Here is a 57,671-nt window from a genome sequence, read left to right on the forward strand (position 1 = left end):
TAACTGGCTAGTGCACCTGGGTCTGTGCGCATTTCTTCGGTCAATAGATGCAACTCGACGCCAAAGGCAAGTTGGGTGAGCGCTTGTACCGAGGCATCAAAGACTAACGGTGCATTCCAAGCCCAGTTAAAACTGCCGACTAATCCTCGCTCAGCAAGAATCTCTTGCATGGAATAGGCTAAGTTAATCATATTTTTGTGGGTTACTTGTACACCTTTAGGCCGTCCAGTTGAGCCTGATGTAAACAGGATATAGGCAATATCATCGCTTTTAATGTCAATGTTAAGAGCATCAGTGCTACTCGCTTGCCATTCTTCACTGTCTAGGAAAATATTAGTGGTATTGATATTTACTAAATTTTCAGCGACTGAGCTCATGGTCACTAAGGTATTTACACCGGTATCTTGCAAGATGTTTTCTATGCGTTCTCTAGGAGTATTGGGATCCATCGGAATATATGACGCTCCTGCTTTCATGATACCCAACATAGCAATCACCATTTCTGGGGAACGTTCCATACAAAGAGCAACAGAACTATTGGCTGTGACACCAGTTGCGACTAGGTAGTTAGCTAACTGGTTACTTTGTTCACTTAACTTGCGGTAACTCAGCATTTTTTCTTGGTAAACCAGTGCGTTGGCACCTGGGGTAAACTGACTATATTGATCGATCATTGTTACCAGGTTACGTTGTTTATAGTAATCATTACTAACCTTATTTAACCAAGGCTGAGCACTGTCTTTGCCAACCACTTCTAATCGATCAATATGACAATTTGGATTAGTAAGCACGCTTTCTAATAAAGACTCAAAAGATAATGAAAGTTCATTTATTGTGCTTTCATTAAATATATCAGCCTGGTATAACCAATTCATCTCAAGCTGATTTTGCTTTTCAATTGCCTCTAATGACAAATCGAAGTGAATGAATTCATCACATTCTTGTAGTGACATATTTAAGTCAGGCAAGGTGAAATCTGAGCTATCGTGATTTTGTAATACAAACCAAAGTTGGAACATGACCTGATGCGTATTACTTCGCTCTGGGTTAATTTCTTCTACCAGCGCATCAAACGGCAAGTTTTGATGTTCGAAGGCATCCACCAATACTTTCTTATTACGTGCCATTAACTCTTTAAAAGTAGGGTTTCCAGCGAAATTTGAACGAAGCACCAGATTGTTGAGAAAGAAACCTATCAATGGCTCCACATTTTGGTGCATGCGGCCCGCGATTGGCGTTCCCATGACCACATCATCCTCGCGACTCCATTTGGAGATGGTCAGTGAATAAATAGTTTGTAGCGCCATGAATAAGGTGACACCCTCAGTCTTACAAAAATCATTTAGTTTAGTAAGTAATGGCGCGGAAATAGTACGCTTCACTTTTTTACCAATGATATTAGAATTAGTATTACGAGGTTTATCTAGCGGCAAGCTGTGCTGAGGTGGTGCATCTTGTAATTGAGTGCGCCAGTATTCAAGTTCTTTTTCGTAGACACTACCTTGCATCCAGTCACGCTGCCAATGGGCATAATCACTATATTGCACTTCGAGTGTCGGCAGTGGATTCTCTTTACCTAGAGCAAAAGCGCTGTAAAGAAGGTTGAACTCTCTGATAAAGACACCAACTGACCAGCCGTCAGATGCAATATGATGCATGCTAAAAAGGGCAGCATGCTTTTGTTCGCTAGCTTTAAGCAAGGTTACTCGTAACATCACATCGCTAGAGAGATCAAAGGGAGTTAATGCTTCTTTTCTGGCCAGCACACGTACTTGTTCATCAAAGTCTTCAGCACTAAGATGACTTAAGTCTTTTTCTGGAATAGTGGCGTCAAACTGTTCAAGCAAATGCTGGCGACATTCGTCATTTTCTTCACGATAAACTGAACGCAGTACTTGATGACGCATTAAAATGGTATTAATTGCTTTTTGCATCGCAGCTTTATTGAGCTGTCCTTCGAGGTTAAAAGGCGCAGAAACATTACTTTGGACAGCGCCTTGTTCAATACAGTCCACTATCCACAAGCGTTGTTGTGCAAATGAAAGTGGTGCTGGACCGGCTATATCTGTTTTTTTAAGTTGTTGGCGATTTAAAGCTTGTTGTTGTGCTTTAAATGCATCTATGTAATCAACTAGCTCTTGCTTGTGCACTTTTAGCAAAGAAAGGATATCTGGTGTCAGTTCTTCTTTGCTGGCATCTACCTGCAGGTTGCCATTGTCGACCGATAGAAAAATGCCTTTTTCAAGACAGATATTGATGATTCTTTCCGCATTCATAATATGATCCTTTTGTTATTTTTTAATACCAGACTTGAGTCTATGACTTTATAAACAGCCTCTTGTCTGTCAATTACGTATGAAATTTTTTCCGCCAAGCTACGAATAGTTGGCGCTTCGATAAACTCTGAAAGTTTAACTTCGACTTTAAACAAATCACGACATGCACTAGCTACGCGAATTGCTAATAAAGAGTGGCCACCGATTTCAAAGAAGTTAGCACCTATGCTTATCTGTTCTTTTTGCAGCAGGTTGCTCCAAATTTGTTGGATTTGAGTTTCGACATTGCTAGTAGGAGCAAGGTAACTTTCAACTCCCTGTTGGCTGTCAATTTTGGCTAATGCAGCCCGATCTTTCTTGCCGTTAGCAGTTATGGGCATGGCATCAATAAAGACATAGTGACTAATATGCATATAGTCCGGTAGTTGACTCTTTATATGTCGATTTAGCTCTTCTTCACTGACTTTTTCTGCCACTACAATGGCTTGTATTTGATCGTCTTTAATAACAATTGCAGCATCCATAATGAACTCGTGACGGCATAACACATTTTCAATTTCTTCGAGTTCAATACGATTGCCTCTTAGTTTCACTTGAAAGTCACGTCTGCCGATATACTCCAGTTTTCCATCTTCTCCAAGGCTCACTAGATCGCCGCTGCGATAAATACGTCCAAGTTGGAGATGATTAATAAAGGCCTTTTCGGTTAACGCGGTATTATTTAAGTAGCCTTTAGCAACACCGGGGCCAGCGATAACAAGCTCACCAATTATGCCGACAGGAAGGGGCTGTAAGCTTTCGTTGATGACGAATAATTGTGTTCCTGGCAAACTATGCCCGATGGTGGGCTTGTCTGATATTTTTAAGTTTGCCCAAGAGCTGTTAACTGTGCATTCAGTTGGGCCATAGACATTTAATGCAAAGCGTCCTGATTGCTCGGTATGTTTGTTGATTTCTTGCCACAAATTCGGATTAATTGCTTCGCCACCAATGAGTAGATTAGGCAATAAATGATGATGTTTTTTTGCTTCAGGCAAGAGTACTTCTAGCATGGTTGGTGTGGTATCTAGTACATCGATGCAGTGTTCATGTAGATAGGTCGTCAGCTTACTTGGGTCAACTCTATGTTCATCGCTGATTAAATGAAGTTCAGCACCTAATGCTAATTGGGTAATTGCTTGTACAGAGGCATCGAAATATAGCGGTGCATTCCATGCCCATCTACAATTACCTGACAATCCATTTTTCGTTAACATCGTATGCATAGCAGAGGTGAGGTGAGCTAAGTTTTCATGGCTAACTTCGACGCCTTTAGGGTATCCCGTTGAACCAGATGTGTAAATGACGTAGGCGGTGTCACTATTTGAGATGTTTTTTTCTGGTGCTGAAGTGCTAAATTTGCTAAGCCACTTTTCAGACATTGCTTCGTCCAGTTGTACTAGCTTGCTCACCTGATCTGGTAGTAACAAACTGCATTTGTGACTAGTGACAACTGTATCCAGATTTGCATTTTCAATGATATATTTAATGCGTTCTGCCGGGGCTTTAGGATCTAAGGGCAGATATGCCGCACCTGCTTTTAAAATCCCCATCAAACCAATGAGCATTTCTAAAGAGCGTTCAACACATAAGCCAATGATACTGCCTTTGTTTGCTCCTAAGCTGCGCAGTTTATTGGCTAATTGATTTGCTTTGTGGTCGAGTTGTTGAAAACTTAGGCTTTGCTCTGCAAAAACAAGTGCATTCGCATCGGGCATAGAAGTCGTTTGTTGTTCATATAATTCGACAATGCTCGGGTTAGTGATTTGATGAGGTTCAGTTCTTTGATTTAATCTTGCATAGCTGGCGAGGTCTTTTTCAGTTGTTAGCTCGAGATCAGCTAATTGAATATTAGGATTGGCCACTACCTGCTCGATGATTAACTGGATACGCTCAAGTATTGCTTTTGCATCGCTGTCGTTGAAGTAACCGGTTTGACATTCAATTTGAATTTCTTGTTTATGTTTAAATTCACACAAATGAAACTTAAATGGAGGCTGATGACCTGTTCTTAGCGAGTGTGTTTCACTTTCAAACTCACCTTCGCCAATGTTAAAACTAGCCTTATAGTAATTAAAATTTATATCAAATAAATTGTTTACATAGGGTTGGGTACTGCGCATCCCTTGTATGACTTTACTCATCGGATATTTGGTATGTCTGGAAATAGCTTTTAGACCACTACTGACGTCATCCATGAGTTGCCTGAATGTCATTTCTGGTTCGATGTTTAAAACCAAAGGGGACACACTGGCAAAACAACCAATAGCGTTTTTGGCCGAGCCGGTACGATTATGAAAAGGCAGACATATCGGGATAGTACGGTTGCAATTTACACCTAAAAAATATCCATATAAGGCACCAATGAAAAGCTGATGTATGGTGAATCCAAAGGACTCTGAAAAGGTGACAAGTTGTTTATAGTATTCAGGAGAAATCTCCTGACTTACCATACATGTTGAGGCCTCACCTGCTTTTTTTGGGTATCTGGGCTTGATAACGGGTTCAAAAACATCATCAAATTTATTATTCCAAAAATCTGCTGATCGAGTAAAGGATTTGGTTTCTGGATATTTATAAGACTTTTGTGCCAAGTCATTAAATTGTGGCTGTGATTGCTCCAGGTTTAAATCTTCACCTTTAGTTTGTGAAATGTAATAGTCAAAAATATTTTCTGTCCAGATACTGTAACTCAAGCCATCTAAAATTAAATGATGTGCATAAAGGACTAACCAATATTCGTCTTCCGCAATTTTTAAAATATGGGTGCTATAAAGCCCGTTTTTGCTTAGGTCAAAGATACGTTTAAATTGCTCTTCAACCCATGTTCTTGCTGCTGCTAGTGGATGCTTATGCTGATCAAACTCCAAATACTTAATTTTAGCTGGCGTGTACTTGTATGTTTGGATGATTTGCTCACCCACTTCTTCAAAGGCCAAATGAAATACATCATGTTGATCTGCGACCAGATGGATCGCTTTCTGCATTGCTTCAACATCCATGCTGCGAAAGATTCGGGCATAACCGCCTGTATTATAGGCGGTACTACTTGGGTCTTTTGCTTGATCAAAGTAAATTTCTAGTTGTGATAACGTCAGGGGGTAACCCGCCTGCGAACAATGATTATCTTGGTTCATTCGTATTCCTCTTATTGAGAACTCTTTGGATTAAGTGTTAGGTTAAAATTCGGGTCGCTAGGTAAAAAAGGTGTAGGGCGATCTAACACCCAATCATCATGTCCTGCCAGCCAATAGGGTGATAAAGGGTTGCTCGATTGTCCGATGGGCATGCTAAATAAGCTTTGGGATTCATGGCCTGGACTCATCACCAAACGTAATGTTGATCCAAAGTTTCCGAATTGAGTTTTGGGCAATTGAACATCACCAGAAATTTTTTCTGCGGGTAAAGATACTAACCAGCGGTTTAGTTTAGGTAATACATTAAATGTACTATGCTTAAATTCCACGTGGTTATACTGACCCCATGTTATTTGGGCGAGTGAACCTTCCTGCAATATAAACATGTTGTTTAAATCAATTAGTATTGAGGCATACAAGTCTTGCCAGTTGTAATATTGTGTATCTAAAAAATTATCAGGTTGTTGATTTATAATTTGCCACAAAGGAATTTCCCACCTCTGAGTGAGGTTGAAATAATCATTTAATTCTAAAGAGGCTTTATCTGTACTTATCTTGCTAAATATAGGCTTAAAAACATGTTTTGCGATACTATCTCTAAATGCTCTTATGAGTATGTATCCGGTAGAATTTGACGAAGTATCACCGTTCCAATTATCAACAAATTTCCGGTATTCTCGCAACTGAGGTTGAGCGGTAAGTAGCTCCTGACTCAGAACTTTTATCAAAAATTTCTGCCAGCGCATCATAGGATAATTTCGTATATCAGTTAGTGACTTATACCCCATTGCTTCGTCAGGTTTATACATTCCAAAAACATTATCATCAGTATGCTTTTCTCTGTTGCTTAATTCATTTGTGTCAAACCAATGCATGTCACCCGTTGTTAAATTGAATAGTGGTGTATCAGCTGTTGATATATAACCTTTATCTGGATTAAATATTTGAGGATAATCAATCGGTAAGCGATATACATCTGTTTGTTTTTCGCAATTAATTTTCGTTTGAAAACAATCTTTTTTTGGGATCGCTCCCAACATGGTCCAACCAATATTACCTTCACTGTCACCCACAAATGCATCAAAATGGGCAAATCGGGCTTGTTTAAAAAGAGATAAGGAATGCTTTGTATCTTTTGATGTTTCTAGAGCTAACAAATCTAAATTAATGCTTTTAGGGGAATTTCCAACCCACTGCCAGCTTAGTAAGTTTCCGAGCTTATCTGATGCGACCACAGGGCCTTTCTTAGTTGACTCGAAGTTATATATAACCGAGGGTTCTTGTCTAACCTGTATAGTCCGTTCATTCGTTTGTACATCGACATTGCTCGTTGACTGTATTTGTAACCTCCCCCATACACTGCGAGAAGGTGATAGACCCCATGCAACATGTGTATTACTGCCAGACAAAAATAAAGGAAATCCTGGGATTGTGACACCATGAAATTCATGCTTATCTTTTATATATTGATTCACCCTAAACCAAGTATTTGGGATGCTAAGGGGCATATTTAAGTTAATAGCTATTAGTGCGCTTTGACTTAGGGTCTTTGAACCTGAAATAGCCCAGCCAATTCCATTCGCCTTATTGATCCTGTAGTTTTCTACTTCATATTTTTCTAATGAAGTAGATGTAGAGCTTTTCCCCCATATTGCTACAGTAGGTACCTGATTAATGGGTGGTAACCCCGCTAATGTTTGTTTTTCGGGGATAAGAAATAAAACTAGCTCTGATGGCAGCGCTTTTTCAATGTTATGTAAATCTAATGATTTTTTTAGCTCAATACTTTGTAATTTTAGAAAAAGAGCGTAAGCGACAAGAATTGAATCCCTTTCTTGCCAAGGTCCTGGTGCCGTCTCAAGAACAGAATATTCGAAAGGAAACGAATCTAAAGTATTAAGCCCCTGATTAACTCCTTTAGTGTAAGCGGCTAACAACGTCTTATGTTCAGGTGGTAATTGCTTTATTGTTTCATCAGCTAACAAGTCAAAGTTGAATGGTATTGCAAGTTTGTCTTGTTCAATCGCACTTATACCTAAAAGTACACTTAATTGACCACTAGCTGTGCGACGTAATATATCCATCTGAAAGAAGCGCTCTTGGCTATGTAAGTAACCTAGAGCAAATGCGCTATCATTACGTGTTGTTGCATAAATACTCGGTATACCGTTTCTGTCTCTTTTAATGTTGACTTGATCTTTTAGTGATCCAATCGATAAAGTATTATTTAACTTTGGTAAGGAGCTATACGTATTTTGCAATTTAAGCAGTATGAAAATAATTGCCAAAAACGCAAATATTATAACTAAAAATACTATTTTCTTTAAAATGGGATATTGGTTAATCACTAATTATCTCAACTCAATTTATTACTTCGAAACATCCCTAAAGTGGGTGTTAAAAACTTAGATTCATACTGGAGGGATAATTTTATATAGGCAAAGCACTTCCTGTTATTTTTTGTGTTATATTACCGACGTAACAGTTTGGTAACAAATAATCACATGCCAAACAACACTTTAAATAATTGATAAGTAAGGAAATCAACTGTGGTTTTTGATTGGTTGGGAAATGAAAAAATTACTGTTGGTGAATTTGTAATTGATTTTAAAAAGACTAGACTTTCGAACCAAAATGGTATCATTAAACTTGAACCTTTAGTTATGGAGTTACTTTGTTACCTTATTGCACGAAAAGGTGAGTATGTAAGCCAACGAGATTTGTTGGAAAATGTATGGAGTGGACGTATCGTATCTGACAATGCGATTAGACGTGTAGTTAAAAAATTGCGTGATGCACTGGGCGATGATGTTAAGGCCGCCCGGTATATCAAAACGGTACCCAACAAAGGTTATTTGCTCATTGCAAATATAAATATTGAGCAGAACCCCGTGGTGCCAACTAGCAATACTTATCAAAATCAAGCTGAAACACAACCAGCTCCAAAGATTTCGACAACCATTGAATTAAACACATACCATGATAAAGGCATTCCAAAGTACTCTCTTTCTAAATTGATTGTCTTCTTTTTTACTATCTTGACGCTGTCTATTCTTCTATTTAGTGCCTATTTTTGGAGTGAGCGCAGTAATAGAACAATGAATATCGAACTTCTCACAAGCATGCCTGGGGAAGAATTAGGTGCAGATTATAATGAAAAAAATGGCGCTATTATATTTTCACATCGAAAATCTATAAATGGCTATTATGATATTTATCTGAAAATGCCTAATAGCCAAACAATTAAAAAGCTAACAAGTGGAACAGCAAATAATAATGCTGCAAAATGGGCAAATAGCGGAAAACGGTTAGCTTATCAACGTCAAAAAGGTGAGGAAGTAGAATTAATGATCCTTGATTTTGACGATAATATGAAGGTAACAAGCTCACAATCAGTATATAAATACAATACTTTGCAACCTACTGTTTTCTGGTCTCCGGATGATTTAGCATTGTACTTCGTCGATAAGCAAAGTGATAAACATCCTTACTCTATATTTGCTATTGATATTTCGACCAAAGATATCAAACAAATCACTTTTCCGGACGTTGAAAGCCTTGGTGATTACGCTGCTCAATTCTCTCCGGATGGCAAATACCTAGCTGCCTTGCGCTTTAGACGATACAACAGAGTCCACTTAATGATTTTTGATATGAAAAGTGGAAAAATTAGTAGTAATAACAGAATTAACTTTGCTCCAATCAATCTAACTTGGGGTAGTAAAGGTAAAAGAATTTACTATACTAGTAGCGAGGAATTACAGTACTTTGATGTCGAAAGTGAAAAGTTCTTCAATATAGATATTGAAAATCAAAAGCTTAGATCTATTTCCGATGCATGCGGTGTAGATTGTTTAATTGCGAATACAGACTATGATAATAAAAGTGATATCAGAGAAATAGCTAATCCATTTAATAAGGTGCATAAAAGTGATCTCGAGATATTAGAGTTTCCTTTTGATGGTGATGAAGGGCATCCTGATTATACAAATGCTGCCAACGATATTATTTTCAGAGCTACAATTGATGGCCTTCAGCAAATCGTCCGTTATTCGATGGGTGAAGAAATAAAGCTGTTAACTAACTTTGAGACGGATCATCGATTGATTGATATAAGTTACCACCCCAATAAATCGATTCTTTTAGGTTTGATCGATCAACAAGTATTTACACTCAATTTAATCAACAACAATATAAATTATATTACTCAACAAATGGAAAATGCACAACGACCGAGCTGGACGGCTGATGGAAAGGGTATTTATTACGCTAGACGTGAAAGCGGTAATAGTGCGTTAATACATTATGAATTAGCTTCGAAAAAAAGCACTCGAATAATGAGCGATATACTGCAAGCTAAAGAAGACAAGTTAGGGAAATTTGTATATTTGTTAAATTCAAAAGGTGAACTACATCGAAAAGTTAACCTGTTAGCACAAGAGCAAGAGTTAATTGCTATTATCCCTACCGATTCGAATATTTCCTGGCACGTGTATGAAAACTATCTTTACTATTCGTCACCTAAAGGTAAGAACTTTGATTTACATAGAATTCATCTAAGCACCGGGGCTAAGTCTGTGGTGGCTTGGCAAAAGAATACTTACCATGCAAAATTTAAAGTTCACCCTAATGGTCAAAAGTTTTTGTTGATGCAAAATAACCTCCCAAACTCTGATCTTGTCTATATAAGGGATAGTCGTTTATCGGATTAATATTCCGATTTCCTTTTTGAACACAATTCTTTATATAATCTTCAAATTATAAAGTAGATTTACGTAAGCAAATTCTAGTATGACAAGTTTCCTATCGCAGCGATATTAAAAAATAATACCTACTGACATTTTCATTCCTTGTGATATAACGCTGCAGATCACTATATTTCCATAAAACAACATAAAATCAATAAATATTCTTAATTTTAAAATACTGATTAAAATATAACGTGTGACTAGTTGTTACCTTAGTTAAACCTTGATAACTAATGGTTTTGTCTAAATTTTTACTTGTTTTCCTAAGAAGTAAGCAAAGCTATGTGGTGGTTATTCACAGCTAATCATAAGATGTAAGGTGTATAAGCGCGTTATTAACGCTAAATTCATTTAGCGGCTATGGTCGGGGCAAAAATTCTATCCAACATTGAGCAAGGAATAATAAAATGACATTTAACAAAAAGAAAAGATCAGCTCTAGCAAAAATCATATTAAGTACAACAATAGTATTTTCCATAGTTTCTATAAATAGTTATGCGATAGAAGATGAGATTGAAAGTATAGATGAAAATTCTCAAGTAATAGATTTCATATGCAAAATTCTTCCACAGTGTAAAGAATAATATGGTTAACCGGGGCTTATAATTTATGACTTCACCTTGTATTTTAATGACTTGAGTTCTATGAATTTAATCAAATAATCTTCAACTTATATAATATAAAGAGAGTAGATGAATGAAATCACGGGTAACAAGTCGAATTTTGATGGTAGCTTCATGCGCCATATCTGTTGGACTGTTCGTTATAATAAATATAACCGCCGCTGAAAACCAAACGAATTCTATTAGGGAAAATGTACCCTCAGTAATCGTGGGGGAGATTTGGCAATCGAAACACCAAGTCACACTTAAGGGTCACGGCATAATTGAGCCTTTAGAAAGTACACAATTAGTAACTGAAGTAACAGGGAAAATCATTTATTGGCATCCTTCCCTTGTGCCCGGTGGCCTAGTTGAACGTGATACATTACTTTTGAGTATTGAGAGAGAAACTTATCAAGCAGCAGTACTTAATGCTAAGGAAAAAGTAGCCTTGGCACGAGCTGAATTGATAGTAGAGCAAGCTAAGTCAGATGTTGCTAGCCAGGAAGCTAAAAGCTTTAATGATGGAGATGTACCAGAGCTATATTTACGACAACCCCAATTACAGCAAGCACAACTTGCATTAGATTCTTCATTAGCGTCATTAAGGATTGCCAAAAAAGAGCTATATAACTGCGACATTTACGCCCCATTCGATGGATTAGTGGTTTCGAGAGAGGTTGGTCAGAGGCAATATGTCAATCAAGGTCAAAAAGTTGCGATGTTACACAACGTCGAATATGGAGAAGTACAGGTACCTATTGCTGGTTTTGAGCGTCATTTTTTACCGGTGAAATTAGGTCATGTTAATGCACTGGTTTCTGGTCACCAACAAGCTGTTAGAAATGCTCAAGTTGTTCGAGATTTAGGTGTAATAGATACTCAAACACGTATGCTGCGAATCGTTGTTAGGGTAAAAGATCCGTATAGTTTATCTACGAACCAACCTATTCTAAGGTTCGGAGAGTTTGTTGAAACCAGCTTTACTGGAAAAACTATTGACAGTGTATATCTAGTACCTCAAAAAAGTGTGATAAACAACGAACTCTGGTTAATTGATGCTAACAACAAGTTACAACGAAAATCTGTTTCAATACTGAGAGCAAAAGATAATCGATATGTTGTAACGGGAAACCTTGGTTCAAGTGCAATTGTTGTTCTAAATGTGCCTGAATATCCCCGTACAGGTATGTTAGTCAATCCAATTCGCCAGAAAGAAAGCATATTATAAGGTAACTTATGTCAAACAAGATAAGCTCTGATAATGGAATCATCTCCTATTTTACTAAAAATTCAGTTGCCGCTAATTTGCTAATGTTGTTTATTTCGATAGTAGGCTTACTCAGCTATTTTTTAATTCAAAAGCAACTATTCCCTACCTCTACACCTAATTATATTGAAATTTCTGCCTATTATCCTGGGGCGTCTCCTCTTGAAATTGAAGAAAATATATTAATCAAAATTGAAGAAAAATTAAAAAATGAAGCACAAATTGATAAAATTATTTCTTATGCAAATCGAAATAAAGGACGAGTAAGAATCAAGTTATCGACAGGGGCTGATATAAATGATTCACTAGATATAATAAAACTGTATGTAGATAGTATTGCGACATTTCCGCAAGACATGGAACCACTTAAGATATCTAAACTCGAAACACCCCAAAATGTGATGGAAATTTCGTTAGTAGGTGAATACCCGTTACCACAACTTAAATTACTAAGTAAAGAGGTTAGGAATGAATTACTTCTACTTGAACATGTGTCTATTGTCGAATTACTTGCTCCTGAAGAAGAAATTTCTATTGATGTGCCTATAGCTAAATTAAAAGCTTATCAACTCACTCTAGAGGATATTGCGTTAACCATCACTGCTCATTCGGCTAATTTATCAGCAGGTCAAATTAGTACAGAACAAGGGGCCATTTCTATTCGAGTTAACAATCAATCTATAAGTTTAGATGATTTTAGAAATATTCCAGTTAAAACGTCCCCTGGCGGTGGCATTGTATTACTCCATGAAGTTGCGAGCGTTGTGAAAAAATTTGTTGGAGATGATCGCTATTTAAAGTTTTCAGGTGAAAATGCTATATCGTTGATAATAAATGCGACTCAACATCAAAATATTATGCATGTAGCTGATTCTGTTAACCTCTTTATTAAACTGAAAAATAAGTCTTTACCTAAAGGGTTATCACTAAAAGTGCTGGTTGATTACACTTATTATCTTGATGCAAGACTAAATATGATGTTTAAAAATTTGTTTCAGGGCGCGTGCTTAGTCGCCATATTACTTTCAATTTTCTTACGTTTTCGAGTAGCTTTTTGGGTGATGGCAGGATTACCTATATGTTTTCTCGGAGCTGTTATCGTGATGCCCTTGTTTGGCTTAAGCATTAATATCGTCACTCTATTCGCTTTTATTATGGTATTAGGTATCGTGGTCGACGATGCTATTGTTACAGCCGAGAGCGTTTACAGTCAGGTTAAGCAGGATGGTTCTAGTGCCGATAACGTAATTAAAGGTGTAAAGAAAGTTGCTACACCAGCAACTTTCGGAGTTATCACAACCATGGCTGTATTCGCACCTTTTGTATTTTCAAGCGGGCCTGATAGTACTTTATTTTATTCAATTGCTATGGTTGCTATTTTATGCCTGATATTTAGCTTAATTGAATCTAAGCTTATCTTGCCTGCACATTTAGCCCACATTCAGTATGATCAATTACCTGAGAAACATATACGTACGCGTTTCAATAATAGCTTTGATAGTTTTGTATATGGGCCATACAAAGAATTAGTTACACGTTGCACAGAAGATCGCTGGTTAACTATGGTTGTATTTTTCGGTATTCTCCTTATCAGTGTTGCTCTTATTACGTCAGACAGAGTGCGCTTTGTACCTGAACCTAGCGTACCACATGATTTTCCGAGTATTAACATAAGAATGAATGATAATTCTTCTGTTGAGCAAACCATTTTTGCAATCAAGAAGATAGAGCAAATTATCCTTGATATTGACAAGCAAACAGGCCGAGAATATGGCGCGACAATGGTGCGCGATATCTTATCACTAAACGACAATAGAACAGAGGGAAGGTTAATTATTCCCCTTGTTGATGAGGCTATTAGACCTTATGATACATTTGAGTTAGCACGGAGGTGGCGTCAAGCGATTCCCAATATCCCGAGTTTAAAATCTATAAGTATTAATGATAATTTAAACGGCGATTCAGAAGAAGGGGATTTTGGATACCGCTTATATGCTGCTGACATGGAAACATTACGAGAAGCATCAACAAAATTCCTCTCTCAACTCAAGAACCAATCTGGCATTGTCAACGTGAATTCAACTCTAGACTCTACCAGTAAAGAAATTCAATTAACCTTATTACCGGTTGCATATGATTTTGGATTAACACTACAAAATATAGCAAAGCAAGTAGGTGCTGCTTTTTACGGTAAAGAAGCACAAAAAGTGTTACTCGCTGGAGAAGAAATTAGGGTGATGGTCCATTACCCCGAAAAAACTCAAGAGCAAGAATTTTCGTTGCTTTATACTCAAATTACAACGCCAAATGGGGCAAAAGTTATGCTCGGTGATGTTGCTGAGTTTAAAAGTGTTCCAGGTACAAGCTTTATTAGACGTGAGCAAGGTCTGCGCAATGTCTATATTTCGGGCGATATTGATAAAAGTATAGTCACGCCAAACCAAGTCATCAAAACGATCAGAGAAGTTATTCTCCCTTCAATTAAGAATGAATTTCCCACACTTCGCACCGAATTAGGCGGGGCTATAGAAGAACAAAATAGTCAGCTAAATGAACAGATTGTGCTATTTATTGCTGGTGTACTTAGTGTTTACATATTACTCGCTGTGCCACTTAAAAGTTACACACAACCTTTGATTATTTTGTTAGTCATTCCGTTAAGTTTTACGGGTGCAATATGGGGGCATTATATCTTCAGTATTGATATAAGTACTTTGTCTATTTTCGGCTTAATTGCAGCGGCGGGGGTCGTTATTAATGACTCTTTGGTGATGACCGATTTCATCAATAAAGCAAGGTCTCGCGGCTTGCCTTTGACAGAATCGGTTATTGAATCTGGATGCGCACGTTTTCGCGCAATTTTACTTACATCCTTAACAACCTTTGTTGGAGTATTACCTTTGATGTTTGAAAGTAGTCTACAGGCTAAGTTAGTGGTCCCAATGGCGGTAGGATTGGGGTTTGCGGTTTTGTTCGCCACCGTAATTAGTTTATTGCTGCTACCTTCTTTATATCTCATCCTTGAAGATATAAATCAGTGGTTATCACGAAAAAAAATAAATTTCAGCGAACGGTTTAATGTACCTAACATTAAATCTGTTAATTAAAATAATTATTAAATAGGTAGTTAAGATGTATAAACCTCAGATGCATAATTCGACTTCAGTGCAAAAGCTACTGTTACCCATTAATAAACCCAGCACTGTACGTTACAAAATGATTTGTTTTCCATGTGCTGGCGGCAATGCTTCCATGTTTCAAGATTGGCCAAATAAATTGCCTGATGAATTAGAAGTGCTTGCCTTAAATGCACCGGGCCGGGCATCACGATTTCTCGAAGAAGCTTATACATCAATGGAGAGTCTTGTTGCAGACTTGATATGTGAGGCATCAATATTGAGGCATAATCCTTACATACTTTATGGACACAGTTTAGGAGCCCGAGTAGCTTACGAATTCGCGAAACAAGCCATTGCACTAGGCTACCCAGGGCCTATCCATTTTATTGCTTCTGGCAGTCGTTCTCCGGATACACCATGTTTCTCCACGCCTACTTATAATCTTCCAATAGATAAGTTTTTGGACACTTTGCGCTATATGCAAGGCACGCCTCAAGAGATATTAGATAATGATGAATTTATGCAACTCTTATTGCCAACACTGCGGGCAGATTTTCAAATGGCAGAAAAATATATAGGAGAAGTATCTCAGTTGTTGTGTCCAATATCAGTATATGGCGGTAAAGAGGATCCTAATATTGGTCTCGATAAACTTAAGCATTGGGAAAACTACACCTGCTCTGGGTTTGAAATAAGCATGTTTGATGGTGGCCACTTTTTTATCAATGATAACCCTAAACCGCTGCAAAGCCTTCACCGCCTTGTTCAAAAAATCATGAATGATTATCCGTAAACCAAATATCCTTCCCTTTTAGAAGGCAATTTATATAGATATCTCTCAACCCTAGGGGAAAAGTTATATTGTTCAAGGTTTGCAACAAGGTCATGCCAGCTACATTTTTTAAGGCATCAAGTTAATATATGAACTTATCAGTAAATTAAGGTGATTATTGAGTCATCAATTTGTTCAAAGTAGCACTTTAAATTTTCAGATATACCTGTTTTTAAACTTAAATCCCGATCTAATTCAAAGGTTAATGTACAGCGCTCCCGATCCAGATTGACTAAGCGAGCGCATTCGAATCCAAAATAATGCTTCACTTTGGGATAAAGCGCTTTAAAGATACTTTCCTTTGCCGAAAAAATAAGAGTTACTGCTTCATTAAACGAGATACCGCTATCCAGTAAAAGGCTCAATTCGTTATTTTTAAGTACTTCTGACGCAATCTCTGATGCAGTTTCATCGGATAAGATGCTCTCAATGTCTATACCTAAATAATCAATATCAATTTTTTTTGCTAAAGCGCAAACAGCTTGTGATGAATTATGTGTGATCGAACCAATAAATTTTTTTGGCCAAATTGGACTACGGTGTTTCCCTATCTGTATTGTTGGTAAGTTTTCTTCCTCGAAGTCAGCATATAAAAAGGCATACCTTGCTGTAAACCTACCTATAAGGAATTCAGCCTGTCTCTTATGAACCGCTCTCTTTATTTCATCCGGGTAATATATACTCAATTCAGAAAATAGCTTGGTATTGTACTGCTCAGTCTCGAAATTGCACGAAACCAATTGTATAGATTGTGTGCTGTGAGTCCAATGTTTTATGCTATGTACGAAGTTACTATTTATATTTACTGCTGACTCCAACTTAAAAAGATTAGTTAACATATTATCTCCAGAATTTAATTATTAGCGTTATTTATTTTAGAGACCAAACTGTTCACATAATTGTGAATCTACTTATGACTTTTATCTAGTCACACAAACATAATGTTCTGATCCATTTAGACCTTAAACTTTCCAACTAGATTGAAGACATAACATTTAATATCTATATAACACTCTCATTGTAATACTTATTACAGCGAAGAAACTAATGCTAATTAAAGTCAAAGACATGAAATATCGACAATCATTCCTAGTCGATTAATTTATCATCAAGTAAATACGGGACATTAAACGTAACGGTTCAATAAAACTAATTATCAATACCCACGCTGAAACCGTAACTGTCAAATCTATCTTTAGAAAAATTTTCAAACCACATACTTAGTAATACACTTCAGAAATACACTTGTCATAAAACTGCAACAAAGATCAGTAAGAATCGGCATTAATTTATCTGTGAATACCCTTCAAGGATTGACTATGCGAGTATCAAGTTTTTCACGACTGTCTGTTATTGCCATCAGTATTTTTGCCATCATATTTGTTGCAACGATGTATCATGTTGGAACTTCTCTTACATCAAGTCGAAGCCAGTACGCCGAATACCATGCATTAAAAACGTTAACTACCGTTAAGTTTTATCGCACCATTGCAACCTATCTACAAACCGGTGATGCCAGCCTGCTTAATACCGCACAAGAGCAACTCAACGAAATAATTACACGCTCCACGAGCTTAGATATTGGTAACTTAAGTCATAACATTACTGAAGAAGCGGGCAAACTTAATAAAAATATTGAAACAAAGTATCGTGCCATGGGTAAGTTAAGTGGTAACCCACTCGCTTTGCTTCGTAATAGTGAACAGAACATGGTCGCCATTACTCACTCGCTGATAAAATATGCCTCTGAAAGTGAGGCGTTAGACGAACAGCAACGTATAAATTATTTAGTAACGATGAGCAATATTGCTCGCGCATTAAACCATTTAATCAACACGCGTGAAAAGTTGTTTCTTAGTCAAAATATTAGCGATACCGGTTTTAAAAGTGCATTACAAGAATTAGCACAACTGCATCAGCAATTAACAAATTATCCTTTATTAGCTATTTTCCTTGAAAGCGATAGTAATACTGATGAAGACGACTTTTTTTCCAATGACGATGACAAAGAAGACATCAGTGAAGAAGCGATTGATGAACTCAATTCACTCATTAATCGTTATCAAAGTGAGTTTGAAAACACCCTGAATTCACAGAATCAGCGCACCGCTGGCTTAGCACTACTCAAGCAAAATGTTACCGCATTAGAAGATATTATTCTTATCGCCGAAACAGAGATATTAAAGAAACAGCAAGTGTTGAATCAGCAACTTTATCGAATAGTTATTGGTTTGCTATCCTTTTTAATCTGTTTCTTAGTCGCCAATTACTGGTTGCAACGCAGTGTAATTTTGAATCCATTACGTAAATTAAGAAACGGTTTTGTTCAACTCGTTGAACAAGGAAAGGTTGATAACATTACGGATATCCCAGAAAAAACTGAATTGGGCGAAATATCTTCAAGCTTCAATAAAATGGTCAATAAACTTGCACAAGATGACAAAGCGAAAGCACAACAACTTGATTTAGTTGCTAAAGCATTAACAACGATGGAGAGCCAAGTTAAAAATATTTATCAATCATCAAAGAGTACTAGCACGCATGTGCAAGGTGCTCGCGAAATTATGAATGCATTAGGCCAAGCGACTGAAACGGTAAATGCGTTGTCTGAGCAGGTAGTGAACAATGCACAAGCGACTCAACAGGCAATGGAAACAAGTCAAAGCCGAGTTGCACAGGTGCTCGCCGCAAGCGATTCAACCAGTATGGCTGCACAGCAAAGTAAAACAGCGATAACCTCACTTTTTCAATCTGTCGACAGTGTAACCTCGATAGTTGACGTTATTGGCGCAATTGCTGATCAAACTAATTTATTGGCGTTAAACGCAGCTATTGAAGCAGCAAGAGCAGGTGAACACGGCAGAGGCTTCTCGGTTGTTGCTGATGAAGTGAGGCAACTTGCGGGTAAAACTCAAGATTCGCTTAAACAAATATCTCAACGTTTAGATCAGCTACAAAGTGCAAGTAACTCGATTGAAAAAACAATTATTGATATTGAAAAAGCGTCATACAACCAAAAAACAATTGCCGACCAATTACAAGAAACTGCTTTAGAAGTTACTGACCAAGCGAAATTATCAGCCACCGTCGCCCAAGACTCTCTCACGCAAATAACATTGCAACGCCAGCACTTTATTGCGTTTGAACAAGCAATGAGTAATGTTGACGAAGAAGTGAGTAACTCTCAACAACTGGCTAATATCATTTCTATCGATGTGAATAACCATGTCAGTGATATTGGTTTAACACTCGATAAAAGAGCCTAAAGTTAAATAGTTATTTTAGTTATATTTACCGATAAATAGATGCATCTCTGCGTTCTATATTCTAAAATAAGTATAGTAATGAGATTTTTTTTGAGACCTTTATGGCAAAAGCACTTTGTAAATGGAAAAAAAAAGACATAGAAAAAAGTCTTCATGAGCTTGCGCACATTGTTGATAAACCGCGTTTTATCTGCAAAGACTGTGCACGTTCTGCACACGATAAAGGTTTTTTATGTAAAGCGATAACGCTTCCTCTAAACCATCCACCGAGTTAACCCTTAAAATAAGAAGAATTTTATGATTCAAGAAAAAAAACCAATGCCATCAGGTGAGTTATCACAGTTAAAAGATGGAAATATGATCACTCACAAGACCGATGAACTTTTTGTTAACAAAAAAGTGGTGTTATTTGCGGTACCTGGCGCTTTTACACCAACTTGTTCAGCCGCTCACTTACCCGGTTATGTTGTATCAGCCGACGAATTAAAAACCAAAGGTGTTGACGCTATTATTTGTTTATCGGTAAACGATGCCTTTGTAATGAATGCTTGGGGTGAAGCACAAAATGCTGAAAATATTATGATGCTTGCCGATGGTGACGGTAGCTACACGAAAGCACTTGGTTTAAGTATGGAAACAGCTGGCTTTGGTGGCTTACGTTCTCAACGTTATGCCATGGTCATTGAAAATGGCATCGTTATTAATTTACATGTTGAAAAACCTAAAGAATTTGAAGTCAGTAAAGCTGAAGCTATTTTGAAAACGCTATAAGTTAATGATAATGATTTGTGTTAGTTATCATATTGTTTTTTATATGTTTTAAATTTATTTATTATGAAAACTTACACTTTTTAGCTTGTAACACACGCACAGAACAGGCAAAATTCACTCATATTTCTTAATGAGGCACCATCATGTTAAAACCTGAAATGGTCAAGCAACTAAATAATCAAATAAACTTAGAGTTTTACTCGTCAAACTTGTACTTACAAATGAGTGCTTGGTGTGAAGAGAAAGGCTTTGAGGGTGCCGCAACATTTATGCGTAAACATGCGGCAGAAGAAATGGACCACATGACACGTTTATTCACTTACGTGAGTGAAACTGGCGCGTTACCTATTATCGGTACGATTGAGTCACCACCACATGAATTTGAGTCATTAGCTGACATATTTGAAAAAACATACAAGCATGAGTGCCAAATTACTGAACGTATCAATACATTAGCGCATCAGGCATTTACTAACCAAGATTATTCAACGTTTAACTTCTTGCAATGGTATGTCGCAGAGCAACACGAAGAAGAAACCTTATTCAAAAGTGTTTTAGATAAAATCAACTTGGTTGGCCACGACGGTCATGCGTTATTCTTTGTTGATAAAGACTTAGCTGAAATGGCTAAAGCGGGTACAACAAGTATTATGACTGGTGCTCCTGTTTAGTAACAATCAATAAAAACATCAAAAAAGGCTTCAGTTTGAAGCCTTTTTTTATAAGTTATCTTTACAGTTTTTTAAGTTCAGTGAGGTAAAAACACATATCCTTCGCCACGAAAAGACTTTATACGTGAATGTTCAGAGTTAATCTGTAGTTTTTTCCTAATCGTTGAAATGTGCATATTGATACTTCGGTTAGATTCATCAAGGCTGCGATTAAAAATGTGCTTGGCAATACTTTCGCGAGACACAATGTTAGGAAAGTCATTCATTAATAACCAAAGTAAATTAAACTCTAATCCTGTAAGCACTACTGCCTGATTGCTGCAATAAACTTCTCGGCTGCCGAACAATATTTCAACGCCATCAATCACTATTCTCTGTGAGGAAGGCACTATGGTGTTTGATCAAATAAGCTAACTTTATAACCGGTAGGTTGAGTCTCATCAACTTCAACAATCATAAATTGCTCATTCGACTGCTCATCTAAAATGAGTTCAAAGGCCTTTAAAATAATGTTGCTACTGTTATCTGTTGCCACAACATAAACTTGGTAAGTATTGTTTTTCAAATAAAGTAATTCGCTGTCAGCAAAACTTACCGCCTTTTTATAAAATGCCGTTTCAATGGTTTCATCGTTACGTACAAAATATATAGTAAATGCACTAAATTCAGAGCTATCGACTAAATTTATCATTTTTATTTCATGATCATAAATACTACTTCTACTGCTGTTACTTACTACAAGCGAATGTACATCTAGTCTTATTTCATCAACAATACCATCACCATTTTCATCCACGTTACCGTCACCGTCGTCATCAACTTCGACTTCATCAAGGTAAAAGAAGGCTGTTTTATGTGTGTTTTCTTCTAGAGAAAGTAAGTGGTTTTTTAATAATAAGTCACTATCATCTGCTATCGATATATCTACGCTGTAATCACCTTTAGCGAGAAGAACAGGCTTACTTAGCTTTCCCATTGATAAAGCTTCAATATCTGGCGTATCGTCGACACCATTTAAATATAAAGAAAATTGTCCTTCATATTCAGGTAATAATTCATGTTGTGAAATGGCATTATAAGCATTAAATTGGGCTTCTGAATCAGCATCAATAAAGGACTCTATTGATGAATTAGATATTTTATCAAGCACATAAGGAGAAGTGCCTACGCCTGTATTTTCACGTATTGCTATTACATATTGGCCACTATATGAGAAATTTACGTCGTTCGACTGAAATAATACTTCTGTACTTCCTGCGGTGGTTACATAAAAAATATAATCGTCTTGATCGAACTTTTGATTGACTGACAATTCTTGATAAGCGTATTGCCCAAGAAAGTCAGCTTCATTAAACGTTTCATCTGCTTGAGATAAATATACGTCAATACTTTCGTTTTCGGTATACATATTCAGAATTCTAAAATTGAATTGATCGTAAGTAATGTCATCGTCATCTTCAATAATATCAATATCGAAAGTTATCACCGATGGCGCTACAATATCGTTACTGATCACAATTAAATGAATAGCATCGTCATTAATTGTTAAGCTATCTTCATAAACAACGGTTAGGTCACTACTGTCTGTACTATCGCCATCTTGCCATGCTAATTCATAGAAATAATTACCGCTCTCTACCGTATTTGTATTTGATGAGCTACCGTAAGGTACGCCGTTATAAGTGACTTCTATATCATCATCACTGGTTGAAAAATCTTCATCTACTGTTAAATATATGGCAGGAGAATTGTTTGCTGTATTGTAGAGTTTGACATAACCTTCTCCGCTAGAGTCGTCATCAGAACCTCCGCAAGCTGAAAGACTGAGAACTGTCGTTATTACTATTAAAAATTTCATGCTATTTATACGATGTATATACTTTTGAATATTCATTAACTCACCTAACTCTTTATTGTTATCTCTGCTTTATGGGCAGTTCAAATATCACCAGTGAAAATGTTGGCAGTATCGAGAGCAATAGAGTCACTTGTTACAAATTAGTTCTTACCTTTACACAATCTTTGCACTTCTTTATCTTGGTCGTTTTTGTTTAAGTAACATCTCGTTTAATACCTCAGCTATTCAATATATAATGAGCATGACAAATAAAGTTCAACTTAAAATTATAGGAAAACACTTTGCAAATTGACGTATTAGTTATTGGTGCCGGTGCAGCAGGTTTAATGTGCGCGGCAACTGCCGGTTATCGCGGTAAAAAAGTGGTGGTGGTTGATATGGGCAAAAAACCTGGCCGTAAAATACTCATTAGTGGTGGCGGACGTTGTAATTTCACTAATGAAAATGCCCGTGCTGAAAACTATATTTGTCAAAATCCGCATTTTATAAAATCAGCGTTAAGTCGTTATTCAGCACAAGACTTTATTGAGCTCGTTGAGCGTCACGGCGTAAATTATCATCATAAAACGTTAGGGCAATTATTTTGTGACGACAGTGCAAAAGATATTGTTGACGTTTTGATGACCGAATGCGACTGGGCAGGTGTAGAAGTAAAAATGCGTAATGAGGTGCTTTCAGTTACAAAAACTGAAAGTGGTTACCAAGTAAAAACAACCGAAACGAGTTATACCTGTACTTCTTTAGTGGTTGCTTCGGGTGGCTTAACCATGCCAAAACTTGGCGCGAGCCCAATTGGCTATAAAATAGCAGAACAATTTGGCTTAAAGGTTTTACCTACAACTGCAGCATTAGTGCCTTTTACCCTGCATGACCACGATAAAACGCGTTTTGATGGATTGTCTGGCATAAGCATTCTTACTGAAGTGTCGAGTGATAGTGGCGACAGTTTTAAAGAAAATATTTTATTTACGCATCGAGGTTTATCTGGACCTGCTATTTTACAAATATCGTCTTTTTGGCAAGCAGGCCAAGCAGTCACCATTAACCTATTACCTGATCACAACTTAAACGAAGTCATCGCAGACTGGCGCCAGCATCAAGCACAAAAATCGATAAAAAACTTACTCGCCACCTTACTACCCAAGCGATTTATTGAGTGTTTGATTGACAGTAAAGATATTCCCGACAAGGCAGTTAATCAACTCAGTCATGCAGAAATTCAAGCACTTCATTGCTTTATTCACCAATGGCAAATAAAACCTAACGGTACAGAAGGTTATCGAACGGCAGAAGTTACCCTTGGCGGCGTTGACACTGACGAGTTATCTTCAAAAACCTTTGCAGCGAAAAAGAGTGAAGGGTTATATTTTATCGGTGAAGTAATTGACGTAACTGGTTGGTTGGGTGGTTATAATTTTCAAGCTTGCTGGGCTCAAGGTGTGGCGACAGGTTTGGTGGTAACTTAATCAAACGCAATAAAGTCGCTAATATAAATAATATCTTGCTGAGTCTACGGCTCAGCGCACAACCGCTCGTCCTATAATGAGTAAATGAACAATGCAAGCAAGCAATCAACCCTACTGTCCTCTTTGCACTAGTATCAATTTATGTGGTGTTAATGACACCACAAAGCCTTGTTGGTGTACGTTAGAAAAAGTCCCTGAGGCATTAATTCAACGGGTACCTGATGCAGAAAAAGGTAAAAGCTGCATTTGCCAAGCGTGCATTAAAAAGTTCAACTTAGTTGGAGAAGACAACTTCACCGCACTTTAAGCCTGTTTTAACCTCCCATCATTTTTTCTAGCCGTTCATCACTTTGTGCCACTGCAATTATTTTTATTCGCTATTCTAGCAACATCAAAATATACCAATTAAAGCCACAAACTCATTGAAGGAATAAAGTGATGAATAGCGATACAGTAACTGCCGTAAATATAGAAGAACCAACGTTTGTCGAGCAACAAGCCAAGCAACCTGCTATCAAAAAAGGTTGGTTAAGAGCGCTGGTCGGTTTCATTATCATTAGTTTTTCTGCTAGCCTTGGTGTTATTCCATTGGTTATATCAGGGGTAATCGCACCTGAGATGATGGAAATGTCAGCCAGTGCCCTGTTTAATCAAGTTGGCGTGAATATGATGTTCGTCTTCATGTTATTGCAATTTATCGGCGCATTATTCGCCATTTTTATTTTTAGAAAGTATGTAGATAGACGGTCATTTATGTCGTTAGGCTTTGAGCTTTCTAACTACAAAGCTGACTTGCTTAAAGGCTTAGTTTGGGGAGCCGCTTTAATCTCAGTGGGTTTCCTTGCGCTTTATATCTTCGACTTCATTGCAATCGTTGAAACTGATTTTGGCGCAATTCAATGGCTAAGTTATATTGCCTTTTTTGCTATTGTTGCTTTCAATGAAGAAATTCTAGTGCGTGGCTATCTATTGACAAATTTAATGGCTTCAATGAATAAGTATTGGGCATTAATTGTTTCTGCATTAGTTTTTTCTATTATGCATTTAGCTAACGACAGCACCTCTTTAATATCAATCGTTAACTTATTTTTAGCGGGCATTATGTTAGGCATTTACACTCTTCATAAACGTAACTTATGGTTTCCTATTGCGATGCATTTCACATGGAATTTCTTTCAAGGACCAATATTAGGTTTTGAAGTGAGTGGTACCAAGATGGACAGCGTTATTAATCAACAAGTTTCAGGAAGTTCATTAGTTACGGGTGGAGAGTTTGGTTTTGAAGGTTCGTTATTACTAACGGTTATGATGATTGCTTCAACAACTTACATTCACTTTACTTATAAAAATAAAGCTAAGGTGTAAGTAGTCATAAAATACATGGCGCTTTTACTTTCACTAATACCCCCAATAGCATAGATAGTTATATTTTTAGTTTTGCTATTTGGTTTTTCATACTTATATGTTCACGATGAAAATTAGAGAAATGCTTTATTCGTTTATAAGCAACCAGTTTAAGCATAAGAATAAGGAATAGGTATCATTGGGTGGTAGGTGGGGAGGTAAAGGGCATGACTAGTTTTTTCAGAAGCGCAGCTGCAAATCTTTAAAGAAGACAGGCTATGAATAAGAAAGAATGAGAAGCATTTGCGGAACAAGCCGCTAAACGCATTAAGTCAGAGCAAGACTTAACAGACTGTCGTAGAATACTGACCAAGATAACCGTTGAAGCCCTTTTAAACGCAGAGCTTGAAGGGCATCTTGGTTATGCACGTCATGAAAAATTCAGCACCAACAACAGCCGTAATGACTACTCATCAAAATCCATCCGCACTGAATATGGTCGAGTTGATCTTGAAACACCACGCGATAGAGAAACTCGATTTACGTCAATGGACGATAAAATCTTATATCTGTATGCAAAAGGGATGACGACCAGATAAATCGTTGATACGTTCAAAGAAATGTATGCTGCCGATATCTCACCCACCTTAATATCCCGTGTCACCAATACTGTTATTGAGCAAGTGATTGAGTGGCAAGCCAGACCTTTAGACTCCTTCTACCCTATTGCTTACCTTGACTGTTTAGTCGTTAAAATAAGACAAGATAAACACGTTATCAATAAAGCTATTTACCTCGCATTAGGCGTTAATATTGAAGGCCATAAAGAACTACTCGGCATGTGGATATCGGAAAACGAAGGGGCTAAATTCTGGTTGAACGTACTGACTGAGCTTCAAAACCGAGGGGTAAATGACATCCTCATTGCTTGTGTTGATGGCCTTAAGGGGGTTCCTGAGGCAATTAATACCGTATCCGTCAAACTCAAGTTCAGCTTTGTATTGTTCATATGGCACGTAATTCGATGAAGTATGTGCCTTAGAAAGATTGCAAAGCGGTGACCGCTGATTTAAAGCGCATCTATCAATCAGTGACAGAAGAAGCGTTACTTGAGCTCGATAACTTCTGCTTACGTTGGGATGATAAATATCCACAAATAAGTAGCTCTTGGCGAGCACATTGGACAAACCTAAATACACTATTCAAATACCCTAAAGACATTCGCAAAGCCATTGACACAAAGAATGCGATAGAATCACTGAACCGTGTTATTCGAAAAGCAATTAAGAAACGTAAGCTATTTCCGTCTGATGATTCATCAAGGAAAGTCGTTTATCTTGCGATAGATGCGGCGTCCAAAAAATGGACGATGCCGGTAAGAAACTGGAAAACGGCCTTGAATCGATTTATGATTGAATTCGAAGACCGTTTAAAGGACTTTATTTAAAACTGGCAGTTACACAAAACCTGTTACAGAGTCTCATTAAAAGTTGGTTTGAAAACTTAAACCTAAAGATTGATAGTCACCCACGTCTGTATAGCTAATACGCATTTTATTTTTGAAAAAAGCAAAACTATAATTATATCCTAAATCGCTTTCCACACCATCTCTCTGCTCTAAAGCTATTTGAAAATTAAGCCCTTCTTTCTGAACTTGTGTGCCAAGTCGAATAACGTATCCATAATCTTTCCAAACCCCTTGCTCATTTTGGTCAAAGCTTTGTTTAATGTCACCTCCCTCTAAAAACACCCGCTGTTTATCACTGATATTATAAGCAATGCCAAGTGTTAACTCGCTTTCTTCAAAATAAAAGTCACTTCCATTTTTTTCATCATGACTGGTTTGATATGACAACTTTCCATAAAAGTCACTTCCACTAATGATCATAGGTAAGTTAATGAGTGCTGAGGCTTTGTATCCAGTACCGCTATAATTATTTACGCTAGTATAGACCGCACCGAGATTTACTTGCGCGACTAATTTATTCTTTTCAGGTTGGTTTGCATATACTGACGAGCTAATAAGAAAAGGAGTAGCGATTAGTAATTTTGTTATATTTTTCATGTTATTATTCTCTTTTTTTATGGCATGCTTTAGGTTGTAGAGATAATAAAGGGTGAGAGAAAGGTAAAGTTGTTCAATGTGATAAACGGCTAAAAAAAATGATAAGCGGTAAACGAACAGATAGTTAACCTAATAGATAAATATTTAGTTGATATTAGGGCTTTTTATCCCTACGAAAATAGCATGAACACCCTCTGCTGCATATAGCGTATAAGGTAACTAAGGCTTCGTTTCTCCTCCTAAGAGAATAAATGGGGCCGACTGCCGGAGTAGAACTGGCGACTTACTGATTACAAGTTACGGATTGGAATAGATAAAACCACGACTTTTGCAGATTAACAGAAAGTGGAAATAGCAATATAATCCTTTTAATTTTGATAGGTGATGGTCATGTGTATATGACACCACCGAAGTTACACTTAGTACAAGTGAAGTTGTTAATATTTCATCATCAGTTCCAAAATACAATACAGTAAAACTAAGACAACAAAGCGCGTAAAGATTCATCGCTTTACTGTTCCAACACTTAAACAGTTCATTACAGATTATTTAACCTGTGTTAGCATCGTCACCAATCAAATCAATTCACAAAAACTTAACACTATGAAAACAAGTAAAAGCTATTATATTTGCCAGTTAATAGGAACGTTCATGTTCTTTAGTTTTTTATTGTTCAGCGCTATAAGCGCTAAAGAAGGTGTTATTGATTTTGTTGATGAAATAACGTACTCCATTAAAAATGTAATCGTCTCTCTTTTAACCACACATTTTGTATTGCGCGCCTATATAAAAAAACATCTGCAAAATAGCTCCTCGTCTTTAAAAGTCTATAGTATTGCAATACTTTTAAGCGCCGCGCTCGCTACCGTAGCGAATGTTATTTGGGGTGTTGCTTTTGGCAAAGCAGACAAAGCTTATTTCTCTTTTGATTTCATATTGATGAATATCAGTGTGTATTTATTTTTGTACATTATATGGAGCGCTCTGTACTTAGCTATAACGTCAATTAGAGAACGCATTATACTTCGTCAGCAGCTTAGAGACCAAGAATTAGCCAGCTTGATGAATCAAATTAATCCACACTTTTTATTTAATTCACTCAATACCATTCGCGGCATGATCTATGAAGACAAAGATAAGTCTGCAGAATTAGTCACTAAACTTTCCACTCTTTTTCGATACAATTTATCAACCGACACTAAAGCCCATACTAGCTTAGGGGCTGAATTAGAAATTTGTCAGCATTATTTAGCCATTGAAGATATCCGATTAGGCGATCGACTAAAGGTTAACTTCTGTGTATCGCCAGAAAGTTTAATGGCAAAAATACCCACCATGGGTTTATTAACATTAATTGAAAATGCGATTAAACACGGTATCGCCCATTTACAAAAAGGCGGCACAGTGACTTTAAACAGTAAAATTGAAAATAATAAATTGTTGATCGAAGTGAACAATCCCTTTCAAGCAGATTTAGTAAAGTCAGGAACAAAAGTCGGGTTGAACAATTTGAAGCAAAGAATAGCGCTGATTTTTGGTACACAAGGACAATTGAGTCAGCAAAGTACGGGGAATATTTTCAGTGTTTCCTTGTCTTTACCTTTTGAGATTAATTGATATTAACTCGATATAACCGCTCATCATTTTTTATAACCGCTTATCACTTTTAATCTTATTAACCTGTTTAACACGATATTCTTATTATCAGTAAATAAGAAACAACAACTCGTTAAAGCATTTTAAAAGGAATAAAAAATGACAACATTAAAAATGATTTTCGCTGGCATAGGCGCCTTAATTTTTCTTGGACTTTTTGCCGCAGGTTTTAATACAGCAAACCATCAAGAAATATCATTAAAAGCTTGTGGAAGTATCGCTAAAACTCAAGACGTTAACTTAGTAAGTTTCACTTGTTTAGCGGCTCAACACACTCAATCGATAAGAAAAGGATAAACCCTATGCCTATTTTACTGTTAATTGTACTACTTATCGCTTTATTTTAATGATCAAATGACCTGTAAACAACAAGGAAAGCATATGTCTATCGTTACCGATACGCCTCAAACAGAGATGACATTAAATGAGTCTATTCAGCCATGGAGTGCGAAAGCAACACTAGGGCTAACCCTGCTGCTTTTCATTTTATACTTCATTATTTCTATTATTTCTTTGGGAATAGGCGCAGGAATTGAAGCCGCATCATCAGGTGTTGATTTAGAAAACGCTCAAGCGTTAGGCACAAAAATCAGTCAACGGTTAGCACTGGACGGCGACTTTAACGCGATTAATTATCTGGTCACGGCTTTATGTTTATCACCCCTTATTTTTTATTTCGCGAAGAGAAGAAAAGCAACCACAGCTGCGGCCTATTTAGGCTTTGACAAAATACCAAGTAAAGCCACTTTTATTAATTTTAATATAGCGATCGTAGGCTATTTTGTTTTTTCTTACTTTGCCTCAAAAGCCTTAGGTATAAAAACACCACAAAGTATGATCGATATTTATAACACCACTGATTATCTGTTGCTGTTATTGGTTGCCGTGGTGATTGCGGCACCAATTTTTGAAGAACTTATTTTTCGCGGTTTTCTCTTTAAAGGCTTAGAAAAATCTCCCTTAGGTGTTGTTGCTACTATTATTATTACCAGTATCTTGTTCACGTTGATCCATGCAGGACAATACGATTTAACAATACTCGTTGTATTATTTCCTTTAGCTATTATTCTCGGTTTATCTCGCTATCGAAGTGGAGGCATTTATTTACCCATTTATTTGCACTTTATCAATAACTTATACTCTTCAGTAGATATGTATTTATTTATGAATTAAATGACGTATATAGCGGCTCTGCTTATACCCTTTTGCTAGGCAAGCGGTATATACTGTCTGCTTAGCATTTAATAAATCAACACCGACAAAACAATCAAGCGATAACGATGACTGAACAAAAAAAATCTAATGCTGCTTATTATCTTTGCCAATGCTTAGGCTTATTTGTAGTGCTAAGCTTCGCGACATTTGGGGTTTATTTGGATCCACAACTTCAAACACCTGAACTCCAAGATTCCGCATCAAATTTTGTTATTAAAAACATTCTGTCTTACAGTTTTGCTATTTTATTAACCCATTACTTACTCCGTAATTATCAACTTAAGAATCAAGTTGCTGAATTAAGCATTTTCTTAAAAATTATTTTGCAGTGTGCATTAATGAGCACCGCAGGTGATAAATTATTAGAATGGAGCTTTAACCTTCCTCAGCCTGACCTTTTTATCTATCACTACGGGATCATTGTCGAACTCATTTTTTATGTATTTATTAACTCGATATTTTTTCTTACTTGGAGCTTAATTTATTTAACGATCACTTCGATAAGAGACCGACGAAAGTTGGCTGAGCAACTAAAAGAACAACAACTTGCTAGCTTAATGAATCAAATTAATCCGCATTTCTTATTCAACTCTCTCAACACTATCCGCGGGATGATATACGAAGACGAAGACAAAGCTGCCGAGTTGATAACGCAACTTTCTACGTTATTTCGATATAACTTATCAACCGACACTAAAGCCTACACTTCGCTAGGTAAAGAGCTTGATGTTTGTCAGCATTATCTCGCCATTGAAGATATTCGTTTAGGTGACCGTTTACGTATTAACCTAAACATTTCACCTGAAAGCAAACAGGCTAAAATTCCGACCATGGGTTTATTAACCATTGTTGAAAACGCGATAAAACACGGTATAGCACATTTAAAAGATGGCGGCACGTTAACGCTAAACAGCAAAATAGAAAACAACCGGGTGATTATTGATGTTATGAACCCCTACCAGTGTGATCTAGTAAAATCTGGCACAAAAGTCGGACTAAAGAACTTAACCCAACGGATTGAACTTATTTTTGGCAAGCAAGGTAAGCTAAGCCAAGAAATAAGCCACGATACTTTTCATGTAAATATGAGTTTGCCTTATGAACCTATCAAAAACGGATAAACCACTCAACGCCATCATCATTGACGATGAACGCATGGCACGCCAAGAATTACTTCGCCTGTTAAAAAAACATCCACAGATAAACGTGGTTGCTCAAGCAGAAAATATTGACCAAGGCTTTGATGAAATTGAAAAGCATCAACCGGACATCATATTTTTAGATATCGAAATGCCCGGTGGCACAGGCCTAACGCTTGCAGAAAAACTAAAAGGTGAAATCCCAATCGTTTTTTGCACCGCTTATGACGAATTTGCTGTTGACGCTTTCGCGCTAAATGCTATCGACTATTTAGTAAAGCCGATTGTTCCAGAGCGCTTAGCTGAAACCATAAACAAATTTTCTGAACTTGAAAAAACCACAGAAGAAACAACACTTAATGACGACTTTAAGCTGATGGTGAAGTTTGGCGACCATATGAAAATAATTCGCTTAGGCGATATATCACGCTTTGAGAGCATTGGAAACCACGCGGCAATCTATACGCCACAGGGTAAAGCCTATTTGCATAGTTCCTTAAACAAAATAGAAGCAAGGCTTAATACCAACACTTATTTTCGCGCCAGCCGCGTAGACATATTGCGTTTAGATGCAATAGAAAAACTTGAACAAACTGTAAATTATGGCTTAATGGCTCAGCTTAGAAACAATGTTGAAGTTGAGATTTCTCGTCGCCAAGCCAGTAAACTTAAAACACAATTAGGCTTCCCGAGTTAACCTTAACGACATTCATTCATTTTTTATAAAATAAGAGCGTAGCAATGAACGAACTTTATCCAGAAATCACGCCTTTTGATCACTTTTTATTACCCGTTGGTAACACGCACCAGTTGTATGTAGAGCAATGCGGTAATCCCGATGGCCAACCCGTTGTTTTTATCCATGGTGGGCCAGGAGCTGGATGTTCAGCCAATGATCGACGTTTTTTTGACCCAGAAAAATACCATATCATTTTATTTGACCAACGTGGCTGTGGGCGTTCATTACCTTTTGGCAGTTTAGACAATAATGAAACTGATTTATTAGTCGCCGATATCGAGAAAATACGCCAGCATTTAACCATTAAAAAATGGCATGTTTTTGGTGGTTCTTGGGGCTCAACACTCGCTTTAGTTTATGCGCAAACGCACCCGGATTCGGTAATAAGCCTGGTGTTGCGCGGTATATTTTTAGGTCGTCCAGAAGATACCCGATGGGCATTTGAAGGCGGTGGCGCTACACGAATATTTCCCGATTATTGGCAAGAGTACCTTAGTTCACTACCTGATGGTGAAAGCCAAACCAGTGCTAAAACAGCGTACGACATTATGATAGGAAGCGATAAGGTTGCCGCAGAGAAAGTAGCGCAGGCTTGGGCTAAATGGGAAATTCGTTGTTGCACCCTAAAGCCTAACGAAGAATTTGTTGCTGCACTCACTGGCGATGATTCATGTTGGACCTTATCTCGTCATGAAGCCCATTATATGGTGCATGGCTGTTTTCTAACTGAAAACCAAATACTGGAAAACTGTGATAAAATTCAAGATATTCCTATGGCTATTATCCATGGTCGTTACGATATTATTTGTCCTTTTGATAATGCTTGGCTCTTACATCAACAACTCCCTCGTTCAGTATTATTTAGTACAACGTCGGGCCATGCTTCAATTGAGCCTGAAACCAAACATCAATTAATTAACGCAACCCAAAAAATGTTAAGCCTATAATATGATTTTACGGTAGCTTTTTGAATACTGAGCATTACTGACCTTAACGTTTTAAAAAGTACTGCTATAAAAAATAGTAATAATTCTCTACACTAAGCCAATAATTATACAATATAAAACGCTTAGGATTAAAAAATGAGAATTGCCCCCACAGTTCTTTTAGCATTAATAGTGGCTTTTTCAAGTCACTCATTACCTGTTAAAGACAACGTTACACATTATAAAGTGACTTTCGAAAACGCGGTTCATCATGAAGCGCGAATTTCGGTAACCTTTCCAGAAATTGAAAGCCAAGTTTTGACCGTTCAAATGAGCCGCACCTCTCCAGGGCGCTATGCTTTGCATGAATTTGCTAAAAACGTTTATAACGTGACTGCTGTAAACAGTATGGGCGAGCCCTTAGAAATTACGCGACCTAACCCTTATCAGTGGGCAATCGACAATCACGATGGTGAGGTAACCGTAACGTACACCTTATTTGGTGACCGCGCTGATGGTACTTATGCTCAAATAGACAGAACACACGCTCACTTGAATATTCCTGCTACGTTTATGTGGGCATCAAACCATGAGAAGCGCCCTATAAAAGTAACATTTGAACCTTTTAGTTCAACATGGAAAGTGGCCACTCAGCTACAAAAAACTCAAGATAAATATACCTTCACTGCCCCCAACTTAGCCTATTTTATGGACAGCCCAACAGAGCTTAGTGATCACCAAGTAAAAAGCTGGACTGTTCGCTCAAGTGGTAAAGATTACCAAATTAACTTAGCTGTGCATCACAATGGTCTAGAGGAAGATTTAGTTGAATTTACTCGTCAAGCCAAAGCTGTAGTCGCCGAACAAATTAAAGTTTATGGCGAATTACCTGCTTTTGATTACGGAGAATATACTTTTATTGCCTGTTATTTACCCCACGTAAATGGCGATGGAATGGAGCATAGAAACTCAACAATTCTCACTAATACCAAATCATTAGATGAAGGTGACTTCTCACAAATAGGTACCTTATCGCACGAGTTTTTTCATGCATGGAATGTTGAGCGCATAAGACCTAAAGCACTCGAACCTTTTAATTTTAGTGCGCCTAATATGACCACTAACTTATGGTTTGCTGAAGGCTTTACCTCTTATTACGACAAGTTAATGATCCGCAGAGCTCAAGAATCAACGATTGATGAATACTTAACCATTGTTTCTGATATTGTTAATCAAGTTGACCAAGTACCAGGACGTAAGTTCTTTACACCTGAAGGTGCAAGTATGCTGGCAACGTTTACTGATGCTGGCACCTCTATTGATAAAACCAATTTTAGTAATATCTTTTTCAGTTATTATAGCTATGGGCGCGCTATGGCCTTGGCACTAGATTTGTCTATTCGCGAACAATTTCCAGAAAAATCTCTCGACGATTTTATGAGAAAAATGTGGGTAGATTTTGGAAAGCCTGAAATTCCTTACACACGTGAAGATTTACAAAGCACATTAGCCGCTTTATTAAATAACCAAGCATTTGCTAAGCAATTCTTTGAACAACATATTCAAGGGCAAGTTAAACCAGATTATGCGGCGCTGTTAAGCAACGCTGGATTAACAATAACCCATGCCACCCCAGATAAAGCTTTTTTAGGTCAGGTTAAATTTAACTTTAACGGTGAAGCTGCGATGATTTCTAAACCGATAAAAATAGGTTCTCCACTTTATAAAGCTGGCCTTGAACGAAGTGACCAAATTGTTAAGCTGGGCCGCAGAGCTATTCGTAACACAAGTGAGTGGACAAGCGCATTAGCGCAGTTTAAACCGGGTGAAGACACCACCATTGAATATATTCAACGTGGCGAAAAGCTGTCAACCACTATCACTTTTATTGAAGACCCAAAGCTGAATGTAGAAACGTTAACTGATGATGAATTAACTGCGTCACAAAAAGCATTTTTATTCGCATGGATTGGCGCAGACAAGGCTGAATAAAACACCAACAAGAGTAAATAAACTTATACACTATTTGCCGGTCGTTATTAAAGAAATAACGTTAACCTAGTTATTAACGTTATTTCTTTCAATTACTTATTGTAATTTTATTATTTAACATCTTTATATCTTATCTGCTACAAATGATAATCATTAGCAATAAAGACTTTGTTTTTGTGGCGAATCAGTTGTAATATATCAGCCATAATTTGTTGTTATGCTGAAAGCTATTTTATTTTAAAGCATCTTTTATAGGAATTTTTGTGTCATATTCCCAAGAAAAAATCAAAGAGTTTACCCACCCAATAATTCCTCTGTTAGGCGACCAATTAACATGGCGCTGGGAAGATAGATTCTCCGCTATGCTATCTGAATTTTCTCGTGATAAAAAAGACAAAACCCTTGTTGCGGTTCGCCAGCAATTTGAACACGAATGGAGTAAAAAAACGGTAAAAAAAGCGCCACAAGAAATTAAAGAACACTTAGGTCCATTAATTAAACTCAATAAAGATCAACTTGTTTTAGCGCGTCCTGCTACCGATTCAACACCAGCAATTATAGCGTTGTGGTGGCCTTGGGGACATGGCGGCACATATTCACTACGCTTGGCTGTGTTAGATTCACCTTACGAATATAGTGAAACTTCTGCTAATGAAGGAACACTGCTTAGCCGCTTAAAAAACATATTTACATAGCGCTAAGTTTCTCATAAAAATAACCTCTGTAGGCTAGCTCCTTAACGAGGTGTTACCTGCCTACATGAAAATTCACACCTTGCTCTGACAATAGGTTGATAAAGTCTCTTTTACTGCACTGTGCCACTTGCTGGCAAACAATCAGATATTTATCTATAGCAGGCTGATAGTCTTGCACTGCAGCCTCTTGTAACCAAAATAAAGCTTGGTTTAAATCTTTTTCTCCATGCTTACCGGTGATGTAAAGTTCAGCTAAGTTAACTTGTCCAAGCTTATAGCCTCTTTCAGCTGAGACATTAAATTTATCGAAGGCTAATTCAATATGGTTATCTATATAACTTGCTTCTAAAAAAGCTAAACCTGAATTGTTCTGTCTTGCGCCGGGGAAGTAAGTACTGCTTAAAAAGCGTTTTGTAGCGGTAACTAAAAGCATACCGCGTAATCTGTTATTAACGGGTCTTTCAACACGATAAATAGCGCCTTGTGCACGCATTTTTGTTAGTTCAGCGAAGCTGTAGTGATATTTTTTTCTTGAGAAAAAACTGAAATGGGTAACATGACCCACTCTAATACTTTCATCAGCGCCATGCTGCATGCGATAAAACAATCGGCTATAGACCACGGTTGCTATATCACCGGTAATATCAGTAATCTTCCCAATACGGTATTTTTCATTCGGGCGCAGTTCATTAGATAGGTAGCGAAAATCAACATGGTAGAAATCATTAACAGCAGGTTTTTTGATGAATTCATCTGACCACTGACTTTTCTCAACCTCACCTTGTATTAAATAACCTAAGAGCATTATTGTTAAAAGCGAGCCTAAGAATTTGCTGATCAGTCGCCAAGCAGGAAATAGATTTTTCGATAACTCTTTTATCCGCTGTTTTGGCAAAACATTCACATCAGCTTTGCTCCAACATTGCTGGCATTGAATAACCGTGGTTTTTTTCACAGGATAAAAAGGAATACTTTCAATAAAAAAGAAGGCATATTTAATCACCCCTTTCACCTGATGATGCTTACAACCACAATCAGGACAAGTTAACTCATTGATTATACTACCTTCAATTATTGATTCACTGTATTCCATTTTATACTCTTTTTTTATTCCATTATTTTTTATACCATTGGTATAAAAATCATACAAGCATTAATTACGAAGGAATTAGTAGTCGGTATTAAATGAAGCCGTACTGCTGAGTTTATGCAGTATAACGGTCAGCTTCCCTTTAATGCATGTATTACAGGTTTATTGATGTATTGTCGCAGAGGTAAATAACAGGCAATAAATGAAATAAGAGAAATAAGCGCTAACGTCAATATAAACAAGGGTAATATTTGCAAGTTGAGATACTGTTGAAAAGTTTCGCCAAAGCCTCCCCATACGCTAAGCAATATCATCATACTAAGCCCTACACCAATAAAAATCCCCTTGGAATTATCTTTCAAAATTAGCTGTATAATATCTTGTCCTTTCGCGCCAATCGCCAACCGTGTACCTATTTCAAAGCGGCGAATTCGAGTATTAAAATCAAGCACACCGAACACCCCTAATGCCGCCAGAATAATGACCACTAAAGTAATAATACCCGTGGTAAACAAAGTTATTTTTTTATTCAGCAGTAGCTGTTGATAGTTTTCAGTGAGGCTTTGGTATTCATAAATAGAGTACCTTGCGTCAGCCTCTGTAATTATTGTTACTAATTGCTCTCGAGGTAATATTTGCTCTGCTTTAAGTTTCACCATAAACCCTGTCCCTCGGCCTAGCTTACTTGGACGATAAAGTAGAAAATCATTGTTCATTTCAGGCCGTTCACTATTGGGTAAATGAATATCGGTAACAATACCTTTGACTATCAATAGTTCGTCACGAGATCCTTTTATTTGTTGCCCGATAACTTCACCAAACTCTTTCAACTGCTTTGCTAAGCTCTCATTAATAATAACCACATTGTCATTGTTATTAAGTTCACTGCTAGTGAAGTAATCACCCGAGATCAAAGATTGCTTTATCATCAAAAAATAGTGTTCATCAATCTCTTTCTGCTCAATAGAAAACTCTAGCGCGTCTTTCCCTAAACCGAACTTTCTAATACTGTAAGAAGACAAAGGCGAATTTCCCAGACTAACTGAACTCACCTGCGGCATTTGCAATAACTGCGCTTTTATTTGTTTATATGTCGCTTGTTGCTCTGCAACATTGGGGCGACCCGAGCCATTAAAAGCTAAAACTAAATGTTCTATTTGCTCAATATCAAAACCTGTTTCATGATTAACACTTTCATATGCTTGTTTGAACAAAACCATATTGGCAAAAATGATCAATACGGTCACCAATATCTGGCTCATGATTACGCCTTGCTGAAAAAAGGTCGATACTTTAGCTCCCTGCCCTTTATTGCTATTTTGTAGCGTGGTATTTAACGATATGAACTTGAAATTTTTAAGGGTTAACTTCGTTAGAATTAGCGTAATTAACAACATTGTGATCACTAAAATAAAGAGTGGCGTCAGCGAAATTGACAACTCGTCAACTCGATTAAATAATTCTGCTAGATAGGTTTTCAATATAACAAAACCAATGTTAGCAGTAGCCAATGCAACAATGAATGCCAATATCATCAAGCAGGACGTCTCGACAAAAATCTGCATAGCTCCTTGTTTACGATTCATACCTAATGACGCTTTTATTGCCATTTGATGTTGTTGTTCTGCACTACGTGCGACAAATAAGTGGCTAACATTAGTCACCGTGATCACGAGTAATCCCACAACAGCTAAAAATAGCAAAACAAGATTGGTGTTATTGTTTCCTGACATCACATTGATTAGTGGTTTCATCTCAACTTTTAATGTCATCTCTTTAAAGCGAGCATTACCCACTAACTCTTGTTGCCAGCGCTCCGTTAATTGTGGTGTTAATATCATTTCAGCTTGTTTAGCCGTTAAGGTGTTATCGAGCTTGCCTAATAAAAACATATTCGGCGCGAAATTCCCCCATGCTTTACGTTTAATTTCAGAGACAGGATTGAAATCCCACGGCAACCATACTTGTGTTTTTTCACCTGTTTGATACAAGCTTGGTTCTATAAATGTCTCAGCACTTACGCCTATAATACGAAAACTCACTCCATTAACAGTTAAGTTTTTTTCCAACACATCAACTTGCTGGTCATATAATGTTTGCCAAGTAGCAAAGCTAATAACCGCCACTGGGTTGTTCGTGTTCAATGCTTCGCTTGCTTCAAAAGTTCGTCCTAGTGCTATAGGAGGATTAAGTAAGCTAAAATATTCAGGACTAATAAAAGCGTTATTAATTCTCGGCTGTTCGGCATGAGAGGTAATATTGGTATTTTCGTAAGCGATCATCGCCACTTTATTTAAAGCCGATTGTTTTTTATATAATTCAATAAATGCTGGGTATGGATACATTGATATTTTGGGCGCACGCTCACTCCCTTTTATTTTACTTTCAACGACAAACAATTGTTCCTGTTCAGGGTATGGCAACGGCTTAAGTAACATCACATACGCAAGTGTAACCACACACAACAAAGCGCCTAAGGTAATCCCCATAGTAGAAACAACACTAAAAACAAAGCCCAGCTTTTTCTTGAGGCTTAGAAATGCTTGTTTCAATTGGTAGATAAATAGATTCATTATTCGCTTCCCTTTAAAGAATGGATCACAGGTTTGTTGATGTATTGACGCAAAGGAAAGTAGCAGGAAAATAACGACAGCATGCTGATCATCGCTAAGGTCACTATAAACACCGGCAGTAATTCTAAGGTGATGTAGTGGCTGACTTGTTCACTAAAACCAATGGTTAATAGAGACAACACGCCAACACTCAGCAGTACGCCCAATAATATTGCACTGGCATTGTCTTTAATAATCAATTTAATTAAGTCGCTTCGTTTAGCGCCAATGGCCATGCGTGTTCCAATTTCAAAACGGCGCATTTGGGTGCTGTAACTTAAAATGCCATACAGACCAATCGCTGACAAAACGAAGGTGATAACCGTGAGTGTTGCAGTGGTAATTGCCGCCGTATACTGGCTAAATAATCGTTGAGCCTTTTGCTGCGCTAAGGTTGAGAATTCAAATAAACTGATCGATTTACTGGTCGATTTAATCGCAGAAACTAACTGTTCTCGTGTTAACGTTTGATTGTCTTTTAGTTTAATCAGTAAGTTAGAACGACTTAAATTAGGCATGTAAACACGCGTTGGAATAGATGTTTTTCCCGGTAATTTATGATCATTGACGATACCTATAATGGTATACGCGCTAGGGCCACCAAAAGAAAGCTGCTTACCAAGTGCTGCGCTTAAATTACCTTCATCCTCGGTAACTAATTGCTTAGCGAGTTGTTCATTAATAATCAGAACTGGCGCTCGGTCAGTAAAGTGACTATCAATGAAATTGTCGCCCATTAATAAATTCTGCCTCATCAGTGAAAAATAATGACTATCAACACTTTTACCCAGCGGTAATACCGTTTGGTTAGAAGTTACTTCGGTTAGCGACCATGTACCTTCACCATCGGTTAACGGTGAGCTATTTCTACTCGCTACACTCACTTGCGGTAATTCAGCTATTTTTTGCAATATTTCAGCAGTAATAGCAGAGCTTTCTGCTCTCGTTAATTCACTCGCATCAGATTGAGTCAGTACTACACTGCTTAATTGCTCAACGTTCATTACGGACGGATCGTAAATAGTTTGTAATGAGGTTTTCAATAAATTGATATTGATAAAAATTAGTACAGTAGCCACGGTTACTTGGCTGACCACTAAGAAAGTACGCATCCCTTTTGAAACTTGTAAACCTGTGCCTTTACCGCTGGTTTGAATACTGTTATTTAATCGGCGTAAATCAATCGCTCGGTAACTTAATAAAGTGAATAAAATTGCGAGTATTAAAGAGGTGAGCACTGCGCTGGTTAAGGTGAATAAGCCAAGGCTTAGCTCATTAACGCGTGGCAATACTTGCTGTAAGTTTGTTTGTAATACCTCAAAGCCTGCTTGTGCAATAAGTAGGGCTAATAATAATACGCCAAACATCAGCAGAAATGATTCAGCAAAAAGTACACTAAAAAGGTCTCTACGTTTAGCACCAACCGCTGCTCGTAAAGCTAATTGGTTCTTTTTTTCAACCGTGCGTGACAGCTGTAAATTAGCAATATTTATAAACGCGATGGCCAATAAGCCAATAACGCCCAATAACAATAAATACGCGCTGCGACTACTTTCGCCTAAAATCACCGATTGAAAAGACAATAAAGGCGTTTCGATATGCCAACCTTTGTGAAAACCATTTTGGTCAATATTCTCTTGCCAGGTGTCATTCACTAACCGGGTGATTTTCGCTTGCGCTTGCTCAACAGTCGCACCACTTTCAAGTTTGCCAATGAAAGTTAAGCTGTTCGACCTATTTGACCAGCGAGTTCTAAATCTTTCTCCGCCTGAATTGAAATCAAAAGGAAACCAAACTTTGGTTTCTCGGCCAATGGTTGAAATTTTGGGTTCTATAAATGTTGAAGATAATACGCCAACGATTTGAAAGCTCACGCCACGAAAAGTTACTTTTTCATCAAGAATATCCGTTGAACTCGCAAAGTCTTTCACCCATGTTTGATAACTTAATATCGCGACAGGATTATTTGTATTAAGGCTCTCAGACTCATCGAAGGCTCGCCCTATAGTCATAGCTGCGCCAGCAAGTTCAAACCATTCTGGGGTAATATAAGCTGTAGCTAATACTGGTTGTGTGGCAAGAGAAGTTAATACTTCATCATCATACATAGATAAAGCGACTTGCTCGAAAACTTGCTGGTTCTTCTCTTGTTGATGCCTGTATAAATGTACCAAGCTCGGATAGCTAAAAGCGGTAACATTTAAAGCGCCATCAGCATCAAACTGTTGGCTGTCAACACGGTATAATCGGTCTTGATCAGGATACGGCAAGGGCTTTATTAGCATCACATAAGCTAGCGTTAACACGCACAACAAAGCGCCTAAGGTAACGCCCATGGTGGAAACAACACTAAAAACAAAGCCTGGTTTTTTCTTCAAGCTTAAAAATGCTTGTTTTAGTTGATAGGTAAATAAGTCCATTATTCACTTCCTTGTAAGTTGCTTATCGCAGGAGAATTAATAAATCGTCTTAATGGTAAATAACAAGCCAATAACGAAAGAGTAGAAATTAATACAAGCGTCACGAGAAACAACGGCGCTAATTGCGCTGTGATATAAGATGAAAGCTCTACACTAAAAAAGAAATACACACTCAATAAAATAACTAAGCTGAACAATACGCCAGCAATAATAGGCTTCACGTTGTCTTTTATGATCAGTAATATTAAGTCACCACGTTTAGCGCCTATTGCCATACGTGTTCCAATTTCAAAACGGCGCATTTGTGTGCTGTAACTTAAAATGCCATAGAGGCCAATGCCCGCGAGGAAAAAAGTGATTAACGTTAAAGCTGTCGTTGTCACCGCGGTAGTAATTTGAGTAAACAGGCTTTGAGTAAGCATGTCATCTGCTGATTTGAAGCTAAATACAGAATATCTAGCGTCAACTTCGGCTAATAATTTGCCCAACTGTTGACGACTAATAGACTGGTCAGCCTTTATTTTAAGTATAAATTTGTTGTCGTTTAGATTATCGGGCACATAGGCCCTTGGTATAGGCGCAGCTACATCGTCGCTGCCAAACGGAGTATCGCCAGGAATAGCAATATCTTTAACAATACCTATTATTTTAAATTCAGGCTCATTTATCGATACTAGTCGCATACCTACGACATCACCGTCAGGTGTTAACTGCTTAGCAAACGCTTGGTTAACAATCATCAAATAGTTGTTATCTCGGCTATCTAGCTTGGTAAAATTTTCACCTTGTAATAGCGGTTGTTCAATTAGTTTAAAATATCTATGATCGATTCTTTTTAAATACGGTGAATGCCCTTCATTATTATCAAGTTTGGTTAGCAATTTAATACCAAAGCCATCTAAAGGTGAACTCCCATGCGCAATGGCTTCCACCTGTGGTAAGGTTTTAAGCTTTTCTATGATCTCAGCCATAATGGCTATGACCTCTTCCTCACTAGATAATGGGGTTGAAGAGAAGTTTAACGTTAAAGTTGAGATATTATTAGTGGTAAAACCTATCGGGGTATTAATGGTTTTAACGGCATCTTTAAGTAAGCTAAAGTTGGCAAATACTAATAGCGTCGCTAATGCCACCTGACTGGCGATTAATACTTGGCGTGTCTTTGTTGATACCCGTAAACCACTGCCCTTACCACTACTTTGTAAGCTAGCATTGAGCTCACGATAATTGATAATACGCGTACTTAATTTAGCAAAAAATAATGCAAAAATAATGGTGATCAGCGCCGCACAGCTTAGAGTTATCGGATTAAGCGATAACTCGTTTACTCGCGGTAATACCGCACCCAAATATTGCTGCATAAGATAAAACCCGCCCTTGGCAAGTATCAAGGCGAGTATGATCGACATCAACATCAGTAAACTGGTTTCAGCCAACATCGCTTTAAATAAATGTTTCTTAGTGGCACCAATCGCTGCTTGAATCGCCATTTGACGTTGCTTTTCTGCAGTACGTGCGATAAACAAATTAGAGATATTTGCGCAGGCAATCAATACTAAACCAATCACACCCGCTAACAGCATTACCGCAATAGACTCACTATCCCCGAGCATAACGTCCTTCACTGAGCGGACTCGCATTTCGATTGACCAATCCTTGAAGAACTCCATATCAGCAACACCTTCTTGCCAGCGTTTACTCACTAAAGGGGTTAAAAGTTGTTGTGCTTGGCTTTTGCTAAGTCCTTTTTTCAATTGACCAATAAATTTAAAGTTACCTTTTATGCTCAAAAAACTTTTTCTGCTTACTTGGTCAGTCTGATTATAATCCCATGGCAGCCAAACTTGCGTTTCACGCCCAATTTCAGCCAATTCGGGTTCAACAAAGTTTTTGGCCAATACACCAATAATGCGATAACTAACACCTCTGACATTGATTTTTTGTTCAAGAATATCCGCACTGCCATCATATTTTTGCTGCCAAGTATTATAACTGAGCATAGCTACTGGGTTATTGGTATCTAAGGCTTCGCTCGCCGCAAACATTCGACCTGTTGCCATAGTCGACGCTAACAGTTGATGTAACTCCGGCGTGGCATAAGTGGTATTAACCAGTGGTTGGCTAAGGTGAGAAAGGATCACATCTTGGTCATAATACATGATTGCCGCTTGTTCAAAGGCCACTTTACTTTTGTATAAATGCACCAAGCCAGCATAACTATAAGCAACTGTTTTGGTCTCTTTTTTATCGCCAAGAACCTTATGATCGGCAACAAACAGTCGATCTTGCTCGGGGTAAGGCAATGGCTCAATCAACAATAAATAAGCCAGCGTTAATACACATAACAGCGCACCTAAGGTAACGCCCATGGTTGAAACAACACTTAAGACAAAACCTGGCTTTTTCTTTAAGCTTAAAAACGCTTGTTTTAGTTGATAAATAAACAGGTACATTATTCACTCCCCTTTAAGGCATGAATAACGGGATTTTTAATAAACGGGCGTAACGGCACATAACAGGCAAGTGATGAAAGCAGTGATATTGCTCCCACTGTGAGAATAAATAAGGGGAGAAGCTCTAAGCTAATATAAGCATTTAATGTATCACTGAAACCAAAATACAAAACAAGTAATACAATAAAGCTTACCGCTAAACCAATGCCTAATGCGCCAGCATTATCTTTAAAGACTAAGCTAACAATGTCTTTACCCTTTGCACCAATAGCCATGCGAGTACCAATTTCAAAACGACGCATTTGGCTAGAATAGTTAAGAATACCGTACAAACCTAAACCCGAGAGTAATAACGTTAAAATAGCCAATACTAGTGTCGTAACGGCTGTAGTTACTGAAGAAAATAATCGACGGTCTTTATATTCATTGAGTGATGTGAAGGTGAATAAACTTAATTTTTTATCAACGCTTTTCATCGCACTAATCATTTCATCACGATTAAATATTTGCCCTTGATGCTGTTCTATTAGCAACATATTTCTTGCCAAACTTGCGGGGTAATAAAAACGAGACTCTACTCTCTGTATGCCAGGCATATTAATACTTTTTACAACGCCAATGACTTCAACACCATTTTTAAATTTAAAGCCAATTGCACTGCCTTTTGGTGCTAATTTTTTCGCAAAAACATCATTAACAATCATCACGCTTCTGTCGTCTTTAATATCTGCCGCACTAAAGTTGTCACCTTCAATAACCGCTTGTTTGAGCATGCTAAAGTATTGATCATCAATATCTTTCCCTAGCACGGTATAACGATTGTCTGTTTCCATAGCCGTTAATGCCAAAGTACCAAAGCCTGTAGGTCGCATCGCTTGGCTTACCTTTTTTATTTTCGGATGAGCTAATAACTCAGCTTTAAGGGCGGTGAGTTTTTGTGCTTTTATCTCGCTTTCAACATTGGGTAATGCCAATACGACCGAGGTAATGTTATTTGTTTGATAACCCAAAGGTTGGTTTACTAATTCACTGGCGTCTTTATACAAAACGACATTAATAAAGACTAAGGCGGTTGCTGTCGCTATTTGACTGCTAATTAAGATGTTTCGCACACGCTTTGACACTTGAATACCAATGCCTTTGCCACCTGATTGCAAAGTAGCGTTAAGCGCATGATAGTTAATCATTTTCAAACATAAATGTGAGAAGGTAAGTGTTAACAATATTAAGAGTAAAATAGAGGCGGAAAATGAAAATGCATTCAGTTCAAGTTCATTAATGCGCGGTAGGAAGTCACCAAGGTAATATTGTAAAACGCTAAAGCCAACAAAAATAACAACCTGCGCGAGTAAAATAGCAGCAAACATTAATAGCCCTGTTTCAGCTAAAATATTGCGAAATAATTGTGCTTTAGAAGCACCAACAGCAGCAGAAATCGCAAGTTGTTGTTGACGCTCTACTGTTCGAGAAACGAATAAATTGGCAATGTTAGCGCAAGCGATAAACAGTAAACCTAATGATCCAATCAATAATAAGTAAACACTACGTTCACCATCGCTCACAATAAAAGATTTTAATGTTTGTGTTTCGAGTACGATCGACCAATTTTTAAAAAAATCATGACCCGATACCTTACTTTGCCAATTCTCATTGACGACCTTTGTTAGTATTTGATCAATTTGTGGCTTGGAATATTCCGCATATTGCTTATTCAGCTTACCAACATATATCAAACCGCTATCATCATTTCCCCAACGTTTTCGTTCTCTTTCACTTACCGAATTATAATCCCATGGAAGATATAACTCGGTTTTAAAACCAGCGCCGGCGAGTGGCGCTTCAATGTTGTTTTCTGCGAGTACACCAATAATTCGGTAGTTATTTCCGCTTAACGTCAGGCTTTTTTCAAGCACATTAATGTCACCATTAAACTTATTTTGCCATGTTTCATAAGTTAAAACGGCAACGGGGTTATAACTGTTAACTTTTTCACTTTCTTCAAATCCTTTCCCTAACGCCATTTTGGCAGAGAACAATGAAAACCATTGCGGCGTTATAAATGATATTGCCACCATGGGTTCGCTTGGCAAGGAAGTAATGACCCCACCATCAACATACATTAAAACACTTTGCTCAAATAACGATTGCTGGTTATATAAATGCATTAGATTAGGGTAGGTAAATGCACGGCCATCAATAACATTTTCATTACTGATTAATTGATGTTCAACATTATATAAACGTTCTTGGTCAGGATACGGTAAGGGTTTTATTAACATGACATACGCTAAGGTCAGCACACATAGTAAAGCACCTAATGTTAGGCCCATGGTAGAAACCACACTAAGCACAAAAATAGGTTTTTGCTTTAAGCTTAAATACGCTTGTTTAAGTTGATAGCAGAATAAGTTCATTTGTTAAGTTTTCCGTTGATCATAATGTAATATCTGCCGTCACCCTGAACTTGCCTACACGTATGTAGTTACTTAGGTTTAGTCTGGAACATAAACCTGTGTTTCAGGCAGTCTCTATCGTCATCCTGAACTTGTTTCAGGATCTGGTTTTTAAACTTTTCAACAACTTTAGATACTGAAATAAATTCAGTATGACGGTACAAAGTACTTATTGAGTTAGCCTATTTACCCGACCATTTTTGCTACCGGTGCTTGTAGAATAGCACCATCAAGAAGTTGCACTTTAGTACGCGCCATATCTGCATAGCGCGGATCATGCGTTACCATACAAATAGTTGTACCCGCTTTATTTAATTGATCGAGTACATCCATAACTTGGTCAGCACTTTTTGAATCAAGGTTACCCGTTGGTTCATCCACCAATAGCACTGCAGGGTTAGCAACTAACGCACGAGCAATAGCAACACGTTGTTGTTGTCCGCCCGAAAGCTGATTAGGTTTGTGGCTAATTCGATGTGACAAGCCTACTTTTTCTAAACATTCTATGACACGCTTTTTAATTGTCGCGTTATTAGGCTTATCTGCATGGTAGCGTAATGGAAGCGCCACGTTGTCGAAAACTGAAAGCTCGTCTATTAAATTAAACGATTGAAATATAAATCCAATCTTTGCATTTCTGACTTCTGCAGCTTGATCCAGTGATAAATCAGTAACATTGACACCTTCAATAAAATACTCACCACTGCTACTTACATCAAGTAAGCCCATAATTGATAAAAGTGTTGATTTACCACAACCAGAAGGACCAGATATTGAAACGTAGTCTCCTTTATTAACGGTTAAGTTAATTGATTTCAAAGCATGTGTTTCAAGTTCTTCGGTTTCAAAAATTTTACCGATATTTTTTAATAATAAAATGGCTGTGCTCATGTACCTATCCTTTTGTAATTTTATGACTCAATTATAGAATCGAGATTTTTGCTGTTTTATAGTTACTTAAATCTGAAATAATAAATTGGTCGCCCAAGTTGGCTCCCGCACTTATTTCAATAAATCGTCCAGTTTTTTCTCCAAAACTTATGTCGACTCTTTTAGCTTCGGACATTCCTTCATTAAGCCTGTACAGCGAAGTTTCACTCTGCGCTTGCACATTTGCAGGTCGGTCTATGTAGTAAATATTTTTCAGCACTTTAGCCGTGATCACCGCATCAATACTTTGTTCTGGCCTTGCACTTTTAGGGAGTTCCCCAGGGAATGATATCTCCACCTCGACGGTGTTTTGGTCAACAATAGGGTCAATGCGCTTAACTTTCCCCTTAATGAGTTCTTGTCGGGTATCAACGATAACGTTCTGACCAATTTTAACTAATTGCACTTGGTTTTGTGGCACGCGGATCAACGCAATTAATTCAGTAACACTACCAATTAGGGCGACTTCTTGCCCTGGAGACAAGCTTTGCCCTAAATTTACAGATAAACGTTGTAGCACACCGTCAAAACCGGCCTTTACCACTAATTTATTTTTCCGGTCTTTAGCGATTGTTAGTCTTTGTTCGACTTGCTTAATACGTTCTAGTTGTATATTTATCGCCTCTTTATGCACTTCTTTAAGTTGTTCATTACGTTCTTTAAAAATTTCAATTCGTTCTTTTAACTGATCTTCACGCAATATGCTTTCTTGATAGTCTATTTGTTTGACAATACCGCTTTTTACCAATTTATTTTGTGCGGTTAACGTCAAACGAGCCCCTTTATGCTGTGATACAAGTTCTAAATAATTTGACTTTTCGGTGAGTGTTTCGCGTCTTTGGTTTAATTTTAGTTGGCGTAAGTTAGCTCTTAACTCAGCTACTGAATATTCAGCACTTTGCACTTGTTGCTGCAGTTCTGGGTTCGCTAATTTTACGATTACGCTTTCTTTGGTAACGGTCGCGCCAGGTTTTAATACTATTTCTTCAACCGTTGCTTTGGTGAGTGTGGTAATTAATTGCAACTTATCTGAGGTTAACTTTCCGTATCCTTCCACGGTAACGTCTATATCTCCTTGTTTGACTGTTGCGAGTAACAGATCTTTTCTCGCTAGGCTGACATTATTAAGTGACGCTTTCGCATAACTCACCAATATAATAACAATGACAACGGCGATCGTTGCTATTACTCCTTTGTTATTGAGCAATGTCTTTTTAGGCTTTTGTTTTAAAATATCCACATTATTCTCTTGGTTGTTGCTTAACCGTCTTTCTATATATATATATTTCTACAGCTAATTTCGTGCCAATAATATTTTCCTTATAAATCAATACGAAACATTAAATCGGCAACCCTACTTTCGTACTAGTTCAATAATGAACTAAAAACATTTCGTTATTGGTACAAGATAATTCGGTGATTCCTTTTTACTTCATAATTTGTAGCCATTACAATTAATACTTTATATCTATTAGGGATAGACTCTTGCTGAAACATGTTCTTATTTGGGATTTACCTTTACGACTTTTTCATTGGCTATTTGCCTTTACCGTTATTGCCTCTTGGTACACTTCTGATCAAGACAATAATTTGATTGATATTCATATAAAACTTGGCTATTTCGCTTTAGGTTTACTTGTTTTCAGAGTTTTGTGGGGATTCGTTGGCACTAAACACTCGCAGTTTAGATCTTTTTTTCCAACACCTAAGCGCCTTATTAACTACATTAAGGATCTAAAAAACAATCAAGTTAAAGATAGTAGTGGTCATAATCCATTAGGCAGTTTGATGGTTTTTTTGATGATTTTTCTCATCAGTTTACAGGCAATAAGTGGCTTGTTTATCAATGACGATGTATTTTCTTCAGGACCTTACTACGATAGTGTTAGTAAAGAAGTAGAACAAGTTATGATGTTTTTACATCACAATGTCTTTGATTTTATGATTGCAGCCATTGCTATGCACCTATTGGCAATAGCCTATTATGAGCGAGTAAAAAAACAGTCGATAATACTCCCGATGATCACAGGAAAAAAGCTTGCCGCTAAAGTTGATAAGAAAAATGTAATCAAACACTCTAAGTTATGGATTGCGCTTTTAATTGTAATAGTGGCTGTGGGTTTTGTTTATTGGCTGGTTGTGCTGAATGCACCTGTTATAGAAGAATATTACTACTAATACATTTGTTATTTTAACAATAGGTGATTACAGGGTGTTTTACACCGCTGAAATCACTTATGAATTTATGTTAATTAAACCCGAAACCATCAGACTTCAAAGTACCAAAGTCGTTTAAATGGTGGCGGGTTAAGCACTATTCTGCTTTAAAGTCATCGTGACAACCGCCGCAGGTTTTACCTACGCCACCAATCGCTTTTTTAATAAGACTTTCATCTCCGCTTAAAGCAACTTTTTGTAAATTAGCCGATGCTTTTGTTAAGTCATCAATTCGTTTTGAAAATGCATCAGGTTGTTCCCAAATTTTGTCGAGTGCTTCAGTTTTCACTTTATGTGCCGAAGTGTTCGTGCGGGTATAATCTGCGATCATCAGTGATAATTGATTAATGCGTAAAGCATGCGTTGATACTTTTTCAGCGTCAAATTCAATTTTTCCTTTAGCCATACCGCCTAAAGGACCCATGTTGCTGCCCAATAAACTAAATATTGATTGGCGTAAATCAGTCGCTTTTTCTGCATGCTTTAAAGAGCTTGCTGAGTTAGCGATTGCACCTGTCGCTAATACAGTAAAAATACTCGCGGCTACTACTTTTGTAAATAATTTCATTTTATTATTGTCCTTTTTGTAATTTTTATCACTATAGCAAAACTTCCATATTAAATGACAATATATATTATTTCCAAATCAACATATTGTTACAAACAGTTTCATCGGTTCAGCTTACTCAACTAAACAGAAGTTCATTTTCGAACTTTTATCCAGTTCATAATTGAACCCGCTGCTAACCCATATTAACATTGGGTTTAGGTAGTATCATCATTACGGTAACTCCTTGTTGCGGTTGACCACTGTCGTTATTATTATGCAGTTCCATTACACCATGATGCTGTTCAATGATATTACGACAAAAGCTTAACCCTATTCCTTGGCCTTGTGGTTTAGTTGAATAGAGCGGAACAAATAAGTTGTTCATGTTAGAGAATCCATGGCCATCGTCGGTAATTTCAATAATATAATATTGATCTTCTAAAGCAAGGCTAACCGTTATTTCTGTGGCGCCTGCCTCTTTAGCATTTTTAAATAAGTTAATAAAAATTTGTTCTATAAACTCGCCATCTGCCCAAAATTCATTAACACGCGCGTTAAGGGTAATGTTTATATCGGTGAACAAACCTGAAACAGACCTAATCACATGCTCTACAGACAACCACTGGCAATTTATTTGTAGCTTTTGTGATAACGACGAGTAACGGTTCACAAAAGATTGTAAATGCAAGCAACGCTCGGTAATAACACCAAGCACCATTTTGTCTCTTTCATTGCTTGCTTTATCTGCCAGCGTCTCTGCCATTGAAGATACCGGCGTTAGTGAATTACGGATCTCATGGCCGAGTACGCGAATGATTTGCTGCCAGGCATTTAATTGGCTTTCTCGCAATGCGGGTTCAATATCAATAAAAAGCAGCAGTTGATGGTTTTCACCATCATCAATAAATTCACTGTGACGTATTTGCCAGCGGTTTTGTTTCGCTTGTTCTATGAACTTCCAGTGTCCGTCATTGTAATGTAAACCCAATAAATCGGCAGTGGCGTGACGAAACATTTGCCATGGTTGCTTAAATAGATAATAAAACGCTTCGTTACCAAGCGTAAGCTGCTGTTTTTCATTAAATATTAAAACTGGTGTGTCTAATTGCGAGATCAATTGATAAACCAGAAAAGCCTGCTGATCATAATGAGACTTTTGTGTTTGTAACTTTTCACTCAGTTGTTTCAATTGCTGATGGAATTCACTAACTTTACCCTTTGGGAAAGTTGATTTTCCAAATTGGTTATAATCTTCCTGAGTAATGGCATCTAAATGTAAAGAAGCACGGGTAAAAGATCGCATCACGCGCTGCTTTATTGACAACGTAAAGCCAAAACAAATCGTAAAAAGCACTAATTCAATAATAACGATCCACTGCCACTTTATAGTTAAAAGCCATGAAATATAACCACTTAACAACAAAATAACAGTACATAGTATGGCAAGTTTTTTTTGTATAAAGCTTTCTAGAGAATTAGTTTTTAGCAAGGCCATATTTCTCCACACGTCGATACATCGACGCTTTTGTTAAACCCAGCAATAACGCCGCTTGAGGTACATTTCCTGCGCTTTTATTGAGCGCTAATTTAACCATAGCAACTTCCGCTTCAGCCAATGTCATTAATGGTAATTGATTACTCTGCTCATTATTTTGAAGCGCATTGTTGGCTAATTTTTCGACTGCACCCATGGGACTGATATTTCTAATATGCAAATCTTCTGCCAATAACTGTTCATGTTCAGCTAACAATACTGCTCGTTCAACTAAATGGCTCATTTCCCTGACATTCCCTGGCCAATGGTAATCAAGCATAGCTTGCTGTGCACCATGCGATATAGAGCGAACAGACCGTTGATATTTTTTTGTGAATTTATCAACAAAGAATTGCGCTAACAATAAAATATCTTCCGTTCGTTCTTTTAACGATGGCACTCTAAATTCAATAGTATTAAGACGGTAATATAAATCTTCTCTAAATAACTCAGCACTTAGTAACTGAGTAAAGTCGGCATTAGTAGCTGATATTATTCGAGTATTTGTTTTTTGTGTCAGGCTTGATCCGAGAGTTTCGTATTCTCCATTTTCTAATACACGGAGTAGTTTGGCTTGTTGGGAAAGTGGAATATTGGCGATTTCATCCAAAAATAAGGTGCCATTTTCAGCGAGTTCAAAACGTCCAATACGGTTTTGTTTGGCATCAGTAAAAGCGCCTTTTTTATGGCCAAACATCTCGCTTTCAAACAGTGATTCGCTGATAGCGCCCATATTGACAGCAATAAAAGCTTCATTATTACGCTGTGATTCTTGATGAATAAAACGAGCAAGTTCGCTTTTACCTGTGCCATTGTCACCGGTTAATAAAATACTGACATCAGTATTTGCCACCGCTTTTACTTTTTTCAATAATTGCGTCATAACCGGTGATTGCCAGACATAATCGTCACAATTTTCATTGATAAGTTGTTGTTTTAATTTTTTATTTTGACTTGAAAGATTTAAGAGGTCGAGCTGCTGTGCCACAGTATGTAATAAATGTTTATTACGCCAAGGCTTTTCAATAAAATCGTTAGCACCTAAGTTCATTGCTTTTACGACTAGGTCGGTGTTTGACCAAGCTGTCATTGCTATTGTTGGTGTATATGCAAGTGAAGAGTTTTGTAACCAGGTAAGAAAAGCTAAACCTTCTTCACCAGATGTCGTGTCTAGTTGATAGTTCATATCAAGCAATATCAAGGATATAGCATGATTTTTTAATTTCACTTGTGCAATTTGAGGGTTGTCGGCTTCAATAACGGTGTAGTGATGATCTTCTAACAATACCGCTAAACTTAGACGGATATCAGGACGGTCATCAATAACTAAAATACAGGGCATCTACTGATATTCCTTAGATAAATGTAACGAAAGCAAAATTATCTTAATAATACTTTCGGTGATGAGCTTGCCATCTCGGCGCGCACCCAGTCAATAAAAACCTGAATACGTTTGCGCTTCGCTGAATTAGGATCATAGGCTAAATAGCGTTTCCAAATCACTGGATGCTTAATTTTAAAAGGCACAACTAATTGTTTTGTAGGGATATATTGCGCAAACATTGCACTAGCAGCCAACGTTACGCCATGACCGCTTAGTACAGCATTTAAGGCCATGTCGCTCGAGGTAACTTCTGTTTTCTTAGTCATGTTTTCAAAACCTTTGACGCCTGCATGTTCAAACCATTTATCCCAAGTAACTACCTGTTCATTAGCTAAGCTAACTAAGGTGCAGTCTAGGAGGTCTTTGGGGCTTTGAAGCCACATGTGTTGTAATAATTTTGGGGAGCAAACGGGATAAACAACGTCTTCACCAAAATCTTCCATGACGAGATTGTCAGCGTTGGACACTTGTTTGTTAACACCAAAGCGTATCGCCACATCGATATGTTTTTGTTGTAAATCTTCTTTTTGATTTGAGCCTAATATACGTACATTAATATCCGGATGTACTTGAGAAAATTTATATAAACGAGGCATTAACCATAAAGAACAAAATGCTTGTGTTGACGTAATCGTTAAATCGCCAGCAATATCTTCATGTTGAATACTGTTAAGCCCTTTTATCAAGATATTAAGCGCTTGATGTGCTGATTCATACAAGGTCTCGCCACTTGGCGTTAACAACATTTTACGACCAGTACGAACAAATAACTTTACGGATAGAACATTTTCCAATTGCCGCATTTGTTGGCTAACCGCCGCTTGAGAAACAAACAACTCTTCTGCCGCTTGACTATAACTTTTATGCCGAGCAGCACTTTCAAAGGTACGCATTGCATTTAAATACTTGAGTCGTTGATCCATCTTTACTTATTAGTCATAAGTTTTACTTATATTGAGTGTAAGTTTATATCGTTGGTTTGTCATTTTTTGTTTTGACAAAATAGTGTTACACCCATAAATAAGGATAGATAATGGAAAAGCAAAAAAAGACGTTAACCACTGATAATAAAGAAACTAATAAAAAACTTACTGATGAAAAGAGTAATATATTAAAAAATAAAACAACTAAACTTCAACAACGTTTAGCTATCATTTCAAATAATTTAAACTTATGTTTGTTAATTCATTTTAAATAATGGCTTTCGATAAAAAGTTTCGTAATAAACTTTTACATTTTACGATGAACCGACGCTTTTTACTTTGGTCTATAATCGCAACAATAAAAATTAATAAATGATTCTCTGAGGATAACCATGAAAGCTCTTAAAACACTATTTGGTGGATTCATCGCCTTGACCTTATTCGCTGCGACAGCGGTTGCAGCACAAGAAAGTAAATTTGAAGAAGGTAAGCACTATACCGTTATTTCCGCACAAGGCACTAACAAACCCGAGCTGCGTGAATACTTCTCTTATTACTGTCCTGCGTGTCGCGCTTACGAACCTTACTTAACTGAATTCGAAAAAGTATTGCCTGAAGGGGTAAAGCTAGAAAAAACCCATGTGGATTTTATGCGACAAACAACGCCTGATATTCAATTTATGTTGAGTAAGTCACTTATCATTGCTGAAAAAACAGCGATAGCTAAAAAGTTTTCACCTGCTGTTTTTAAATATTTACAAACGGATCGATCAACAATAGAGACAGAACAAGATATTCGTGAGATTTTTATATTAAGTGGTGGTAATGGCGCTAAGTTTGATAAAGGCATGAAAAGCTTTAGTATTGTTAGCGAAGCTAAACGTAATAAACAAACTCAAGATAAGTTATCAAAGGCTCGCTATTTAACAGGGGTACCTACGATGGTGGTCAACGGTAAATATTTAATAAATTCCAAAGCATTAGATGATAAAAACTTTTTCGCTGATTACACCGCATTAGTAGCACACTTATTTACCTTGTGATCATTACACAATATTCACTGCGATTAGCGTTATCATCGCAGTGAATGTATCTAAAATCAGCTTAACTATCTACGTGTATATTTGTTTTTAGGCCCTGAGCGCTTTTTAGCACCACTACTATCACCTAACGCTTTTTGTCTGTCGCGCTGCTTCTGTCCACCTTTTCTTGCCGGTTTTTCTGTTTTTGTTAAGTCAGGTTCATAACCAGGATACCATTGCTGTAATAAGCGAGTATCAAGTACTTTTTCAACCGCTTCTAATAACCATTCTTCGCTAGGGCTCATCAATGAAACAGCTAATCCTTCATTACCTGCTCGACCCGTTCTTCCTATTCTATGAATATAATCTTCCGCGATATAAGGGAGTTCGTAGTTAATGACATAATTTAAGTCTGCAATATCTAAACCACGCGAAGCAACATCGGTAGCAACTAAGGCACGCGTTTTGCCCTCTTTAAATTCTGCTAATGCTTTGTCGCGTGCACCTTGAGATTTATCACCATGAATCGACTGCGTTTTAATGCCGTCTTTACACATTTCTTTTGCTAAATCATCCGCTGTTTGTTTAGTGCGGGTAAAAATAAGCACTTGCTTCCAGTTTTTTGAGCCAATCAAAAATGAGGTTAACTCACGTTTTCGGTCACTATCTACTGTGTAAAGCACTTGCTCTACTTTCGTTGCTGCAGCATTACGCTCGCTAACTTCAATTAATTCAGGGTCGGTTAATAAGTTTTTACTGAGTTTAAAAATTGCATCGTCGAAGGTCGCTGAAAATAAAAGCGTTTGGCGTTTTAATGGAACACGATTTAAGATGCGGTCAATTTCATCCTTAAAGCCCATATCTAGCATGCGGTCAGCTTCATCGAAAACTAAAAATTCCAACTCAGTTAATGCCAGTGATCCATTAATGATGTGGTCAAGCAATCGCCCAGGTGTTGCGACTAAGACATCTGCGCCTTTATTCAACGCGGTAATTTGTGGATTAATACTAACCCCACCATAAACGACGGCAATATTGAGCTCAGTATTCTCTGCGTAACTGACAAAGCTTTTATAGACTTGTTGTGCAAGCTCCCTTGTTGGCGTTAACACTAAAGCACGCACTGGACGTTGTTCAGGGAGTTCAGTCATTAACTTTTGTAAAATAGGTAAAGCAAACGCGGCTGTTTTACCTGTCCCCGTTTGTGCTCCAGCCATAATATCTTTTCCTGCTAATATAACAGGAATAGCCTTTTGCTGAATGGGGGTGGCTTCGGTATAACCGAGAGCGTTAACAGCATCGGTTAAGCTTTTGTCTAATGCTAAAGAAGTAAAACTCATGTAATTAACGCTCACCTTTTGCTGATTGATTTTTCTGTTTGTTTTTTAGTTCTTGTTCAAGTTCTTCAGGATAGAACACTAATCCTTGTTCATTTTGGCTTGGAAAAACGATTAAAGCTAACTCATCTTCTACTAGCCCATGTGACCAACGACTAAACCATTTACTTAATGAAATAGCTTCTGCCTGACATTCTTGCCATTCATCTGTGGCCCAAGCTTGCGCAAATTCTTTATTTGGCCAGACAGGTACGCAATCTTCATCTTCAGTATTAAGCATCACACAGCCGTGCTCGTCTTTTAATATCCAAATTTCATTATTTGCGACAACTTCTTTCAGAAAGTAATTTGCTCGTTGAGCATCATCGTAATTTAAAACGAGTTTGATTTGTTGTTCGTCTAGAGCTTGCACTATAAAATATTCCTATCAGATTTTGTATTAGGTAGCATGACTATTCCACAAAAATTTGCATTTCTTCGCCAATGAGTTTGCGCATTTCCATCAACTTTATCGCTGACTCATGTTGTTTAATATCTTCTGGTGACTCTGGGATCCACGTTGGTATTTTTTCAGACTTACCGTTCTCGTCCACTGCTACCATTATAACAATGCAATGAGTGGTTAAGGTACGATTAAGGAACTTTGGATCACAGGCATTAACTTCTAATGCAATATGCATTGATGAATTACCGGTGTAGATCACCTTCGCCTCAACTTCAACTAAGCTACCAACATGAATCGGAGCAATAAAACGTATACCACCCGCATAAGCAGTTACACAATAGCGACCACTCCAACCAGCTGAGCAAGCATAAGCAGCTAAATCGATCCATTTCATTACCGCCCCACCGTGAACTTTACCACCAAAATTTACATCTTGTGGTTCGGCTAAAAATCTAAGGGTGATGTCTCTTTGTGG

The 57,671-nt window shown here is 37.5% G+C and carries 44 protein-coding genes and 1 pseudogene (1 of these 45 running past the window's edge); 24 read left to right on the forward strand and 21 right to left on the reverse strand.

Features of this window, described 5'->3' with window-relative positions:
• The 3 genes from H4J39_RS08575 to H4J39_RS08585 form a co-directional block, all read right to left on the reverse strand.
• The coding region (locus H4J39_RS08575; RefSeq protein ID WP_182227406.1) for a condensation domain-containing protein at positions 1 to 2,276 on the reverse strand (2,276 nt) is incomplete at its 3' end.
• Entirely contained in the window at positions 2,273 to 5,452 is a 3,180-nt protein-coding gene (locus H4J39_RS08580) for an amino acid adenylation domain-containing protein (protein WP_182227408.1), read from the reverse strand. The genes H4J39_RS08575 and H4J39_RS08580, both read right to left, overlap by 4 nt.
• A gap of 11 nt (positions 5,453 to 5,463) precedes the next feature.
• Positions 5,464 to 7,713 carry a penicillin acylase family protein gene (locus tag H4J39_RS08585; RefSeq protein WP_182227410.1) on the reverse strand — a complete coding sequence of 750 codons (2,250 nt, stop codon included), beginning with the start codon at positions 7,711 to 7,713 and terminating at the stop codon, positions 5,464 to 5,466.
• A 288-nt stretch (positions 7,714 to 8,001) separates the two neighbouring features.
• Here H4J39_RS08585 and H4J39_RS08590 point away from each other — a divergent pair, with 288 nt between their 5' ends.
• The 5 genes from H4J39_RS08590 to H4J39_RS08610 all read left to right on the forward strand — a co-directional run bounded on the left by H4J39_RS08590 (position 8,002) and on the right by H4J39_RS08610 (position 15,984).
• Positions 8,002 to 10,164: a winged helix-turn-helix domain-containing protein gene (locus H4J39_RS08590; protein WP_182227412.1), complete on the forward strand. Its 2,163-nt coding sequence runs from the start codon at positions 8,002 to 8,004 to the stop codon at positions 10,162 to 10,164.
• Between the two features lie 443 nt (positions 10,165 to 10,607).
• Positions 10,608 to 10,784: a hypothetical protein gene (locus tag H4J39_RS08595; protein WP_182227414.1), complete on the forward strand. Its 177-nt coding sequence runs from the start codon at positions 10,608 to 10,610 to the stop codon at positions 10,782 to 10,784.
• A gap of 112 nt (positions 10,785 to 10,896) precedes the next feature.
• Positions 10,897 to 12,033 (forward strand): efflux RND transporter periplasmic adaptor subunit, encoded by a 1,137-nt coding sequence (locus H4J39_RS08600; protein WP_182227416.1) that lies wholly within the window; start codon positions 10,897 to 10,899, stop codon positions 12,031 to 12,033.
• 8 nt (positions 12,034 to 12,041) lie between these two features.
• Complete coding sequence (locus H4J39_RS08605; protein ID WP_182227418.1) at positions 12,042 to 15,179, forward strand: efflux RND transporter permease subunit; 3,138 nt, start codon at positions 12,042 to 12,044, stop codon at positions 15,177 to 15,179.
• A gap of 25 nt (positions 15,180 to 15,204) precedes the next feature.
• Entirely contained in the window at positions 15,205 to 15,984 is a 780-nt protein-coding gene (locus tag H4J39_RS08610) for a thioesterase II family protein (RefSeq protein WP_182227420.1), read from the forward strand.
• A gap of 137 nt (positions 15,985 to 16,121) precedes the next feature.
• Here H4J39_RS08610 and H4J39_RS08615 read toward each other — a convergent pair whose 3' ends face one another.
• Positions 16,122 to 16,862, reverse strand: a complete 741-nt coding sequence (locus H4J39_RS08615) for a 4'-phosphopantetheinyl transferase (protein WP_182227422.1) — start codon at positions 16,860 to 16,862, stop codon at positions 16,122 to 16,124.
• A 480-nt stretch (positions 16,863 to 17,342) separates the two neighbouring features.
• On the opposite strand from H4J39_RS08615, the gene H4J39_RS08620 reads away from it, so the two are divergent.
• The 4 genes from H4J39_RS08620 (at position 17,343) to ftnA (ending at position 20,731) form a co-directional block, all read left to right on the forward strand.
• Positions 17,343 to 19,289 (forward strand): methyl-accepting chemotaxis protein, encoded by a 1,947-nt coding sequence (locus H4J39_RS08620; protein WP_182227424.1) that lies wholly within the window; start codon positions 17,343 to 17,345, stop codon positions 19,287 to 19,289.
• 101 nt (positions 19,290 to 19,390) lie between these two features.
• Positions 19,391 to 19,564 carry a hypothetical protein gene (locus H4J39_RS08625; protein ID WP_182227426.1) on the forward strand — a complete coding sequence of 58 codons (174 nt, stop codon included), beginning with the start codon at positions 19,391 to 19,393 and terminating at the stop codon, positions 19,562 to 19,564.
• 22 nt (positions 19,565 to 19,586) lie between these two features.
• Positions 19,587 to 20,060 carry a peroxiredoxin gene (locus H4J39_RS08630; RefSeq protein ID WP_182227428.1) on the forward strand — a complete coding sequence of 158 codons (474 nt, stop codon included), beginning with the start codon at positions 19,587 to 19,589 and terminating at the stop codon, positions 20,058 to 20,060.
• A gap of 143 nt (positions 20,061 to 20,203) precedes the next feature.
• A complete protein-coding gene (gene ftnA, locus H4J39_RS08635; protein ID WP_182227429.1) occupies positions 20,204 to 20,731 on the forward strand; it encodes a non-heme ferritin in 528 nt (175 codons plus the stop codon).
• Positions 20,732 to 20,808: 77 nt separating this feature from the next.
• Here the strand turns inward: ftnA and H4J39_RS08640 are convergent, their stop codons facing one another.
• Positions 20,809 to 21,099 carry a winged helix-turn-helix domain-containing protein gene (locus H4J39_RS08640; RefSeq protein WP_182227431.1) on the reverse strand — a complete coding sequence of 97 codons (291 nt, stop codon included), beginning with the start codon at positions 21,097 to 21,099 and terminating at the stop codon, positions 20,809 to 20,811.
• 20 nt (positions 21,100 to 21,119) lie between these two features.
• Positions 21,120 to 22,625: a hypothetical protein gene (locus H4J39_RS08645; protein ID WP_182227433.1), complete on the reverse strand. Its 1,506-nt coding sequence runs from the start codon at positions 22,623 to 22,625 to the stop codon at positions 21,120 to 21,122.
• Positions 22,626 to 22,870: 245 nt separating this feature from the next.
• On the opposite strand from H4J39_RS08645, the gene H4J39_RS08650 reads away from it, so the two are divergent.
• The 4 genes and pseudogenes from H4J39_RS08650 (at position 22,871) to H4J39_RS08665 (ending at position 26,846) form a co-directional block, all read left to right on the forward strand.
• Positions 22,871 to 24,055, forward strand: coding sequence for an NAD(P)/FAD-dependent oxidoreductase (locus H4J39_RS08650; RefSeq protein WP_259368798.1), 1,185 nt, complete (start codon positions 22,871 to 22,873; stop codon positions 24,053 to 24,055).
• Between the two features lie 91 nt (positions 24,056 to 24,146).
• On the forward strand, positions 24,147 to 24,362 hold the full coding sequence (locus H4J39_RS08655) for a cysteine-rich CWC family protein (protein ID WP_182227435.1): 216 nt from the start codon (positions 24,147 to 24,149) through the stop codon (positions 24,360 to 24,362).
• A 131-nt stretch (positions 24,363 to 24,493) separates the two neighbouring features.
• Positions 24,494 to 25,420, forward strand: a complete 927-nt coding sequence (locus tag H4J39_RS08660) for a CPBP family intramembrane glutamic endopeptidase (RefSeq protein WP_182227437.1) — start codon at positions 24,494 to 24,496, stop codon at positions 25,418 to 25,420.
• A 305-nt stretch (positions 25,421 to 25,725) separates the two neighbouring features.
• A pseudogene (locus H4J39_RS08665) lies at positions 25,726 to 26,846 on the forward strand (IS256 family transposase).
• Positions 26,847 to 26,882: 36 nt separating this feature from the next.
• Here H4J39_RS08665 and H4J39_RS08670 read toward each other — a convergent pair.
• Positions 26,883 to 27,464: a hypothetical protein gene (locus H4J39_RS08670; RefSeq protein WP_182227439.1), complete on the reverse strand. Its 582-nt coding sequence runs from the start codon at positions 27,462 to 27,464 to the stop codon at positions 26,883 to 26,885.
• Between the two features lie 651 nt (positions 27,465 to 28,115).
• On the opposite strand from H4J39_RS08670, the gene H4J39_RS08675 reads away from it, so the two are divergent.
• The 8 genes from H4J39_RS08675 (at position 28,116) to H4J39_RS08710 (ending at position 35,826) form a co-directional block, all read left to right on the forward strand.
• A complete protein-coding gene (locus H4J39_RS08675) occupies positions 28,116 to 29,081 on the forward strand; it encodes a sensor histidine kinase (protein ID WP_182227441.1) in 966 nt (321 codons plus the stop codon).
• A gap of 138 nt (positions 29,082 to 29,219) precedes the next feature.
• Positions 29,220 to 29,417 (forward strand): hypothetical protein, encoded by a 198-nt coding sequence (locus H4J39_RS08680; protein WP_182227443.1) that lies wholly within the window; start codon positions 29,220 to 29,222, stop codon positions 29,415 to 29,417.
• Positions 29,418 to 29,501: 84 nt separating this feature from the next.
• Positions 29,502 to 30,293 (forward strand): CPBP family intramembrane glutamic endopeptidase, encoded by a 792-nt coding sequence (locus H4J39_RS08685; RefSeq protein WP_182227445.1) that lies wholly within the window; start codon positions 29,502 to 29,504, stop codon positions 30,291 to 30,293.
• A 107-nt stretch (positions 30,294 to 30,400) separates the two neighbouring features.
• The gene (locus H4J39_RS08690) at positions 30,401 to 31,456 is read left to right on the forward strand and encodes a sensor histidine kinase (RefSeq protein ID WP_182227447.1); all 1,056 of its coding nucleotides are present in this window, start codon (positions 30,401 to 30,403) and stop codon (positions 31,454 to 31,456) included.
• On the forward strand, positions 31,434 to 32,171 hold the full coding sequence (locus tag H4J39_RS08695; RefSeq protein ID WP_182227449.1) for a LytTR family DNA-binding domain-containing protein: 738 nt from the start codon (positions 31,434 to 31,436) through the stop codon (positions 32,169 to 32,171). Before H4J39_RS08690 ends, H4J39_RS08695 begins: the two co-directional genes overlap by 23 nt.
• 44 nt (positions 32,172 to 32,215) lie before the next feature.
• Positions 32,216 to 33,160, forward strand: coding sequence for a prolyl aminopeptidase (pip, locus tag H4J39_RS08700; protein ID WP_182227451.1), 945 nt, complete (start codon positions 32,216 to 32,218; stop codon positions 33,158 to 33,160).
• Between the two features lie 135 nt (positions 33,161 to 33,295).
• Positions 33,296 to 35,131, forward strand: a complete 1,836-nt coding sequence (locus tag H4J39_RS08705; RefSeq protein WP_182227453.1) for a M61 family metallopeptidase — start codon at positions 33,296 to 33,298, stop codon at positions 35,129 to 35,131.
• Between the two features lie 263 nt (positions 35,132 to 35,394).
• Positions 35,395 to 35,826 (forward strand): hypothetical protein, encoded by a 432-nt coding sequence (locus H4J39_RS08710; protein ID WP_182227455.1) that lies wholly within the window; start codon positions 35,395 to 35,397, stop codon positions 35,824 to 35,826.
• 52 nt (positions 35,827 to 35,878) lie between these two features.
• Here H4J39_RS08710 and H4J39_RS08715 read toward each other — a convergent pair whose 3' ends face one another.
• From H4J39_RS08715 to H4J39_RS08745, 7 genes are all read right to left on the reverse strand, one after another.
• Positions 35,879 to 36,919 carry a tetratricopeptide repeat protein gene (locus tag H4J39_RS08715; protein ID WP_182227457.1) on the reverse strand — a complete coding sequence of 347 codons (1,041 nt, stop codon included), beginning with the start codon at positions 36,917 to 36,919 and terminating at the stop codon, positions 35,879 to 35,881.
• A 128-nt stretch (positions 36,920 to 37,047) separates the two neighbouring features.
• Entirely contained in the window at positions 37,048 to 39,489 is a 2,442-nt protein-coding gene (locus tag H4J39_RS08720; protein ID WP_182227459.1) for an ABC transporter permease, read from the reverse strand.
• Entirely contained in the window at positions 39,489 to 41,948 is a 2,460-nt protein-coding gene (locus H4J39_RS08725; RefSeq protein ID WP_182227461.1) for an ABC transporter permease, read from the reverse strand. Before H4J39_RS08725 ends, H4J39_RS08720 begins: the two co-directional genes overlap by 1 nt.
• Complete coding sequence (locus H4J39_RS08730) at positions 41,948 to 44,401, reverse strand: ABC transporter permease (protein WP_182227463.1); 2,454 nt, start codon at positions 44,399 to 44,401, stop codon at positions 41,948 to 41,950. Before H4J39_RS08730 ends, H4J39_RS08725 begins: the two co-directional genes overlap by 1 nt.
• A complete protein-coding gene (locus H4J39_RS08735) occupies positions 44,401 to 46,815 on the reverse strand; it encodes an ABC transporter permease (protein ID WP_182227465.1) in 2,415 nt (804 codons plus the stop codon). Before H4J39_RS08735 ends, H4J39_RS08730 begins: the two co-directional genes overlap by 1 nt.
• Positions 46,816 to 47,040: 225 nt before the next feature.
• On the reverse strand, positions 47,041 to 47,745 hold the full coding sequence (locus tag H4J39_RS08740) for an ABC transporter ATP-binding protein (RefSeq protein ID WP_182223448.1): 705 nt from the start codon (positions 47,743 to 47,745) through the stop codon (positions 47,041 to 47,043).
• Positions 47,746 to 47,776: 31 nt separating this feature from the next.
• Positions 47,777 to 49,024 carry an HlyD family efflux transporter periplasmic adaptor subunit gene (locus H4J39_RS08745; RefSeq protein ID WP_182227467.1) on the reverse strand — a complete coding sequence of 416 codons (1,248 nt, stop codon included), beginning with the start codon at positions 49,022 to 49,024 and terminating at the stop codon, positions 47,777 to 47,779.
• Positions 49,025 to 49,269: 245 nt separating this feature from the next.
• On the opposite strand from H4J39_RS08745, the gene H4J39_RS08750 reads away from it, so the two are divergent.
• Positions 49,270 to 49,962 (forward strand): cytochrome b/b6 domain-containing protein, encoded by a 693-nt coding sequence (locus tag H4J39_RS08750; protein WP_220462165.1) that lies wholly within the window; start codon positions 49,270 to 49,272, stop codon positions 49,960 to 49,962.
• A gap of 136 nt (positions 49,963 to 50,098) precedes the next feature.
• On the opposite strand, the gene H4J39_RS08755 is transcribed toward H4J39_RS08750, so the two are convergent.
• The 4 genes from H4J39_RS08755 to H4J39_RS08770 form a co-directional block, all read right to left on the reverse strand.
• Entirely contained in the window at positions 50,099 to 50,569 is a 471-nt protein-coding gene (locus H4J39_RS08755; protein WP_182227469.1) for a cytochrome c, read from the reverse strand.
• 175 nt (positions 50,570 to 50,744) lie between these two features.
• Entirely contained in the window at positions 50,745 to 52,046 is a 1,302-nt protein-coding gene (locus H4J39_RS08760) for a PAS domain-containing sensor histidine kinase (RefSeq protein WP_182227471.1), read from the reverse strand.
• Entirely contained in the window at positions 52,027 to 53,427 is a 1,401-nt protein-coding gene (locus H4J39_RS08765) for a sigma-54 dependent transcriptional regulator (RefSeq protein ID WP_182227473.1), read from the reverse strand. Before H4J39_RS08765 ends, H4J39_RS08760 begins: the two co-directional genes overlap by 20 nt.
• Positions 53,428 to 53,465: 38 nt before the next feature.
• Entirely contained in the window at positions 53,466 to 54,392 is a 927-nt protein-coding gene (locus H4J39_RS08770) for a LysR substrate-binding domain-containing protein (RefSeq protein WP_182227475.1), read from the reverse strand.
• Positions 54,393 to 54,502: 110 nt separating this feature from the next.
• On the opposite strand from H4J39_RS08770, the gene H4J39_RS08775 reads away from it, so the two are divergent.
• Positions 54,503 to 54,667, forward strand: a complete 165-nt coding sequence (locus H4J39_RS08775) for a hypothetical protein (protein ID WP_182180318.1) — start codon at positions 54,503 to 54,505, stop codon at positions 54,665 to 54,667.
• 117 nt (positions 54,668 to 54,784) lie between these two features.
• On the forward strand, positions 54,785 to 55,435 hold the full coding sequence (locus H4J39_RS08780; RefSeq protein WP_182227477.1) for a thiol:disulfide interchange protein DsbA/DsbL: 651 nt from the start codon (positions 54,785 to 54,787) through the stop codon (positions 55,433 to 55,435).
• A 65-nt stretch (positions 55,436 to 55,500) separates the two neighbouring features.
• Here the strand turns inward: H4J39_RS08780 and H4J39_RS08785 are convergent, their stop codons facing one another.
• The 3 genes in view from H4J39_RS08785 to H4J39_RS08795 are tightly spaced (at most 37 nt apart) and all read right to left on the reverse strand, a layout consistent with a single transcriptional unit that may run on beyond the window.
• Positions 55,501 to 56,754, reverse strand: coding sequence for a DEAD/DEAH box helicase (locus H4J39_RS08785; protein ID WP_182227479.1), 1,254 nt, complete (start codon positions 56,752 to 56,754; stop codon positions 55,501 to 55,503).
• 4 nt (positions 56,755 to 56,758) lie between these two features.
• Positions 56,759 to 57,166: a DUF2750 domain-containing protein gene (locus H4J39_RS08790; protein ID WP_182180490.1), complete on the reverse strand. Its 408-nt coding sequence runs from the start codon at positions 57,164 to 57,166 to the stop codon at positions 56,759 to 56,761.
• A 37-nt stretch (positions 57,167 to 57,203) separates the two neighbouring features.
• On the reverse strand, positions 57,204 to 57,671 hold the 3' portion of the coding sequence (locus H4J39_RS08795) for an acyl-CoA thioesterase (RefSeq protein WP_182180304.1). The gene runs 9 nt beyond the window's last position; the window shows 468 of its 477 coding nt (coding positions 10-477); its start codon lies beyond the right edge, outside the window; its stop codon occupies positions 57,204 to 57,206.

This window comes from Colwellia sp. Bg11-12 (assembly GCF_014076955.1).
Lineage (GTDB): Bacteria > Pseudomonadota > Gammaproteobacteria > Enterobacterales > Alteromonadaceae > Colwellia_A.

Bases quoted from the DNA above. Each gene is read 5' to 3' on its own strand.
- H4J39_RS08670 (WP_182227439.1), bottom strand. From the start codon at position 27,464: ATGAAAAATATAACAAAATTACTAATCGCTACTCCTTTTCTTATTAGC.
- H4J39_RS08775 (WP_182180318.1), top strand. From the start codon at position 54,503: ATGGAAAAGCAAAAAAAGACGTTAACCACTGATAATAAAGAAACTAAT.
- H4J39_RS08770 (WP_182227475.1), bottom strand. From the start codon at position 54,392: ATGGATCAACGACTCAAGTATTTAAATGCAATGCGTACCTTTGAAAGT.
- H4J39_RS08610 (WP_182227420.1), top strand. From the start codon at position 15,205: ATGTATAAACCTCAGATGCATAATTCGACTTCAGTGCAAAAGCTACTG.
- H4J39_RS08605 (WP_182227418.1), top strand. From the start codon at position 12,042: ATGTCAAACAAGATAAGCTCTGATAATGGAATCATCTCCTATTTTACT.
- H4J39_RS08675 (WP_182227441.1), top strand. From the start codon at position 28,116: ATGTTCTTTAGTTTTTTATTGTTCAGCGCTATAAGCGCTAAAGAAGGT.
- H4J39_RS08625 (WP_182227426.1), top strand. From the start codon at position 19,391: ATGGCAAAAGCACTTTGTAAATGGAAAAAAAAAGACATAGAAAAAAGT.
- H4J39_RS08785 (WP_182227479.1), bottom strand. From the start codon at position 56,754: ATGAGTTTTACTTCTTTAGCATTAGACAAAAGCTTAACCGATGCTGTT.
- H4J39_RS08720 (WP_182227459.1), bottom strand. From the start codon at position 39,489: ATGAATCTATTTATCTACCAATTGAAACAAGCATTTCTAAGCCTCAAG.
- H4J39_RS08645 (WP_182227433.1), bottom strand. From the start codon at position 22,625: ATGAATATTCAAAAGTATATACATCGTATAAATAGCATGAAATTTTTA.
- H4J39_RS08695 (WP_182227449.1), top strand. From the start codon at position 31,434: ATGAACCTATCAAAAACGGATAAACCACTCAACGCCATCATCATTGAC.
- H4J39_RS08725 (WP_182227461.1), bottom strand. From the start codon at position 41,948: ATGGACTTATTTACCTATCAACTAAAACAAGCATTTTTAAGCTTGAAG.
- H4J39_RS08740 (WP_182223448.1), bottom strand. From the start codon at position 47,745: ATGAGCACAGCCATTTTATTATTAAAAAATATCGGTAAAATTTTTGAA.
- H4J39_RS08580 (WP_182227408.1), bottom strand. From the start codon at position 5,452: ATGAACCAAGATAATCATTGTTCGCAGGCGGGTTACCCCCTGACGTTA.
- H4J39_RS08595 (WP_182227414.1), top strand. From the start codon at position 10,608: ATGACATTTAACAAAAAGAAAAGATCAGCTCTAGCAAAAATCATATTA.
- H4J39_RS08780 (WP_182227477.1), top strand. From the start codon at position 54,785: ATGAAAGCTCTTAAAACACTATTTGGTGGATTCATCGCCTTGACCTTA.
- H4J39_RS08735 (WP_182227465.1), bottom strand. From the start codon at position 46,815: ATGAACTTATTCTGCTATCAACTTAAACAAGCGTATTTAAGCTTAAAG.
- H4J39_RS08685 (WP_182227445.1), top strand. From the start codon at position 29,502: ATGTCTATCGTTACCGATACGCCTCAAACAGAGATGACATTAAATGAG.
- H4J39_RS08715 (WP_182227457.1), bottom strand. From the start codon at position 36,919: ATGGAATACAGTGAATCAATAATTGAAGGTAGTATAATCAATGAGTTA.
- H4J39_RS08755 (WP_182227469.1), bottom strand. From the start codon at position 50,569: ATGAAATTATTTACAAAAGTAGTAGCCGCGAGTATTTTTACTGTATTA.
- H4J39_RS08765 (WP_182227473.1), bottom strand. From the start codon at position 53,427: ATGCCCTGTATTTTAGTTATTGATGACCGTCCTGATATCCGTCTAAGT.
- H4J39_RS08615 (WP_182227422.1), bottom strand. From the start codon at position 16,862: ATGTTAACTAATCTTTTTAAGTTGGAGTCAGCAGTAAATATAAATAGT.
- H4J39_RS08655 (WP_182227435.1), top strand. From the start codon at position 24,147: ATGCAAGCAAGCAATCAACCCTACTGTCCTCTTTGCACTAGTATCAAT.
- pip (WP_182227451.1), top strand. From the start codon at position 32,216: ATGAACGAACTTTATCCAGAAATCACGCCTTTTGATCACTTTTTATTA.
- H4J39_RS08690 (WP_182227447.1), top strand. From the start codon at position 30,401: ATGACTGAACAAAAAAAATCTAATGCTGCTTATTATCTTTGCCAATGC.
- H4J39_RS08760 (WP_182227471.1), bottom strand. From the start codon at position 52,046: ATGGCCTTGCTAAAAACTAATTCTCTAGAAAGCTTTATACAAAAAAAA.
- H4J39_RS08620 (WP_182227424.1), top strand. From the start codon at position 17,343: ATGCGAGTATCAAGTTTTTCACGACTGTCTGTTATTGCCATCAGTATT.
- H4J39_RS08730 (WP_182227463.1), bottom strand. From the start codon at position 44,401: ATGTACCTGTTTATTTATCAACTAAAACAAGCGTTTTTAAGCTTAAAG.
- H4J39_RS08600 (WP_182227416.1), top strand. From the start codon at position 10,897: ATGAAATCACGGGTAACAAGTCGAATTTTGATGGTAGCTTCATGCGCC.
- ftnA (WP_182227429.1), top strand. From the start codon at position 20,204: ATGTTAAAACCTGAAATGGTCAAGCAACTAAATAATCAAATAAACTTA.
- H4J39_RS08705 (WP_182227453.1), top strand. From the start codon at position 33,296: ATGAGAATTGCCCCCACAGTTCTTTTAGCATTAATAGTGGCTTTTTCA.
- H4J39_RS08680 (WP_182227443.1), top strand. From the start codon at position 29,220: ATGACAACATTAAAAATGATTTTCGCTGGCATAGGCGCCTTAATTTTT.
- H4J39_RS08660 (WP_182227437.1), top strand. From the start codon at position 24,494: ATGAATAGCGATACAGTAACTGCCGTAAATATAGAAGAACCAACGTTT.
- H4J39_RS08630 (WP_182227428.1), top strand. From the start codon at position 19,587: ATGATTCAAGAAAAAAAACCAATGCCATCAGGTGAGTTATCACAGTTA.